Origin of the sequence: Empedobacter sp. GD03861 (genome assembly GCF_029840885.1) — a bacterium.
Classification (GTDB): Bacteria; Bacteroidota; Bacteroidia; order Flavobacteriales; family Weeksellaceae; genus Empedobacter; species Empedobacter falsenii_B.
In genome coordinates, this window is sequence record NZ_JAOCDJ010000003.1 from 115343 (window position 1) to 173013 (window position 57671).

The following is a 57671-nucleotide window of genomic DNA, read 5'->3' on the forward strand; positions in this document are numbered from 1 at the left end:
TTTTCGTTCTTGTGCAATTAAATTATCTTCTTCTGTTGGAAATTGAAAAATTCCAGAATTGATGCTTTCAATGCGTTTCAAGACTTCGTAAGATGCTTTTGCTTTTACAGCATCTTCTCGATTTATATAAATGCGAATCGCTTTCATAAACGTCAAAATATTTTTCTTTTTCAATTCATCTGCCAACAAAAATTGATCGAGTTCTTCGTTTTCTTCCAATAAAGTCGACAAATTATTGTCATCAATTTTGTAATACGATTGTAACATTTGATTGAAAATAATCAAAAAACCTTCATCTGCATTTCCAACTTCTAACGAAATAATTCGAGCCAATGTTTTGTTTAATTCTTGAATATATTTTGAAATAAAATCTTGTTTAATCATCTTAATCTAATTTTTTAGATAACTTTTCGAAAGTTTTTTTTGCGTTTTTATCTTCGTATAAAATCTTATGAACAGCGTTGATAATTGGCGCTTTTATTTGGTATTGCTCGTTCATAATTGCCACACCTTTTGTCGCATAGTAACCTTCGGCAACCATATTCATCTCCAAAATAGCAGATTTTACGGTGTAACCTTTTCCAATCATATTTCCGAACATTCGATTTCGTGAAAAGAACGAATATCCTGTTACCAACAAATCGCCTAAATAAGCCGAATCGTTAATTTTACGCTTCATAGGACTTGCAGTTTTTAAAATATGATTCATTTCTCGAATCGCATTACTCATCAAAACTGCTTGGAAATTATCTCCATAACCCAAACCATGCGCTATACCTGCTGCAATCGCGTAAATATTTTTCAATACCGCGCCAAATTCAGTTCCGTAAATATCGTTTGAAAGTTTTGTTTTGATAAAATCACAAGCCAAACAATCCGCAGCAATTTGTGCTTTGTTTTCGTCTTGCGCCGCAATTGTCAAATATGAAAGACGCTCCAAAGCTACTTCTTCAGCGTGACAAGGTCCACTTACAATTCCTAATTGTTCTTCTTTTACGTCGAATTTATCAAACAAATATTGTCCAACCAATTGATAATGATCTGGAATAATTCCTTTGATTGATGTCACTACAAATTTATCTGTCAACGGAACAGTTAATTTACTCAAACAATCGACAACGTAAATAGATGGCACAACCAAAAAGATGATATCCGAATTCATGACAACTTCGTTGATATCCGTTGAAATTTTAAGCTTTTCTGACTTAAATTCGACATCAGTTAAATAATTTGGATTGTGTCTATTTCGCTCTAAATATCCTTTTACGTATTCATCTTTTACCCACCAGTTGAAAGTTTCAAGGTTTTTATTCAGCATTTTTGCAATCGCAGTTGCCCAGCTTCCATTCCCTATTAATCCAACTTTACGATTAGATAACTCTATCATAATATATGTATTGAATAGACAAAGTTAATTAATTTGTAGCTTAGGTATTTTGAATTTTACGAAAAGAAACTCAATTTTGTAAAAATTTTAACGACTTTGTATAAAAAGCTTTTTAGTGAGACCATTATCTACGGTATTGGCTCTATATTGCCGAGGGTAATTATTTTAGCATTGAATTTTTTTATTATCAAGCAAGTTGATAATTCAGATTTTGCAATGTTTTCTCAATTATATTCTGCGGTTTCTTTCCTGAATGTCATTTTAACATTTGGTTTCGAGACTGCATTTTTCCGTTATGCAACCGAAGAAGGAATGTATCAAAAAGTGTTGAATACAGCTTTTTGGTTTATGGTGATGAGTTCTACTGCAATGCTCGTTTTAGTTTTTCTTTTTTTACAACCTCTGGCAGATTCTGCAAATTATAGCGATCACCCAGAATATATTTTGTGGTTTGCGTGGATTGCTTTTTTTGATGCAATTTGTGTGATCCCTTTTGCAGTTCTACGTTTTAAAAATCGACCAATATTATATACAACAATTCGCGTAATTCAGAATGTTTTTCAAGCAGTTTTGACAATTGGTTTGTTGTATTATGTTTCGAAAGATTTTATGCTAGGTTTAGGTTTTGATAATGCGATTTCCTATCCTTTTATAGCGAATTTATTAGCGAGTATTTTAGGATTTGTATTATTAATAGGCGTTGTACGTCATGTTCAATTCAAATTTGATCAATCACTTTTCAAACAAATGTTTTTGTACGGTTATCCGATTATGATTGCTGGTTTGGGGTATATTTTAAATGAAAATTTCGATAAATTAGTTCAACGACAATTAATAGATCCAGCAGCAGCGGGTTCTTATGGCGCTTGTTACAAATTAGCAACATTAATGACGCTTTTCGTAACAGCTTATCGAATGGGAATAGAACCATTTTTCTTTAAAGTTGCCAAAAAAGGAGATGCAAAACAGACATACGCGAATATTTTGTTCTTTTTCAGTATCATTTGTAATATTGTAATTCTTGGAATTTTAGCAAATATTGACTGGATTAAGAAAATATTTGTTCCAAATTCAACGTATTGGAATGCTTTAGATATTGTCCCAATTATTTTAATTGCGAATTTATTTTTCGGAATTTATTATAACCTTTCAACATGGTACAAAGTAACGGATAGAACAAGTATCGGAACTATAATTTCATTGGTTGGTGGTGCGATTACTATTATTTTGAATGTTTTTTTATTGCCAAAATATGGTTTTATGGTTTCTGCCTGGACAACTTTATTGGCGTATGGTGTAATGATGGTGATTTCGTACATTTGGGGTCAGAAAGTTTATCCGATTCCGTATAAAGTCAATAAAATTGTACTTTACATGGGAGTTGCAATTGCTTTAGCATGTACAAATTATTACATTCTCGATTCTAATTTGATTATTGGTAATCTGATTCTTATCGTGTACATTGCGTTTATTGCGTTTGCGGAAAAAAATACACTTAAAAAACTAAGAAAATAAAGATGAAAGTAAAAGTTATCAACATCTCGAAACACGCTTTACCAGAATATAAAACAGCTTTATCGGCTGGAATGGATTTAACAGCTAACATTGATGCACCAATCGAATTAAAACCTTTGGAAAGAAGATTAATTCCAACAGGATTGAGCATCGAATTACCAGCAGGTTACGAAGCACAAGTTCGTCCTCGTAGTGGAATGGCGTTAAAATATGGTTTAACTTGTTTGAATTCTCCTGGAACAATTGATGCAGATTATCGTGGAGAAATCGGTGTTATTTTAGCTAATGTTTCAAACGAAGCCGTTACAATCAACGATGGGGAGCGTATTGCACAATTAGTGATCGCGAAACACGAAACGGTTGAGTGGGAAGAATCTAACGCTTTAAATGAAACTGAACGCGGAGCTGGAGGTTTCGGAAGTACAGGAAAACAATAATTTTTTTGTCATTCTGAGCTTGTCGAAGAATCTAAAAAAGAAGTAATTCAATTATAAAATATCAATCTAACAAAAAATATTTTTAGAAATAAAATGAAAATTATTATCCCAATGGCAGGACGTGGTTCACGTTTACGCCCTCATACATTAACAACACCAAAACCATTAATTCCAATTGCAGGAAAACCAATCGTGCATCGTTTGGTAGAAGATATTGCGAAGGTTTGTTCAGAAAAAATTGACGAAATTGCTTTTGTAATTGGTGATTTTGGAGCTGAGGTTGAAGCTGATTTAATTGCAATTGCAGAAAAATTAGGAGCAAAAGGAACAATTTGTCATCAATTGGAGCCGCTTGGAACAGCGCATTCTATTTGGATGGCAAAAGAAGCTTTGGATGGACCAACGGTTGTGGCGTATGCAGACACATTATTTCGTGCAGATTTCAAATTAGATATGGAATCGGATGGCGTTGTTTGGGTAAAACAGGTCGATAATCCTTCGGCTTTTGGCGTTGTGAAATTAGATGATAACAGTGTTATTACAGATTTCGTAGAAAAACCAAAAGAATTTGTTTCGGATTTAGCAATTATCGGAATTTACTTTTTCCGTGATGGACAAAAGCTATATAAAGAAATCGAATATTTATTAGAAAATGATATTCAAAAAGGAGGTGAATATCAATTGACGGATGCATTAGAAAATATGCGTGCTGCGGGTGATAGATTTACGCTTGGAAAAGTAGACGAATGGATGGATTGTGGTAACAAAGCCGTTACTGTAGATACAAACACTCGTGTTCTTAACTTAGATAAAGAAGAATTTAAAGGAATTGCTGCATCAGCAACGGTTGACAATTCATTAATCATCGAGCCATGTTTTATTGGAGAAAATGTTGTGATTAAAAATTCGAAAATTGGACCTTTTGTTTCATTAGGAAATGGAACAGTTGTTGAAAACTCGAATATTGATAACAGTTTGATTCAAGAAAATTCAATCATCAGTAATGCAAATCTTACAGATACAATGATCGGAAACAATGCCAAATATTACGGTGTTTCGCGCAGTATCAGTTTAGGAGATTACTCAGAATTGGATTTTAAATCTCACGAAGCTTAATAAATTATGATCAAAAAATTAACGTATATCTTTTGTTTAGGAGTTCTTGCAACAGCTTGTAACACTCAGAAAGTAGCAAAAGTAGATAAAGATAATACAGAAGTTGTTTCAGCTTCTTCGAAAATTATTCAGCAAACCTTGTCAAAAAAAACATCATTCAAAGATTTAACGATTAAGGCAAAAGTAACGGCAGATTTAGAAGAAATTTCTGGAGATGTAAATGCTACAATTGCTGTGAAAAATGGACAAAAGATATGGGTTAATGCTACAAAATTTGGATTTACAGGTGCACGCGCATTGATTACGCCTGATGGTTTTTCGGCTTTTGAAAAGTTAGGTGGAACATATTATGAAGGAGATTTTTCTATTGCAAATAAATTATTGAAAGTTGATTTTGTCGATTATCAAAAATTACAAAATTTGATGTTAGGAAAAGTTTTCGTTGATCTAAATCCTACAGATTATACAGCTACTTTTACAGATAATCAATATACGATTACATATAATAAAAATCAAGCGATTGCGACTTCTCCAAAAGAAGGCGAATATATACAAACATATGTTTTTGATAATGGTTTCCGATTGAAAGAAGCACATCTGAAAGATCCAAAACGAAAAATGGAAGTTGATTTGGCTTACGACAATTGGATAAAAGCTGGAGCAGAGGAATTTCCGAAAAATGTTAAAATTATTATAAAAGAGAAAAAAACGCGTCAAATAGACTTGGAATATAATAGTTTTACGTTTCAAGAAACGAACACACCGTTCTCAATTCCAAATGGGTATAAGAAAAAAGAAATAAAATAATGAAGTTTGTTTTATCAACTGTACTTTTAACGTTGTCATTATCAGTGTTTGCGCAGGTTCCTTACAATAAAGCGAACTTACAAAAACAGAATGCTCAGCTTAAAAAAGAGATTATAAACTTAAACAAACAACTCGAGGTTAATAAGCAAAATTCGAAGTTAAATGTTGATTTTGTGCAGAATTTGACGAAAAAAATTCAGGTACAAACAAAATTAGTTAACAACTTATCGAAAGAAAAACGCTTTATCGAGGATGAAATTTATTTAACTCAATTAGAGATTAATAAACTTTCGCGCGAGTTGGTTGAGCTAAAAAAAGACTACAAACAGGTTTTGGTTCGAGCATATAAGAACAAATCTGTTGAAAATAAATTACTTTTTGTTCTTTCTTCTAAAAGTTTGGGAGAAGCATATCGTCGTATCAAATATTTAGAAAAATATTCGGCTTTTCAATTAGGACAAGCAAATGAAATAATTGGTAAACAAACTGATATTCAGACGAAAAAAGCAAAAAAAGAAAAAGCGAAAGACGAAAAAGAAAAAGTACTTTCTCAGCAAACTTTATTTAGTCAAAATCTTGAAAAAGAAAGATTAACAAAAGAGAAAGCGGTTGAAGAATTCCGTAAAAATGAAGGTGTTATTGCTGCAGAAATCAATGCGAAAGAAGCACAACAACGTCAAATTGATGCACAGATTAAAGCAATCATTGAAGAAGAAATTCGTCAAGCGAAGATTCGAGCAGAAAAAGATTTAAAAGATTGGAACGAAGCAAAACGAGGAAACTCTATTGCCTCTTATAACGAATATTTAAGAGATAATCCGAAAGGTGATTACGCGAAATCTGCTCGTACAGCTATTTTAAGAATTGAGAATGATGCCAAAGCATGGAATATTGCACGTTCTGCGCATACAAAACAAGCGTATCAATCTTATTTAACTCATCATCCAACTGGAAGTTTCGTATCTACAGCAAAAACAGAAGTTGCTAAATTTGAACAATTAGAACGCGAAGCTGAAGCAGAACGTCAACGTATCATTGCACAACGTAAAGCGGAAGAAGATGCGCGTCTTAAAGCTCAAAAAGAGGAAGATGCACGTAAAATTGCTGCGGCAAAAGCAGAAGCTGAGCGTAAAGCGAAAATAGAAGCTGAACAGAAAGTTGTTGTAAAAGTACCAGAAAAAGAACGTGTCGTAAAAGTAGATGCGGTAAAACCAGCTGAAACTTTTGCAGAACGTCCAGATTCTGAAGGTATTTCGGGAGAGTTCTCATCAAACAGAGGTCGTTTACCTTGGCCTGTTGATAAAGGAACGGTTGTAAGTAGATTTGGTTCTAATTCTCACCCAGTTTTATCTAATATTACAACACAAAATAGTGGTGTTGATATTTCAACTTATCGTGGTGCACATGCACGTGCCGTTTACGAAGGAACTGTTCAAGCTGTAATGAGTGTATCTGGAAATGGTAAATCTGTATTGGTAAGACATGGTTCATATTATTCAGTTTATACAAACTTGTCAAGTGTAAGTGTTTCGAAAGGTGATGATGTAAAACGTGGTCAATCTTTAGGAATTATCTATACAAGTGGAGATGGTGAAACAGTCATGAATTTCCAAATTTGGAGTGGAACAACAAAACAAAATCCTGCTTCTTGGGTAGCGGGAATGTAATAAATAAATTATATATTTGCATTAAAATCAATTCAGTATGGGATTAGGAGGTAAAGAATGGATCGTAATCGTACTTGTTGTGTTATTATTATTCGGAGGAAAGAAAATTCCTGAATTAATGAAAGGATTAGGTTCTGGATTAAACGAATTCAAGAAAGCAACAAAAGATGATAACAAATCAGAAGCTACTGAAAGTACTTCTGACAAAAAAGAAAATTAAAATATATTTTTAATTAGATAATAGAGCATTGTAGTTGCGTATACAATTACAATGCTTTTATTTTATAAACTAAAACAAAACATGAAATTCACAGATAAAGCTTGGTCTATTTTTAATCAAAGTATCAATGATTATCACAAATATGATGATGTAAATCGTCAAATCGAAAATCCATATAGCGAAGAAGATTTAATCGCTCATTTATTGTACAAAAAAAATTGGATTGATACAGTTCAATGGCATTTAGAAGATATTATTCGTGATCCACAAATTGATCCAGTAGAAGCATTAAGCTTAAAACGTTGGATTGATAAATCAAACCAAGAACGTACAGATATGGTAGAATATGTGGATAGCTGGTTTTTACAACAATATGCGAATGTAGAAGTAAAAGCAGATGCAACTTACAATACAGAATCTCCTGCGTGGGCTGTAGACCGTTTTTCTATTTTATCGCTTAAGGTTTATCACATGAAACAAGAGGTAGAACGTGAGGATGCAACACCGGAGCATAAAGCAGCTTGTCAAGTGAAATTAGATGTTTTGAATCAACAACATCAAGATTTATCAACAGCGATTGAAGAATTGTTGGCTGATTTTGAAGCAGGTAAAAAATACATGAAAGTGTATAAACAAATGAAAATGTATAATGACGAGGATTTGAATCCAGTTCTTTATGCAAACAAGAAATAATTTTCAGAAAAATTAATAAAATATAGAAAACTCATCTTTTTTGGATGAGTTTTTTTATTGCGTACAAATATGTTAATTTCATCTAATCAAAATATTAGAATGAAAAAACTGAAATTTATTACTTGCTTTACCTTATAATCAACCTAAAAATTAACACCAGAAGAATTTAAAAAGCTTCAAACTAAAATTTTAGAATAATTATAAAGTTGAAATTACCTCGTATTGAAAAATATGAGGTAATTTTATAATTACTGTAAAATTTCACACATGAAGAAAAATTATTTCAAACCCTTACTTTTAGGAATAAGTTTATTCTCGATTTCGGTTTTTGGTCAACAAGAAAAACCAAAATACGATTATCAAGAAGCTTTCAAACCATTTTTTTATCAGAATAATGCAACAGAAACTCGTTCGGCGAGTGGAAAACCAGGTCATAATTATTGGCAAAATCGTGCAGATTATAATCTGAATGTTAGTTTGAATGAAGAAAAGAATGAAATTTCGGGAACAACTGAAATTACATATACCAACAATAGTTTTGATGATTTAGACTTTTTGTGGTTACAATTGGATCAAAATTTATTCAAAAAAGAATCTCGAGGAAGTGCTTTATTACCGATTTCTGGAAGCCGTTATGGCGATTCAACTTCTGAATTTGAAGGAGGTTATAAAATTAAATCTGTTCAAATCGACGGAAAAGAAGCGAAATACACTGTTTCGGATACACGCATGCAAATTGATTTGATTAATCATTTGAAAGCTCGTGGAGGAAAAACAAAAATAAAAATCGAATATTCATTTGTTTCGCCAGATTATGGAGCCGATAGAATGGGAGTAGAGCCAACTAAAAATGGAAAGATTTTTACGATGGCGCAATGGTTTCCTCGCATGGCGGTTTATGATGACATCATGGGATGGAATACTTTGCCTTATCTAGGTCCAGGAGAATTTTATCTGGAATATGGAGATGTAACAGCAAGTATTACGGTTCCGTCTACGCATTATGTGGTTGGTTCGGGAGAATTATTGAATGAAAACGAAGTTTACTCGAAAGAAGAAGTGAATCGTTGGAACAAAGCAAAAGCGAGTGATAAAACCATTATTATTCGTTCTGCTGATGAGGTAAACAAAGCGACAAAAGTTGCAAAAGGAACTAAAACATGGAAATTTAAAATTCAAAATACAAGAGATTTTGCTTGGGCATCTTCTTCAGCATTTATTTTAGATGCAGCACGAATTAATCTTCCAAGTGGTAAAAAATCTTTGGCAATTTCGGCTTATCCAGTCGAAAGTGATGGAAAAGAAGCTTGGGGAAGATCGACAGAATATACAAAAGCATCGATTGAACATTACTCAAAACAATGGTACGAATATCCTTATCCAGCGGCGACAAATGTTGCAGGAAATGAAGGAGGAATGGAATATCCAGGAATTGTATTTTGTCACATGAACTCGAAAGGCGAAGGTCTTTGGGGCGTTACAGATCACGAATTTGGACATATTTGGTTCCCGATGATTGTTGGTTCTAATGAGCGTGTTCATGGTTGGATGGATGAAGGTTTTAATACATTTGTCAATGATATTTCGACGAAGAATTTCAACAATGGCGAATATTACAAAAAACAATCTGCACAACGAATGGCGAGTTATTTATTCAGCGATAATCTTGAGCCTGTAACGACTCAACCGGATAATATGCGAGAAAGAAATATCGGTGCGTTGTTGTATTATAAGCCGGGAGCGGGAATGAAAGTTTTGCGTGAAACAATTTTAGGTGAAGAAAAATTTGATAAAGCATTGCGTCAATACATCAAATATTGGGCATATAAACATCCAACGCCAGAAGATTTTTTCCGTACGATGGAAAATGTTTCGGGAGAGGAATTATCGTGGTTTTGGAGAGGTTGGTTCTTAAATAAATGGACAATTGATCAAGGAATTAACAGCGCAAAATATGTAGATGGCGATTATAAAAAAGGCTTGATTTTGAAAGTTGAAAATTTTGGACAATTACCAATGCCAACTACTGTTCAAGTAAACTTTAAAGATGGAACTTCGCAAGAAGTTAAATTACCGATTGAAGTTTGGAAACGTAATACAGAATGGACTTTTAAAGTGCCTTCAACAAAAGAAGTTTCGACGATTAAATTGGATCCAAATGGAGCTTTACCAGATATTGATTTGAAGAATAATACATTCAATATGGGTGATGCAAAACCTGTTGATAAGATTAACCCAAAAGAATACGAAGGTACATTTACGAATAAACAAATCAATGCAGAATTTGTGTTGAAAGCTGAAAACGATAAATTGAATTTAGTTTTTGGTGGACAAACTATTCCGTTAGATTATCAAGGTGATGGTAAATTTGTGAATGAACAAGGCGGTTTGGAGTTGACTTTTGCAAAAGATAAAAAGACATTTTCTGTAGAAGAAGCAGGACAAAAATTCGAATTTACGAAGAAGTAAAATAACTATGAACTGGATTTTAGAGAAATCAAATAAATTAGATTTTCATACGAATTTAGCTAAAATACTTGAACCTTTAAAAATCAATTTTAAAAATTATAAATGGGTTTTTAATGATATAGATTTTATGAGTGATGATATTTTGCCCATAAATTTAGACGATGACTATTTTATTCTTAATGATTTAGAATTAAACAAGATATTGGATGTTCATACTCAATTTATTTGGGGTATAATTTCAGCAGTTCCATTAGATGAGGAAGTAATTTTACTGTCTAACGATTTACCATTTATAGAAGGTAATGATTCAATTTGGAATAATAATATATTTCAAATTATAAATTCAGAAATAGAAATTATAGCTTTTGATAGTTCTTATACAATTGTAAAATTTAAAAATAAATTATTATCGGATAAATTTAAAATGTTTTTTGAAGAAGCTATAGAGTTAGAAAAATTTAGTTAAAAACAAAAAACCACTTCGCAAGAAGTGGTTTTTTGTTGACTATTATTTTTGAGATGTACCTTCTGGTTTAAGATATAAATCGAAGTAATCTGTAATTTTTTGCATCAAATGAACACGGTCTTTTCCACGAACATTATGCTCATGTCCAGGATAAACAAAGTAATCCATTTGCATACCATTTTTCACTGCTTCGCGAATAAAATCAATTGAATGTTGCCAAACAACCACATTATCTTGCGCTCCGTGAATCATCAATAATTTACCTTTTAAGTCTTTTACACGGTTAATTAAATTCGTGTTTTTGAAACCTTCAGGATTATCTTGTGGCGATTCCATGTAACGCTCCGTGTACATAATTTCGTATTGCGTCCAATCTAAAACTGGTCCACCAGCAACACCAACTTTGAAAACATCAGGTTTACGTAACATAAAAGAAGTTGTCATAAATCCACCATAAGACCAACCATGAATTCCCATACGTTCCACATCCACGAAAGGTAAAGTTTTCAAGAAATCAACACCTTTCATTTGATCATTCATTTCAGTAGTTGCCACATTTCCGTGAATCGCTTGCTCAAATTTAAGACCTCTATTCGCCGATCCACGTCCGTCCATTGTAAACACAACATAGCCTTTTTCCGCTAAATGATCGTACCAAAGATTTCCTGTTGCAGGAAAACGATTCGTGATTAATTGCGCGTGAGGACCATTGTATAAATAAACGATAACTGGATATTTTTTCGAAGAATCAAAGTTTGTTGGATAGATTAATTTTCCATATAAATCTGTTCCATCATCTGCCTTTAACGTTACATTTTCAACTTTCGCTGTATTGTAATTTGCTAAAGGATTTTGAGCAGTTAAGATATTTTGTTTGAATTTTCCATTCGCATCTAACACATCAATTTTACGAGGTGTGTTATCATTACTCCAATTATCAATTGCATATTCACCATTCGTTGAAACCGAAACATTGTGCGTTCCTGCATCTGTTGTTATTTTACGCAATTTTCCATTCTCCCAATTCACCGCATATAAATGACGATCTTTCGGAGAATCTTTTGTTGTCATAATTAAGAATTCTTTTTTCTTCGCATTTTCACCAACAAGATCCGTTACAATCCAATCTCCTTTTGTAATTTGGTTTAATAATTTTCCATCTGTATTGAAACGATACAAATGCATAAAACCATCGCGTTGCGACCACCAAACAAATTCATTATTTTTTCCTGGAATAAAATGTAATTCATTTTGAGGTTCTACATATTTTGCATCATCTTCTTTGAATAATGTTTTAATCAATTTCCCTGAAACAGCGTCATATTGATTCAATTCCAAATGTTTTTGATTACGAGAAAGTAACGCGATATAAATATGTTTTTCGTCTGGCGACCACGTAACCGAAGTTAAATAATGATCAACTTCTGGATGAGTTTCTAAGAAAATCGTTTTTTGAGTGGTTGGATTATAAACTCCTAATGTTACGGTATGATTTTTTGTTCCAGCAAATGGATATTTGATGTTTTTGTTTACCGCAGGTTGTACCGACCAATCGATAATAGGATAATCTGTAACCGCTGTTTGATCCATTCTATAAAACGCTACTAAATTTCCTTTTGGCGAAATAAAAATTCCTTTGTGAATACCGAATTCATTTTGATGAACCGATTTACCATTCACGATTTCATATTTGCCGTCTTTGGTAATTTGATGCGTTTTTCCAGTTTTATCAAGAAAGAATAAATTGTTATCAACCACATATCCAACTTGATTATTCGTCGCGTCGAATTCTATATTTTCTGCATTTTCAGGTAATTTCAACCAATCGTTTTGTTGACCAGCAGTTGTAATTGTTTTGTAACCTGTTTTTGTCGAATAATAAGCTTGCTTATCATTGATCCAATTCAAAGAAGGAATTCTTTTATTCTCAAATTGAGAACTTCTAAAAATTGTATCAGTTTTAAGAGATGGAACTTCTTTCTTGATTAAAGCTTCTCCGTATGATGTTTTTACATTTTGCGTGTACGCATTTTGATTCGGAATCCATTGTACTTGATTTAGATTCTCGATACGTAAATTCGTCGATAATCCAAGTACAGCATCTTCCATTGTGACATTCTTTTTCTGAGCAATTAAACTAGCGCTCATTAAAAGTGTAGTCAATAAAATTGTTTTTTTCATGTGTGATTTCTATTTCAAATATTGCCCAAGTGCTTCTAAGTTTTTCTTTTCATTCCCAATAAAAATTTTGTCTCCATCTACCACGACAGGACGTTTTAGGAAAGTATAATCTGATAAAATATAATTTTTGATATCATCTTCAGAAAGCTGTTGATCTTTCAATCCTAATTTTTTGTAATTCTGTGCACGTCTCGAAAATAAAGCTTCGTAACTGCCAGCTAAATTCTTCATTTCTTCTAATTCTTCAGCCGTTATCGCAGTCGATTTTATTTCATGCAAATCAAAACCTGTAAAATCAAACTCTTTCATAATACGTTTGCACGTATCGCAAGTTTTCAAAAAAAATATTTTTTTCATTTCTCAAAATCTTTGGTTTTGTAAAGATAAATAAGTTTCATCGTTTTGCAGAATGATAAAGAATTTTGTCAAAATATATTTCAAATCGATAAAAAACTATCTTTGCAAGTATGGAAGAAACTAATTTTTTGCGTTTAAACAAATATATTAGCGATAGTGGTTTTTGTTCGCGTCGCGAAGCAGATCAATACATCGAAAATCGTTTGGTACAAATTAATGGACGAGTTGCTAAAATTGGGCAATTTGTAGGACCAAATGATGTGGTGACTGTAAAAGGTGTCGAAATAGAACCGCGCGAAAAGGAGCATGCGGTTTATATTATGCTTAATAAACCTGTGGGCGTTACGTGTACAACAGATCCTACAGATCCAGATAATATTGTTGATTTTCTTTCGTTTGGAGAACGAATTTTTCCGATTGGTCGTTTAGATAAAGATTCGCAAGGATTGATTTTATTGACAAGCGATGGCGATATTGTGAATAAGATTTTACGTGCAGGAAATAATCATGAAAAAGAATATATCGTAACCGTTGATAAACCAATTACGGATGAATTTTGCGAACGAATGTCGAAAGGCGTTCCGATTCTTAATCAAGTTACAAAGAAATGTAAGATCGAAAAAATAAGTACAAACGTTTTCAAAATTACATTAATCCAAGGTTTGAATAGACAGATTCGTCGTATGTGCGAATATTTTGGATATGGTGTAAAAAAATTAGAACGTGTTCGAATTATGAACTTAACGTTGAATGTAGGAATTGGTCAACACCGAGATTTAACGGCAGAAGAATTAGCAGAAATCAATCGCTTGACGAAAGATTCGGAAAAACACGAAGAAAAGAAACCAGCTTCAAAATCAAAAAAATCATCAGCGAAAAAAACAAAAGAAATTTCTCCAGATTTTAAAGATTCGAAAGGAAAATCAATTAAAAAGCCAGTAAAAAAATCAACAACTCAAGCCAGAGTAGGAAAAAGTAAACCACCTACAAATACGAAAGGAGGTAAATTTGGTAAAAGAAGATAAAATCAAAAGACGAATATTTTTCGTCTTTTTTTATACATTTTAGTCAAAACTAACTTCTATCATGTCATTTTACCAAAGATTCAATATCTTTATAAAGTAAAATCTTAAAAACACATGAAGAAAATTGTTTATTCGTTGCTTTTTATAGCGATGACTTTTGGTGCATCGGTAAAAGCACAAGAAAATGTTACTTATCAATTGCCTCCGCAAGAAATTTTACAATTGGCAGATGCAGATATGCCGCCGTCAATTAGTATAGATCGTAAAGCGGAGAATGCATTTTTGTCTTATAGAAGTCGTTATAAAACGATTAATGAATTGTCAGAAACGGAATTACGTTTAGCAGGATTACGAATTAATCCAGTTACAAATATCAATTCACGTGAAACATTCAGTGAGAAAATTACTTATTTTGATCTGAAAACTTCAAAAGAAAAAACGATAGTTGGTTTACCTGCAAAAGGTCGTTTTTCTAATCAATCTTGGAACACTTCTCAATCGAAATTTGCCGTTACAAATACAACAAATAAAGGTGTAGAACTATGGATTGTTGACGTAAAAACGCAAGCTGCAACAAAAGTTTATGAAGATAAATTAAACGCAAACTTAGGTCGTCCTTTCAATTGGATTTCAGATACAGAATTAATTGTGAATGTAATTCCAGCTTCTAAAAAAGCTTTGATTGATACGAAAGATGCGATTGCGACTGGACCTACAGTTTCTGTTGCTGACGGAAAAGAAGCGCAAAACAGAACCTATCAAGATTTATTGCAAAATAAAAATGATGAGTTTAACTTCGAGCAATTAGCAATTTCTGAATTAGTAAAAGTTAATATCGAAACAGGAGCAAAATCGAAATGGAAAGATGCTGCGATGTACACGGATATTTCGACTTCTCCAGATGGACAATATGTTTTGGTGAACGAAATCAAAAAACCTTTTTCATATTTAGTAACTTACAATAGTTTCCCTTCAACTGATATTGTGTATGATATCAATGGAAAATTGGTGAAAGAAGTTGATCATAAAGAGTTACAAGAAGTTGTTCCGAAAGGATTTTCTTCTACGATTATGGGAAAAAGAGGTTTGAATTGGAGAGCAGATAAACCAAATACTTTATATTGGGTTGAGGCTTTAGATGGTGGTGATGCAAACAAGCCTGCGGAATATCGCGATGCGCTTTATCAAGTAACGGCGCCATTTACAGCGAATAAAGAGTTGTTGGTAAAAGTAAAAGATCGCTATAGAGGAGTGACTTGGGGGAATGATGAGGTTGCGATTGTGAGAGATGCTTGGTATAATACACGTAACGAAAGTAGTTATTTGTTCAATCCGTCAAATCCAAATCAAGAACCGATACGCTTTTTTAGTAGAAATTCGCAAGATGCTTACAATAATCCTGGAAATTTCGTAACTGAAATGAATGATTATGGTTACAATGTTTTAGCGATTAACAAAGGAAAATTGATGTTAGTTGGAGAAGGAGTTTCTGCGGAAGGAATTTTACCTTTTGTTGATGATTTTGATATCAAAACGCAAAAAACTTCTCGTTTATGGAGAGCGCAGAAATCAGATAAACTAGAAGCGATTGCTAGAGTTATCGATCCGAAGAAAGGGATCATTTTAGAACAGATTCAATCGAAAACAGATTATCCAAATTTATATGTTCGTAATATTTTTCAGAAAGGAGGAAAGCCAAAACAAGTAACGTTTACAAAAAATCCTTTTGAGGCAATGAACAAAATTTCGAAAGAATTAATTACGTACAAACGTGCTGATGGTGTAGAATTATCAGGAACTTTATATTTGCCGCCAAATTACGATAAAACGAAAAAGGAAAAGTTGCCAATGTTAATGTGGGCTTATCCTCGCGAGTTCAAAGATGCATCTACGGCTGGTCAGGTAACAACTTCTGAAAATAAATTTACTTCTCCTTCTTACGGAGGTCCTATTTATTGGGCATTGAGAGGATATGCGGTCTTAGATGATGCGGCTTTTCCAATTATTGGAGAAGGAAAAGAGGAGCCAAATGATACGTTCGTTCCTCAATTGGTTGCCAATGCAAAAGCTGCGATTGATGCGGTGGATAAATTAGGTTTTATCGATCGTGAAAGAGTTGCGGTTGGTGGACATTCTTATGGCGCATTTATGACAGCAAATTTATTAACGCATTCTAATTTATTTGCGGCAGGTATCGCACGTTCAGGTGCTTATAACCGTACATTGACGCCTTTTGGATTTCAATCTGAACAACGTAATTATTGGGAAGCTCCAGATGTTTACAACACAATGGCGCCTTTCCAAAATGCAGATAAAATGAAAACACCATTGTTGTTAATTCATGGTGAAGCAGATAATAATACAGGAACTTTCCCGATGCAATCTGAGCGCTATTTCAATGCATTGAAAGGTTTGGGAGCGACAACTCGTTTGGTTTTATTACCAAAAGAATCTCACGGATATGCAGCCAGAGAAAATATTCTTCACATGTTGTGGGAACAAGATCAATGGTTAGAGAAATATGTGAAAAACAAAGGAAAAAATTCTGAAAAGAAATAATTCTCAATATAAGAAAAGCGATTCAATTTTGAATCGCTTTTTTATTGTAAATAATTATTATATTTAGTTCATAATTAATCAACTATGAAATTAAAAGCTTTACTCTTCTTTCTAATGATTTTTTCTCCATTTCTATTTGCTCAAAATTTGTGGAAAGTAGAATATGAAACCTATGATAAAATGTTTTTTGACGAAAAAGATCCTGTTTTTAAGGCAGAATTAGATAAAAACAATTCTACACCAAAATACTATCAATTACTTTTTAATGAAAATCAGTCGTTTTTTTCTGAAATTGTAAGAATTGATAATAGTCAAAATCAATCATCTATGTCGATGAGTACAATTGATGATAATATTTACATCGATTATAAAACTTCACAATATAAGATTGAAGGAAATTATGTGAACAAGAATATTTTAATAATAGATAATTTGCCTAAATACACTTGGACAATTAGTAGAGAATCAAAAGAAATTTTGGGAATTAAAGTAAAAAAAGCAATAACCGAATACAAAGATTCTAAGATAGAAGTTTGGTTTGCGCCAACTTTACAACCAAAAGGAGGACCAATATTTTTCAATGGGTTACCAGGTTTAATTTTAGAATTGAAAGCTGTAACAACAATGAAAGACGAAAGTTATGAAACGATTTTCAGAGCAATTAATATAAAAGAAGCATCTAAAAACGAAGTGATTAAAATTCCATCAAAAGGTCAGAAAATGACACAAATTGAGAAAGATGATTTTGTGAAAGAAGCAAATAAAAAGATGATGGAAGCTTATAATAACAAGGTTTCGAAAGATTAAAACATAAAAAAACCACTTCTTTAGAAGTGGTTTTTAAATTTTATAGCTGAGGTATTATAACATTTTCAAGAAGTTAACTTCTAATTCCGTTAATCTTCTAAAATCACCTCTTTGTAAAGTTTTCTTTGTAAGTCCTGCAAAAGAAACGCGGTCTAACGCTTCTACTTCGTATCCTTTTGTTTCGAAAATACGACGTACAACGCGGTTCCAACCAATATGTAATTCTACACCAACTTCATTTTTCGGTCTACCTTCAATAAAAGAAATTTCGTCAACAACTGCAATTCCTTCAGGAATTAAACGAACACCTTTTTTGATGTCAGCCAAATCATTTGCTGTTAACTTTTTGTCCAATGTAACGTGATATATTTTTTTGATATCATGACTTGGATGTGTTAATTTCTTAGTTAAATAACCATCATTTGTAAACAATAAAACTCCTGTTGTTTGTCTATCCAAGCGTCCTACTGGGAAAATTCTCGCTGTAGTTGCTGTAGACATTAAGTCCATCACAGTTTTACGTCCTTTTTCATCATTTGATGTTGAAATAAAACCTTTTGGTTTATTCAACACAAAATATACATTTTTCTCTGAAGAGATTTTACGACCATCGAAACGAACTTCATCATCGGGTTGTACTTTATAACCCATTTCAGTAATCACTTGACCATTCACTGTAACGATTCCAGTTTTGATCAACTCGTCAGCCTCTCTTCTGGATGCAATCCCTGCATTCGCTACATATTTATTTAAACGAATAGTCCCGTCATCAACTGGTGCTTTTTTCAGTCTTTTAACAAATGGTTTTTCACCTGGTTTGTTAAACGGTTTCTTTGGTCCAAAACTTTTCTTTCCTTCTTCTGATGGTTTTCCACCAAAAGTTGGTTTTCCTTTCCCTGAAGATGGTTTAGAAGAAGAATTTCCTCTTGCTCCACCTTTTCCACGATTGTTCCCGCCTTGGGAATTTCTGTCGTTGGATTGATTTCGTCTGTTATTCATCTGAATTTGATTAATTTATGCGCTGATTAAAATTTTGCGCAATAGTTTGCAAAGTTAAGGGATTTATTTCGATTAATACGATACTAAATACACCCGCAACAATCATTCCCTTAAAAAAATAATGTAAAATCTTATATGCTTGTGTCGATTTTATTCTCCAAATGATAAATAAAATCACTGTGAAAGCGATATTCGCAGCAATAAAAAAGTACTTCATCGCGCCAACATCATTTTTCATAATGATAATAATTCCAATGATTAATTCTGTAATAATTAAACATGAAATCAAAACTTTTGTAAAATCTATTCCATATTTGATTGGAATTGAATCATAATTATAAATCAAATCTGCTTTTTGAGAACTCAAATCTTTTACAATATCAGTAATCAATAATAAAATACTCAAAAAAGTAGCATGTAAAGCCAAATTGAACGTGAAATGATCAAAATAAACCAATAAGGCGAAAAATGGCATGACACGAATAATAACCAAATAAAAGTTTTTGATCAATGCAAATCGATTGATTTTGTGGCTATAAAACCAAACTAGAAATTGATAAATCAAAAAGAAAATGAAAACCTTCCACGAAATTAAGGCTGCAATAATCAATGCTAAAGCATTCAGAACAATGTAAACAGTTAGTTTGAAACCTTGCGAAACTTGTTTCTGAAGATAAACTTGTAAAGGACGTTTGAGTTCGTCTTTTTCTAAATCGTAAAAATTATTGATGATATATCCCGCGGCCACACAAAGTATCGAACAAAGAATAAGCCCGTCCAACTTTGGATTTGTCAACAATTGACGATGACCAACTTCTGGCGCAAAAATAAAAAGTGCAGCAAGGTATTGTGCCAATATTAACACAATTAAATTATAGCCACGAACAACAGAAAATAATGCAAAAACTTTTAAGATTATTTTCTGAACGTTCATTGATTATATTTTTATAAATTATTTTTTAGAATTTGTAAATAACTTCGGTCTGGAAGTCTTTTAAGTAGCTTTTCGCTTTGTCATAATCTTGTGTAAAACCAAGAACATAACCGCCTCCGCCAGAACCACAAAGTTTTAGGTAATACGTATCTGTATCAATTCCAGTTTTCCATGCATTCACCAGTTTTTGAGGAATCATTGGTCTGAAATGCTCATAACCCCAAGCTGACAATTTCTGAAGATTTGAAAAAAGTGGATTGTATTCACCTTTCACAAAGTTTTCGATACATGCGTTGTTGTATTTAATAAATTCTTCTTTCAATGTTTTACGAAAACCCTCTTTTTTCATTTTTTCGAAGAAAATATGAATCATTGGCGCCGTTTCTCCTGGTGTACCCGAATTGATTAAGAAAACAGCTCCTTTTCCGTCTACGTTTGCAGAAGGTAAACCAATTGTCGAGATATCATCTTTTGATTGAATTAATAAAGGAATATTCATGTAACAAATCAAAGGATCAATTCCAGAACTTTTTCCATGAAAATGAGATTCTAAATTTCCGAAAAGAGCTTTTAATTTGCTAATTTTTTCTTTGTTTAGATTTTGATTGATATCAATTTTATTCAAGGCATATTTGTCATAAATAGCTGCAACCAAAGCGCCAGAACTACCTACACCATATCCTTGAGGAATGTTAGAATCGAAGTACATTCCGTTTGCAACATCTTCCGAAAAAGATTTTGTATCAAAAGTATCTGCAAAATTCTCTTCTAAAAATTTCGCATAATTTTTCAAGTGAGCATTTGACTCTTCTGCAATTTCAGAAGGCTCAAATTTTAATGCACCTTGGTAAAAATTATAAGGAATTGTTAATCCTTTCGAGTTTTCAATAATTCCATATTCGCCAAAAAGTAAGATTTTGGCATAAAATAATGGGTTCTTCATTCAATGCTAAAATTGGTACTGCAAAGTTACAAAATTTAAGCCATTCTTTTTTTAATTTGAGGAAGAGTTTTGTTTTAAAAAATTGTAAATCACATTATTTTTTGATTAATAGTAGTTTTTGGAATATATTTTGACTAAATAATTTAGAATAAATTGGTTAAATTTCAATTAATAATCAATGATTTTAACCGAATTAGCATTAAAAATAGAGAATTAATGTATTAAAATATATAAATTTGTGCCATGTATATCACCGAATATCTATCGAATGAGATAAAACCAGGGAAAGTTAATTCTTCTCCAAGTCAGCTTTTAGAAGTTGTGCAAGAGAATAAATTGACGCATTTACCTTTGTTTAAAGGGTTGGATTTTGTTGGAAATATCTCGGAAGAAGATTTGATTGAATTATCAATTGATGATGAAAAAGTAGATTATACTTCGTATTTGGAGAGTTTTTATCTTTCTGAATCGAGTACGCTTTTAGATGCAATTCAGATGATGTATACGAATCAGGCGAATATCTTACCGATTATTAATGAACAATCGCGTTATGTTGGTTTTATTACGGAAACGGATATTATCAACACGTTTGCAAATTTCCCTTTTGTCGCTGCACAAGGCGTTTCGATGTTAGTTTCGATTGCGGAAAAAGACTTGTCGATGACGGCGATTTCTAATATTATAGAAGTGAATAACGGAAAAATATTGGGAATGATGATTGTTGGAAATAAAGAAGATAGCGTTTATGTTTTGCTGAAATTTAGTTCATCAAACTTGTTAACAATTGGTGAAACATTTGAGCGATATGGATATCAAGTGATTCAAAAATTTTATAACGACGAAAAACAAGAACTTCTGCAAAGTCGTTATGCACAATTGTTAAAATACATGAATACCTAATGATAAAAGTTGCACTTTTTGGACAAAAAACAAGTACGTCTTTAACGGACATTATTCCTCCATTTCTTAATTATTTAACTCAAAACAAAATTGCTTTTTGTGTTGAGCAGAATTTTCTTCAAATTTTGAAGGATTCTACAAATATTAGTTTTGAACAGGTAGAAACATATACTTCTTATGAAGATTTAGATAAATCGGTAAAATTTCTATTTAGTTTTGGAGGAGATGGAACCATATTGTCTGCGACGACAATTGTTAGAGATTCTAATATTCCGATAATAGGCGTCAATACAGGTCGTTTAGGGTTCTTAGCAACAATTAATAAAAGTGTTTTACTGGAACAAATGGATAGTTTTTTCAATGATGATTACAACATTATTCCACGTACGTTATTAACGGTCAAAAGGAGTGATGGGGTAGAAATTGAAAATAATTTTGCCATTAATGAAGTGACTGTTGTTCGTCGTGAAACGACAAGTATGATTACAGTTGATGCTTATTTGAATAACGAATTTCTAAATTCTTTTTGGTCGGATGGGTTGATTATTTCAACACCAACAGGATCTACAGGATATTCTTTAAGCTGTGGAGGACCTATTGTACATCCATCGAATCAAAATTTTATCATTACACCGGTTGCACCACATAATTTGAATGTACGCCCATTAGTTGTTTCGGAAAACGAAAAAATAGACTTGAAAATTCGAAGTCGTGCCAATGAATACTTCTTATCATTAGATTCTCGTAACTTTCCTTTAACAACTGACGTTGAATTAACCATACAAAAAGCAGAGTTCAAAATCCTAATTGTTGAAGCTATTGATGCGACTTATTTCACGACTTTGAGAGAAAAAATGCTTTGGGGTTCAGATAAAAGGAATTAAAATTTACAATAAAACTTCTTAATTTTTGTTAAATCAGTTACGTTGAATTGACTTTTGTTTATATTTGTTCGAATTTAAAAAGAAGAAAAAGCAAAAGCCGAAAAAATAACACAACATTATGATGAGATTATTTTTGTTCGTTTTTACATTGTGTTTGTCGCAAATGATTTTTGCCCAAAGACACGAACTCGGAATTTTTGCTGGTGGGGCAAATGTGATAGGTGATGTTGGAAAAGCTAGCTATATCAATCCATTTCCTACAAAAACTGAACCTGATGGAAAAATTTTCCTGCCTGTTTCGATTGGAGGATTGTATCGTTTTAATATAAATCCACAAATGGGTTTTAGAGCAAATATCTCTTATTCAAAAGTTGGAGCAAGTGACCATCGTTCGAAAGAATATTACAAATTAGAAAGAAATAAAAATTTTCGAAATAATATTGTAGAAGGATCTTTGATGTTTGAATATAATTTTTTTAATATCAATGACGATCAAGAAAAAGCGCAATCGCCTTACATTTTTGTAGGAGTTGGAGCTTTTTCTGCAAAAGGAAAAGAATATGATTACGATGGAACAAACAACGTAATTATCGAAAAAACAAAATATAATACCGATTTAACGATTCCTTTTGGAGTTGGATATAAAGTGAGATTCAATTACAATTGGATTTTATCTTTTGAGACAGGTATTCGTTATACAAGTGTTGATTATATAGATTACAACAAAGGAAAATTTACACAAAATTTTGTAGATGCTGTAGAAACAGGTACTTTGCCTCAATCTGAATATGATAAACGTATATACGGAAACACATCAAACAAAGATTGGTATGTTTTGACAGGAGTATCCTTAACGTATAGTTTTGGTCGACCTGCATGTTATTGTGATTAAAAAGAATGGAAATTAGTTTAGTAGAACAAATAGATAAAAATAATATACCTAATCATGTTGCAATCATTATGGATGGTAACGGGAGATGGGCCAAGAATAATGGTAAAGAAAGAACTTTTGGTCACAAAAGTGCTTTGGGAGCTGTAAGATCTTCAATAAAAACTTGTCGCAAATTAGGTATACAACATCTTACACTTTACGCATTTTCAACTGAAAATTGGAACCGTCCAAAATTAGAAGTCAATGTTTTAATGACTTTGTTAAGTTCTGCAATAAAGGACGAAATAAATGAGTTACACAAAAATGGAATTCGTTTGAATGTCATTGGAGATCTATCAAAATTACCAAGAAAAGCATACAATGATTTGGAAAAAGCGATGGATAAAACAAAGGACAATACAAGTTGTGTTTTGACATTAGCATTAAGTTATGGTTCGAAAGAAGAACTATTACAAGCGATGAAGTCTATTGCACAAAAATATAAAGACGGAGAAATATCCGACAATGATTTTAATGAAGAATTAGTTCATCAAAACTTATATACACACGATTTACCTATGGTAGATCTTATGATTAGAACAAGTGGCGAAACCAGAATTAGTAATTTCTTGTTGTGGCAAATTGCTTACGCAGAATTATATTTTACAGAGGTTTTGTGGCCTGATTTTAACGAGGAAGAATTTTATAAAGCAATTTTAAATTACCAAAATCGAGAACGTAGATTTGGTAAGATAAGCGAGCAACTAACGAACTAATCGAACTGAAATAGAGGATTATGAAGAAAATTTTTTGGACAATGTGTATGCTTGGAGCTTACATGGCACAAGCGCAAGTCGTAGATTCTACGAAAACCATTGATTCAACACAACAAGATAATTTTGTCTTAGATTATACCAATGCACGAACTTTCAAATTGAAAGATATCGTTGTAACAGGTGACTCTAAATATTCTAAGAATCAAATTATCCGTTATGCAGGTTTTGCTATCGGTGAAGAGATAGAATTACCAGGTACGAAGGTAAATAATGCTGTAAAAAAATTATGGAGATCTAATATTTTCTCTGACATCGACTTGTATGTAGATAAAATAGAAGGTAACGAAGTTACATTAGAGCTTGCCTTGGTTTCAGTTCCTAGTTTAGGAGAAATTAAGATTAATGGTGTGAAAAAATCGCAACGCGAAGATTTAATCAAACAAAATAAATTAAATCCAGGTGTTAAGATTACACAAAGTTTAATCAATACGACAAATAATAAAATTAAAGATTATTATACTGGAAAAGGTTATCCTAACACAACAATTAATGTAGAACGTCAGCCAATTGTTGGTAAAGAAGACGAAGAAAACATTACATTAAATGTGAATCGTGGAGAGCGTGTAAAGATTAAGAAAATCATTTTCGAAGGAAATGAAAACTTAACTGCTGCTCGTTTACGTAAAAAAGGGATGAAAAATACCAAACAGAAATCTATCAATATCTTCAAGTCATCTAAAATGATTCCTGAAAAATTCCAGGAAGATTTAAAAACATTGGTTGAAGAATACAAATCTGTTGGTTTTAGAGATGCTAAAGTTGAGTCATACAATATCGAAAAAGTTGATGATAAAAACTTATTGGTAAAAATTAAGGTTAACGAAGGAAAACCATATTTCTTAGGAGATGTAACGTTTTCTGGAAACTCAATTTATACTTCTGAGCAGTTGCAACGAATTTTTGGATATAAAACCGGAGATCGTTATGATGCTGTCGGAATCAATAAAAAGATTTCGGGATCAGAAAAAGATGATGATATTTCAACGTTATACATGGACAGAGGGTATTTATTTGCACGTGCTATTCCTGTTGAAAAAAGTGTGAAAAATGATACGATTGACCTGGAAATCAAAATTTTTGAAGGAACTCAAGCTACACTTAACAAAGTAACGATTAATGGGAATACAGAAGCACACGATCATATTTTATATCGTGAGTTAAGAACTAAACCAGGAGATTTATTCTCTAAATCGGACATTAAACGTACGATGATGGAGTTAGCTTCTTTAGGATATTTAGAGCCAACGCAAATTGTTCCAGACATTCAACCAAATCAAGATAATAATACAGTTGATGTAGAGTGGAAAGTTGCGCCAAAATCATCTTCTCAAGTAGAATTACAAGGAGGATATGGTGCAGGTACTTTCATTGGTACATTAGGATTAACTTTCGGGAATTTCTCATTGAAGAATTTTTTCAATAAAAAAGCTTGGAAACCGATTCCAATGGGAGATGGACAACAATTATCATTAAGAGCACAAGCTGGTAACGGATATAAAAATTATAGTTTATCATTTGTTGAACCTTGGATTGGAGGAAAACGCCCTACAGCTTTATCAACATCTTTTTATTATTCACAATACGATTACTTCGATAATTATGGAATAAAATCGAAATTGGATATCTTAGGAGCATCAGTTGGTTTAACAAAGTTATTAACTTGGCCAGATGATTATTTCCGTTTATCAAACTCAATTTCTTATCAGTTATATAACTTCGATAATTATGCGATGACTGTTGGTAATTTGAACTATGAGAATGGTTCGTCAAACAACTTGAACTATACATTAGGTTTAACACGTAATTCAGCTGGGCCAGATCCTATTTTCCCACAATCAGGATCAGAAATTAGTTTATCGTTTACGACAACATTTCCTTATTCAGTTTTTAATAACAAAGACTATACAAACATGTCTGACGTAGAAAAATTCAAATGGTTAGAGTATTATAAATTCAAAGCTAAAGCATATTTCTACAAAGAATTAACAGGTAAATTAGTTTTAAAAGCTGGTGGAGAATTTGGTGTTTTAGGAACATATAACCGTAAAATTGGAACAATTCCTTTCGAGCGTTTTTACTTAGGAGGAACAGGTCTTACACAAAATCGTTTCGATGGACGTGAGATTATTTCATTAAGAGGTTACGAAGATGCTACAAATTCTGGTGGATTAACAGGGGATATTACGCCAGAAGGAGGTGGAACAATTTATAATAAGTATTCGTTAGAATTACGTTATCCAATCACAATGAGCCAAACAGCCAAAATTTATGCATTAACTTTTGCAGAAGGAGGTAACGTTTGGAACAATACAAGTGAATTTAAACCGTTTGAATTAAAACGTTCTGCAGGAGCAGGTGTTCGTATTTATATGCCAGCATTTGGTTTGTTAGGATTTGATTTCGGATACGGATTTGATAAAGGATTTGGACAAACAGAACGCTCTGGATGGCAAACTCACTTTATTATTGGACAACAATTCTAATAAATTGATTAAATTTGCTTAGAACGTTTTGGCATAATTTTAGAATTAACACATCACAAATATGAAAAAATGGATTAGCTTTATAGCGTTGTTCTTTGGATTAGCAAGTTTCTCTTTTGCGCAAAGATTTTGTTACGTAGACAGCCAGTATATTTTAGAAAATTTACCTGAATATACTTCGTCTCAAAGCAAATTAAAATCTCAAACAGAATCTTGGCAAAAAGAAATTGAGCAAAAACAAGAAAATTTAGCTAAATTACAAGCCGAATTCGAAGCCGAAAAGATTTTATTAACGGCAGAACAGGTGAAAGAGCAAGAGAAAAAGCTAGCGGATGAAGTGGCAGCTGTAAGAATTTTGCAAGACAAGCGTTATGGACCAAATGGTGATTTAGTGAATCTGAGAAGATCAATGGTAAAACCTTTACAAGATCAAATTTATAATGCGACAAAAGAAGTTGCTGATAAAAGAGGATATGGTTTTGTATTTGATAAAGGAAGTGATTTAATCATGATTTATACAGATCCAAAGTTTGACATAAGTAGAGAAGTATTAATGACTTTAAGACCAGAGTTGAAACCAAATAATTCAAAAACATCAACTTCTGGAAATAATAAAACTAGTAATAGTAGCAATAAAACAAGAAAATAAATTTTAAAAAACAAATTAGACTAGAAATGAAACAAATTAGATTGATAGCAGTATTTACAATGATGGTTTTCGGAAGCGTTTTATCTTTCGCTCAAGAAATTGCACATATTGATACGCAAGCAGTAATTGAATCAATGCCAGCTTACAAAAAAGCAGAGGCTGATTTACAAGCATTAGGTAAAAAACACGAAGATGCTATCGCAAAATTACAAGCAGACTATAAAACTTTTATGGAAACTGCTCAAAAAGATTTAGCTGGTAAATCTCAAGAAGAGGCTCAAAAATTAATTGCAGCGAACAAATACCAAGAGAAAGAGCAAGAAATGCAAAAGAATTACGAAACGTATGCAAAAGCTGCTCAAGATGAAATGCAAGCAAAAGAGAAAGCTTTAATGGATCCAATCGAGAAAAGAGTAATGGATGCAATTAATGCTGCTGCTGCAAAAAAAGGAGTTAAATATGTTTTACCTGCAGGTGTTTTAGTTTACAAAGCTGGAGGATACGACTTATTAAATGACGTTATAAAAGAATTAGGATTATAATTTTAAGATATTAATAATACCTTCAAGCCACTATTTTAGTGGCTTTTTTTATATATGAAAAGAATTTTAGTTACCGGAGCGAATGGTCAGTTAGGTCAATCGATTTTAGAGCAATCAAAAAACTACAAGGAAATTGAATGTTTTTTTGTCACTCGAAATGAATTAGATATTACGAATGAAGAATTAATTAATCATTATTTCGAAGATAAATCATTCGATTTTGTTGTCAATTGTGCAGCTTATACAGCGGTTGATAAAGCTGAAGATGATCAAGAGAATGCTTATTTAGTAAACGCAAAAGCAACAGAATTTTTAGCAAAAATCACGAATCAAAAAGGAATTCCTTTTATTCACGTTTCGACAGATTATGTATTTGATGGAACTGAAGCTCAACCTCGTCTAGAAACAGATCAAACAAATCCTATAGGGGTGTATGGTCAAACAAAATTAGATGGCGAAAATTTAGCATTAGAAAACAATTCTAAAACGATTATTTTACGCACAGCTTGGGTTTATTCTCGATTTGGAAATAATTTCGTTAAAACGATGCTTAGGTTGTTTAATGACAAAGATTCGATCTCTGTTGTAGCAGATCAAATTGGTTCGCCAACAAATGCAATTGATTTGGCTGATGTAATCTTAACGATTATTTTGAAAGATGATTTAACCTATGGAATTTTTAATTATTCGAATGAAGGAAAATGTTCTTGGTTTGAATTTGCGCAAAAAATTAAAGAATTGTCTAATTCAACAATCGAAATTAATCCTGTTCCAACTTCAGCTTATCCGACAAAAGCGAAACGTCCTGCGTATAGTTTATTGGATAAATCGAAAATAAAAGAAGTGTATCAACTTGATATTCCGACTTGGGAAGATAGTTTGAAAGAAGAATTGAAACACCTGATTTAGTTTCAATTTTAATAACATAAAAAAGCTCGAGAAATTCTCGAGCTTTTATTTATCTGACAGATTATTGATTAATCTAAAATCTCAAAACGAGTATAAGGTTGCAACGCTTTCGGAATTTTTACTGTTCCATCAGCTTGTTGGTGATTCTCTAAAATTGAGGCTAAAATACGTGGTAAAGCCAAAGCAGAACCATTTAAACTATGTGCTAATTGAGTTCCGTTTTCATCTTTGTAACGTAATTTCAAACGATTCGCTTGGAAAGTCTCAAAATTAGATACAGATGAAACTTCTAACCATTTTTCTTGCGCTTCAGAGAAAACTTCAAAATCGTATGTAATTGCAGATGTAAATCCTGTATCACCACCACAAAGTCTTAAAATACGGTATGGTAATTCTAAATCTTCTAAAATTCCTTTTACGTGCTCAATCATTCCGTCTAAAGCAGCGTAAGAATTTTCTGGTTTTTCGATACGTACAATCTCAACTTTCTCAAATTGGTGTAAACGATTTAATCCTCTAACATCTTTTCCATAAGAACCCGCTTCACGACGGAAACATGGTGAATATGCAGTCAACGTAATTGGTAAATCTTCTGCTTTTACAATTGTATCACGGTAAATATTCGTCACAGGAACTTCCGCAGTAGGAATCAAGTACAAATCATCTTCTCCAATATAATACATTTGTCCTTCTTTGTCTGGTAACTGTCCAGTTCCATAACCAGAAGCCTCATTCACAACGAAGGGAGGAACAATTTCTGTATAGCCAGCATCAGAATTTTTATCTAAGAAAAATTGTGTTAAAGCACGTTGCAAACGAGCACCTTTTCCTTTGTAAACAGGGAAACCAGCTCCGGTAATTTTAACACCTAATTCAAAATCAATGATGTTAAATTTCTTAGCAACTTCCCAGTGTGGCAAATTGTTTGGTTTTGCAGTTGCATCTCCGTGTTCAAAAACGATTTCATTATCATCAGCATCTTTTCCTGCTTTTACGATTTCGTTCGGAATATTCGGGATTTGATACAAAATATCTTTAACGGATGTTTCGTAAGACGATAATAAATCTTGTAACTCTTTTGATTGAGTTTTTAAATCAACCGTTTTGTTTTTTAATTCATTAGCCTCTTCCGATCTTCCATCTTTAAACAAATTACCAATTTCTTTTGCTAATTTGTTGGATTCAGCTAATACATTATCTAATTCAAATTGTGTTTTACGACGAAGTTCATCCACATTTAAAACTTCATCAACAAGATCTAATTGTTTGAAGTTACGTTTTTTTAGTCCTTCAATTACACGATCTTTGTTTTCTTGAATGTAAGAAACTACTAGCATACTTTTATTAAATTTATACAAATGTATAAATAATTAATTTTTTAGAATAAAGATTAAATGATTTAGGATCAAAAATTAATCAAAATCAATTAATTTTTAAATTTAACTGTCTTCATTAGATAAATAATTAACACAATGTTTTTTACAAAAAATATTCAAAAATTGTAAAACTATTTATAATTGATTAAAAATCAATTTTTTAAATTTTATTTATTGAGAATTGATTAATACAATTATATTACATTGATTTTACATGCTGTTGTTTACGTTTCGAAATACATTTGTCAAAGAAAATTAATCGAAAATTATTAATAATTAAAACAATAAAACAATGAAAAAATTTTTCGCAGTAGTTGCAGTAGCAGCTTTATCTTTAGGAGCAGTATCTTGTGGTGAGAAAAAAGCAGAAGAAGCACCAGCTAACGTTGATTCAGCAGCAGCAGTAGTTGATTCAGCAGCAGCAGTAGTTGACTCAGCAGCAGCAGTAGTTGACTCAGCAGCAGCTAAAGTTGATTCAGCAGCAACTGAAGCTCCAGCAAAATAATTTGAAATAACATTCAGATCATATAAAGAAACCACTTATTAGATAAGTGGTTTTTTTATGCTTTTTTGCGATGTAAATAGCGCGTTAACTTGATTGATAAATCTAAAAGTATAATTTTAGAATTACCATTTCGTTCGATATGATACGACGCTTCATTAATTTCATTTAAAATATCTTCGATATTTGCTCCATGTATAAAAGGCGCAAAACCTTGCCATTTAAAACCTCCTGCATTAATTTGCAAGAAAACTAAATCATCAGATTGATACGTTTTTAATAAAGCTTGACGAAAAATCTCGGAACAATAATTTAAAAAATCTTTTTGTTCACTTCTCGACCAACTTGCAATTTGATTCGACCAATCAATCAAATCTTTTAAAACGGTTGGAGTTTTGGCTGCCATAAAGGCTTTTCGAACCCAAGTCACAAAATACTTATCGAATAAATGTTCGTCATCATTCAATTGATGCAACGCTTCTCGTACATTTCCTTGCGATAGAAAAGCAATATGTTGCGCTTTTTCTGGATTAATATTTTTCTTCTCAATTAGATAATCCTTTATATCCGATTGCGATAAACGAGGAATTTTAACCAATTGACAACGAGAAGTAATAGTTTGTAGAATCAAATCTTCACGTTCTGTTACCAATAAAAAAAGTGTTTTTTGAGGCGGTTCTTCAATTATTTTCAACAATTTATTTGCAGCTGCAGTAGTCATTTCCTCAGCTTGCCAAATAATCATGATTTTATAGCCTCCTTCGTAACTGTTTAACGCTAATGTTTTGACGATTTCATCCGCTTCATCAACAGGAATAACGCCTTGTTTTTTCTCAATTCCAAGATGAGACATCCAATCCGTTAAATTTCCATAGACATTTTCGTCTACAAAAGTTCGCCAATCGTTTAATAAATACTTAGCAAGTGGCTTTTTTACACTTTCTGTTGCTGAATAAGGAAAAGAAAAATGTAAATCGGGATGTTGTAATTTATCAACTTTCAGATTGCATTGTTCGTTATTCAAATCACACAAAACCTCACGTGCATAAGCAATTGCCAAAGCCAAAGTTCCCGAACCTTCTGGACCAGAAAAAAGCTGAGCATGACTTATACGACCATCTTTTATAGATTGTTGAAGCTTGTTTTTAATCTCCTGTTGTCCAATTATATTTTCCCAAAGCATAGTCCAAAGTTACTATTTTTATTTTTCAGAATTTATCATACTTTTTAATCGATTGATTTCTTCTAAATTAGCAATTCCAGAATCGTCAATCATCGCTGATGAATGAAAGTAAGTAGCGTTTGTATATGAATCAATTTCTTTAATATTTGTTGAGCGCAAACCACCTCCTGGCATAATTGTAATCTTATTTTCTGCTTTTTTAACAAGGTTTTTTAATTCATGTTTTCCATCATCAACATTACTATCTAAACCAGAAGTTAAAATAGTTTTGAATCCTAAATCAATCACGATTTGAAGTGAATTTTCGGCATCAGAAGTTCTGTCAAAAGCGCGATGAAAAGTACAAGGAAAAGGTTTTGCAAGTTCAATTAATTCATGATTTCGTTCAGAATCGATTTTATTATCTTCATTCAAAATTCCAAAAACAAAACCATTAATTCTAAAATTTTTAATCATGATAATTTCAGATTTCATTTGTTCAAATTCTTCATCAGAATAACAAAAATCTCCACCACGAGGACGAATCATCACCATGATTTCTTTGTCTGTTTCTTTTCTTAATGTTTTGATATCTTCAAAGTCTGGTGTAATTCCACCTGTTGAAGCATCGGCGCATAACTCGATTCGATCTGCATTTGATTTTGCTGCAACTAAAGCTGATTCTAAGTTGAAGCAAGCAATTTCTAATTTTTTCATTTTGTAATAGATTTTCCGTCAATTAAACGATTTCCATTTTCATCATAAACCGCAAAGTTAAAGCCTGGATGAATACAATATGAACCATATTCGCCTTGTTTGTTGATTGCAATAAAACCAACTTGAATCGCCGATAAATCTTTTTTACGCGATTTTGTTAATTTAATGATTCGATGAACAGCCTCCTTACATGCATTTTCTGGCGAATAACCTTGACGCATCAACTCCACAACCAAATGACTTCCCGCAATACGAATCACTTCTTCACCATGACCAGTAGCGGTTGCTGCACCAATTTCGTTATCAACATATAAACCTGCGCCGATAATTGGTGAATCACCAACACGTCCGTGCATTTTGTACGCCATTCCGCTCGTAGTACAAGCTCCAGAAAGATTTCCATAGGAATCTAAGGCAATCATTCCAATTGTATCATGATTTTCGATATTGATAGGCATCTGATAATTAGTATCTTTCAACCATTCTTTCCACTCTTTTTCGGAAACATCAGTTAATAAATTCTCTTTTTTAAATCCTTTTTCCAACGCAAATTGAAGTGCCCCATTTCCAACTAACATCACGTGTGGTGTATCTTCCATTACCTTTCGCGCAACAGAAATTGGATGTTTGATATACTCTAAACTAGCAACAGAACCAATATTTGCTTGATCGTCCATAATACATGCATCTAAAGTTACTTTTCCATCGCGATCAGGACGTCCACCATAACCAACACTTCGTTCATTTGGATCAGCTTCGACCAATTTTACGCCTTGCTCTACAGCATCTAAAGCTGTTCCATTTTTACCTAAAACTTTCCAAGCTTCGGCATTAGCTTCAATTCCAAAACGCCAAGTAGAAAGAACAATTGGTTTATTGATTTTTGTTGAAGTAGTTGATCTTTTAGATGTAGTTTGCGCATTAAGATCAAGTTTTGTTGTACCTAAAAGTAAGCCTAAAGCTCCAAGATTTTTTATGAAATTTCTTCTATTACTCATGTGTTAATCGATTTCTAAATTGTGTTAAAACAAATATAATCCATATTATTGTATAACAGAATTTCTGTCAATCAAAACACTAAAAACTAATGAGATCAACTTTACTATCATTTATTCTGATGATGTTTTCATCATTAATTTTTGCTCAGAAAAATAATTATGCACAATATGTTAATCCGTTTATTGGAACAGGTGGACATGGACATACATTTCCTGGAGCGACTTTACCATTCGGAATGGTTCAACTTTCTCCAGATACTCGAATTGATGGAAGTTGGGATGGTTGTGGTGGTTATCATTATTCAGATGATTTTATTTATGGTTTTTCACATACACATCTAAATGGAACTGGAGTTTCTGATTATGGTGACATTATGTTGATGCCAACGCTTAATCAGAAAGGATTTATTCAAGCTGATTATGGTTCTAAATTTTCGCATAAAAATGAAAAAGCTACAGCAGGATATTATCAAGTTTTGTTAGATAAATATAATGTCAATGTCCGATTAACAACGACAACTCGCGTTGGTTTGCATGAGTATACTTTTAATAAAGCAGGTGATGCAAAGATCATTTTAGATCTTAATCATCGTGATAAATTAGTTGATGGAGAAGTGAAAATTGTAGACGCTAAAACACTTTATGTTTACAGAAATTCGGAAGAGTGGGCGAAGAATCAAAAGATTTTTGCCAAAATAGAATTTAATGTTCCGATGAAATTAACTGCTTCAAAAGACGGAAATATTACATCTAAAACATTCAAAGGAAATGAAATTGCCTTGGCTTTTGGTAAAAAGGTAAAGAAAGGTGAGAAGATTATGGTAAAAGTGACCTTATCTACAACTGGATATAATGGAACGGATGTTAATAGCAAAGAATTAACAACTTTTGATTTTTCTAAAACGAAAGCCGCTGCTGAAAAAGCTTGGGACAAAGAATTATCGAAGATTGAAGTGAAATCTTCAGATAAGAATAAACTAACTATTTTTTATACAGCGATGTATCACACGATGATGCAACCAAATATTTCGCAAGATTTGAATGGAAATTATCGTGGAATGGACGATCAAATTCATTTGGCAAATAACTTCGATTATTATTCGGTTTTCTCGCTTTGGGATACTTTTCGTGCGGCGCATCCTTTGTATACGTTGATTGAGAAGAGAAGAACGATTGATTTTATTAACACATTTATCAAGCATTACGAACAAGGTGGACGTTTACCTGTTTGGGAATTAGCAAGTAACGAAACCTATTGTATGATTGGTTATCACTCGGTTTCTGTGATTGCTGATGCAATGGTAAAAGGTTTCAAAGGCTTTGATTATGAGAAAGCTTATGAAGCAGCAAAACATTCGGCAATGTTAGATCATTTGGGATTGAAAGCTTACAAACAAAACGGATTTATTTCGATTGACGATGAACATGAATCAGTTTCTAAAACATTAGAATATGCGTACGATGATTGGTGTATTGCGCAAATGGCATTGATTTTAAATAAACACGACGATTATAATTACTTTATCGAACGTTCTCAATATTGGAAGAATTTATTCAATCATGAGACAAAATTTATTCAGCCAAAGAAAAATGGAGGTTGGCTAAAACCTTTTGATCCGCGTGAAGTAAACAATAATTACACAGAGGCGAATGGTTGTCAATACACGTTTTTTGCACCGCAAGATATTAATGGAATGATTGATTTTTATGGTGGAAAAGATGGTTTTGATGCAAAATTAGATGAATTATTTAATGCACCATCAGAAACAACAGGTCGGGAGCAAGTGGATGTTACGGGACTTATCGGGCAATATGCGCAAGGAAATGAGCCGAGTCATCACGTGGCTTTTTTGTACAATTACATTGATAAGCCAAAAAAAACAAAAGAATTGGTTCATAAAATTTTGAATGAACATTACAAAAACTCGCCAGATGGATTGATTGGAAATGAAGATTGTGGGCAGATGAGCGCGTGGTACGTTTTGGCTTCGATGGGAATTTATAGCGTTACGCCAGGTTCGGGAATGTGGACGACTGTTGAGCCGTATTTTGATGAAATCACGATTAATCTAGAAGATGGAACGAAGCGTATAATCACGAAAAATAATTACAAAGAAAATCAATTTTTAGGATTTGAATTCTTGAAAGATAGAGAGGTTAAACCTATTTCTGAAAGTGAAAAAATTGTAACGGTTCCAGTTTTGATTGCTGAAGACAGATCATTTCAAAATAAAATGAATGTTGAAGTAAAATCTTCTGAACCAAATGCGAAAATTTATGTTTCTGTGAATGGTAAAAAAGCTGAAATCTATAAAAAACCAATTTCAATCAAAGAAACAACTACAATTTCTTCTTTTGTGGAAGTGAATGGAAAGAAAAGTAAAACAATTTCTGGAACATTTACTAAGAAACCAAATGATTATACAATTCAGTTGAATTCTACCTACACACCGCAATATCATGCAGGTGGACCGCAAGGTTTATTGGACGGAATTGTTGGTGATAGCAATTGGAAAAAAGGGGATTGGCAAGGATATTATGATCAAAATTTTGATGCAATTGTTGACATGAAAAAAGCGAAATCCGTTTCTTCGGTTGTCATGAATTTCTTACAAGATTCTCGTTCTTGGATTGTCTTACCTACAAAATTAGAAGTCTATACATCGAAAGATAATCAGAATTTTAAATTGGTTGGAATGTTAGAAAAACAAGTTGATGCATTTGATAATAACGTGTTTTCTGATTCATGGAAAGTTCAGTTCAAAGAAGAAAAAGCACGTTATATCAAGGTAAAAGCGACAAATTATGGTGCATTTCCAAAAGGTCATTTAGCAGAACCTTTTCAAGGAAAGTCGTATATTTTTGTAGATGAAATAACAGTGAAATAGTGAATAAAAAGTTAATTGTTTTTAATTTAATCGTTATTGGATTAATACTTTTATTTCCAATAATAAATTTTTGTTGGATACATAGTTCTTCAAATTATACTTTTTGGGATATTTATTATCAAACCGAATATCATGAAATTATTTACATTCTTATTGGAATAATTATTTTCTCAAGTTTAATTAGTTTGTTTAAATACAGTAAGTTGATTAATGTTAATTTAGTTTTAACTTCAGTTTTTTTAATGATTATAATTGGAGTATTTATAAATGACATAATTAAATTAAAAAAGGAAGAAAAAGAATACATAGAAAGAGCAAAAGAAGATATTAAAAATGATAAAATTATTTTTCTTCATTCAGGAGGATTTCCTTTACCAGAATTTAGTTCTGAAACCTATGCTAAAATTGACAGTATTCACAATAAATATGGAGTAGATTATATAAATATTGGAGTTTTAGATTTTAAACATGATAAATTAGAACTAAAATATGAAGAAACTGTAAAGCCTTATCTTGAAAAACGTAATGGTAAAGATTGGAAGAAACGAATGCAAAAAGAATTAGATGCAATAAAAAGGGAAAAACTTTATTAACTAAACTTTAGTTAACTTTTTCGTAACTTTATATTCGAAATCGAAGAAAATGCAAACAGAAATTTTAAACAAAACATTACAAAATCGTTCTATCAATCCGACTGCGATGCGATTGTTGGTCTTGGATAAACTGATGAATGCAGAAGTTGCGTTGAGTTTGGCTGATCTAGAAATAGAAATGGATCAGGCAGATCGTGTAACAATTTATCGAACCTTAAAAACGTTTGAAGAAAATAAATTAATTCATTCAATCGAGGACGGAACGGGTTCTATAAAATATGCGCTTTGTGAGTCGAGTTGCAAATGTACGCCCGAATTTACGCATGCTCATTTTCATTGTAACAATTGTAATCAGACGTTTTGTTTGAGAAATATTCATTTGCCAGAAATCAATCTACCCAAAAATTTCGAAGTCGAACAATCTTCATTTATTCTGAAAGGAGTATGTGATCAATGTAAATCCTAAACTTTGCAACCAGATTGCAGCAATAACTTTATAATTTTGAAATATAAATTTTTGAATTATGTCTAAAGCTTGTTGTAGTACGTCAAATGACGAACATAAAGATACTCATGATCACAATCACGAAGGTCATGACCACGAACACAATAATAGTAAAATTTTATTAGGTGCCAGTTTAGCTATTTTCTTTGCTGGGATTTTTGTTCAATATGTTTTAAAACCAACTTGGTTTGTTGATAATCAAACTATTCGTTTGATATGGTTTGGCATTTCTTATATTATAGTAGCATTTCCTGTTTGGGGAGAAGCCTTTAAATTAGCTAAAAAGCTAGATTTTTTCAATGAATTTTCGTTGATGGGAATTGCAACTTTAGGTGCTTTCATTATTGGAGAATATCCAGAAGGTGTAGCGGTAATGTTGTTTTATACTATTGGCGAAATGTTTCAGGAAGCTGCGGTTAATAAGGCAAAAGGAAATATCAAAGCCTTGTTAGATGTTCGCCCAGATACAGCGCATGTTTTACGCAATGGTAATTTCGAAACAATAAAACCGCAAGATGTGGTAATTGGAGAAACAATTCAGGTAAAAGTTGGGGAAAAAGTTCCGTTAGATGGAATTATGATTTCAGATAAAGGAAGTTTTAATACTGCTGCTTTGACGGGAGAAAGTAAGCCTTCAATTTATAAAACTGGAGAAACTGTTTTGGCAGGAATGTTAAATCTTGAAAATGTAATCGAAATTCAAACGACTAAAAAATTTGAAGATAGTTCGATAGCAAAAATCTTACAAATGGTTCAAGATGCGGCTTCTCGCAAAGCACCAACTGAATTATTTATCCGAAAATTTGCAAAAATATATACACCAATCGTTTTCTTTTTGGCTGCAGCTTTGGTAATTATTCCTTACTTTTTTGTTGACAATTATGATTTTCATGATTGGTTGTACAGAGGTTTAGTTTTCTTGGTTGTTTCTTGTCCTTGTGCGTTGGTTATTTCGGTTCCGTTGGGTTATTTTGGTGGAATTGGAGCGGCTTCTCGTAACGGAATTTTAGTAAAAGGTTCTAACTTTTTAGATTTAATGGCAAAAGTAAACACGGTTGTGATGGATAAAACAGGAACAATGACGGAAGGTGTTTTCGAAGTGCAAAAAATTGAAACGAATCTCCCTGAAAATGATTTTTTAAATCTTGTTTCGGCTTTAGAAAAGCAATCTACACATCCAATTGCGAAAGCGATTGTGGCAAGTCATCCATCAGAATTGAAAGCAATAGAGGTGGAAGAAATTTCTGGAAAAGGCTTGAAAGGAAAAGTTGATGGAAAAACGGTTTTAGCTGGAAATACTAAATTATTAGATCATTTCTCGATTCAATATCCACAAGAAATTCATGATATTGTAGAAAGCATTGTGGTGGTTGCGGTTGATGATAAATATGCTGGATATATTACGATTGCCGATAAAATCAAGGAAGATGCGCAACAAGCAATTCAGAAAATGAAGGCTTTGGGTGTTTCGAAAACGATTATGTTGAGTGGTGATAAAAATACCATTACGCAAAAAGTTGCGAAAGAAGTTGGCGTTGATGAAGCTTTTGGTGGATTGTTACCAGAAGGAAAAGTAGAGAAAGTTGAAGCATTGAAAAAAGATCAAAATCAAGTGGTGGCTTTTGTTGGAGATGGAATCAATGATGCACCTGTTTTAGCTCTTTCTGATGTTGGAATTGCGATGGGTGGACTTGGTAGTGATGCTGCGATAGAAACTGCAGATGTTGTAATCCAAACCGATCAACCTTCTAAAATAGCAACGGCGATAAAAATTGGTCGTGAAACAAAAAAGATTGTGATACAGAATATCATTTTAGCAATGGGCGTTAAAATAATCGTGCTTTTCCTTGGTGCAGAAGGAATCGCCAATATGTGGGAAGCTGTTTTTGCTGATGTTGGGGTTGCTTTATTAGCAATTTTGAATGCGGTACGAATTCAACGAATGAAATTTTAGATAAAAAATAAAGCGATCAATTGATCGCTTATTTTTTTATGTATAAATCTTTCATCAAATCTAAATCAACCTTTAAAATATCAGTTAAATAATTTTCGACTGAACCAAAATTCTTATTAATCGCTTCATAAGAGCTTTCCAAATATTCAGGTAAAACATCAATTAGATATTTATAATTCGGATCGATCTTTAAGATGTGTGCATATTTTTGTTCCAAAAAGATATTAGAAGCCAAGTAATCATCCATAATTGTATCTAAATCGACTTTCAAAGCAGATAAAATCATTGCTGTTGCAAATCCAGTTCGATCTTTTCCTGCAGTACAATGAAATAAAATTGGCGTTCTATTTTTATGTTGAATAATATCAAAAAAGCTTTTGTATTGCGTTTGACACGTCTTATCTAAAACAAAATCCTCGTAGATTTTACACATAAATTCTTTTGGATTTGAAATTCCAGCTTTGAATTGTTTCACTAAATTTTCGAAATGTCCAGAAGAAATATCCAAATGAACTTCGTGATTACAACTATTTGGAATGCGATCTTGATTTTTTAAACGTTCGTAAGTCGTGCGTAAATCAATAATTGTTCGAATTGGAAAATCGTTTAAAATCTCCAAATCATCATCTGTCAAATTTGCTAAATCATCAGATCGAATTAACAATCCTTTTCTAATGACTTCATTTTTTGTGTTAATTATTCCACCTAAATCTCTGCAATTAAATCCGCCTTCAAGTGGAAGAGTTCTTTGTCCGAGCGAGATTTCGCATAAAGTATTTTCCATTTTCTGTTCGTTTTTTAGGTTATTTTTAATATGTAAAAGTTAAGGTTAATTATTTAGTTATCATATTAAAATCGTATTAAAAAAAGTATAACTTTTTACTTTAACATTTTATTATTCTTATTCAATCTAAATTTACTTTATATTCGCATAGAATTAGAATAAATCTAAATAATCTGATGGGAGATAAAGTGAAAATTGCGAAGGAGAAGTTCATCTTAAAAAAGAAAGAATTTGTGACACCACATCTTATTCGCGTTCATTTGGAAAATGATGATGTATCTTTTTTTAAGGATACAACGTTGGGCGGAACATGTAAATTACTTTTTCCACCGCTTGGGATCCGTGATATTCACTATGCTGAGTATGATGAAGAGAATCAAAAATGGATTTCGCCATCAGAAAAATTTAAACCAGTTTCTCGTACCTATACGTTGCGCGATATTGATGCAAAAAACAATGTGATTGTGATTGATATTGCAAATCATGGATTGAATGGTCCAGGATCGCGTTGGGCAAATGAGGCGAAAGTTGGAGATATGATTGGAGTTTCGATGAAGTCGAAAAAAAAAGATTTGGCTCCAAAAACAGATTTCATTTTCTTGGCTGCAGATTTAACAGGCTTGCCTGTAATTTCAGCAATTATAGAGTCGCTTCCTGCTAAAACAAACGGAATTGTTTGTGTGGAAGTCCCAACAGAAGATGATATTCACCAAATTGAAACGAAAGCAAATTTAGAATTTAAATGGATTGTGAATCAAAATGTAGGAAGCGGAATAGCTTTATATAGTTTGACAAAAAATCAGAAATTTCCGAAACGCAAAGACGGAAAACGATTTGCTTATGTTGCGGGGGAATCTAAATCTGTAAAGGAAATAAAATCATTTTTTAAAGATGATTTAGAATGGAAAAAAGACGAATTTTATTGTACATCGCATTGGAAAGCAGGAAAAGCAGAGAAAAATGCATTAGAAAATTGTCACGATAAAATAGAACAAGAATTGTTGGTAAGAGTTTTCTAAAAACAAGAGGGATATTTAATCAAAAAGCTTTATCAGAAATGGTGAAGCTTTTTTTGTTATCTTTAAATTTCTAATTGCATTAAAATGAAGTATATCTTATTGTTGTTGTTTTCAGTTTCAGTTTTTGGTCAAGAAAAATTTAAAGTAGAATATGAAAGACGGAATTTTATTAATTTGAATGATCCGAATCCAGAATCGAAAAGATTAAGAGAGGAAATGTTTTCGAAACCAAAATATATTGCTCTTTCTGTCGATGCAAATCAATGTCTTTCACAAGAAATAGAACGAATTGATAATTCGCAAGGACCAAAATATTCGATGAAAGTTTTAGGTGGTTTTAAAGATTTGGAAAGCTTTTATGATTTCGATACGAATTCAAAAATAATCATGAGAGAAATGGATTCCAAATTGTATAATATCTCTGATTCCATTGCAACTTATAAATGGAGTATTACGCGAGAATCCAAAAAAATAAAAGGTTATGATGTACGAAAAGCAGTAGCTGTTGACGCTAATTTCAACATAGAAGCGTGGTATGTTCCTTCGATAAAATCAAAATGTGGACCAGATGAATACAATGGTTTGCCAGGATTATTATTAGAACTGAAGAAAACTTCTTTGAAAGATGAAAATCAGTATACAACTTATAAGTTAGAATCAATTTCGATTGACGATAAGCTGAAACTACAAAAACCAACGAAAGGAAAAGTAATTTCGACACCAGAATTTGATAAAATTGAGAAAGAATATTATCAAAAAATACAAGAAAATATCAACAAAAAAACAGGAGTTGATAAAGATGATTAACAAAAAAACGGCTCAATTTTGAGCCGTTTTTTTGTTATTTTGATTCAATAATCGTAAACTTACTTATTAAGAAATTCATCAATTTCAGTGTGGTTATTCAACCAATCTTTTGCCATTTCGAATGCAGATAAATTTTTGCTTAATTCTAGTGGGTGTTCCTTAAGTAATTTTAAAAATTGTTGATTAATCAAATCAATTGTGTAGCGTTCCGCTTGATTAAGCTGTTGTTTTTCTCGGTTTGATGCGTAATAATTATTTTCATTAATAAAATTGAAATAATCATTGACCAATTCCCAAAGTTCAGGAATTCCTTTTCCGATTAATCCAGAACCGATAATTGATTTTCTTTTCCATTGAGAAGATTTGGTTGGTAAAAATTGCAATGAACGAACAATATCCAATTTTGCATCTTTCACTAATTTTTCTTGAAACGAATCTGATTTATTGACAAAAATTAAATCAGCCATTTCCATAATTCCTCGTTTTATTCCTTGTAAATCATCTCCAGAACCCGGAAGTTGAAGAAATAAGAAGAGATCTGAAATTTCATTTACTAAGGTTTCAGATTGTCCAACACCGACAGTTTCAATCAAAATATTTTCAAACCCTGCTGCTTCGCATAATAAAATTGCTTCATATGTACGTGAGGTAACACCACCTAAAGAACCGTTAGAAGCGCTTGGACGTATATAAGCATTCTCTTCTCGCGATAAGTCCTCCATGCGTGTTTTGTCGCCTAAAATACTTCCTTTTGAAAGGGAACTACTTGGATCAATTGCTAAAATCGCTACTTTTTCACCTTTACTTAGAATATATTTCCCCAAAGATTCGATAAAAGTACTTTTACCAACACCGGGAATTCCTGTAATGGCAATTCTTTTTGAAGTTTTGGAAACAGGTAATAAACTAATGATATGTTGCGCTAATTTCAAATCGTCTAAACGATTGCTTTCGGCTAGTGTAATAGCTCTTGATAAGGCAAAACGATCGCCTTCTTTTATTTTTTGAGCAAGTATTTCGGGGTCAATTTTTCGCATAAGACACAATCTTAGATTAAAGATAAAGTCTTAATTAAGAATAAAAAAATACAATCGAAATTTGTGAATGTATTTTATATAGCTCTTGCATTGATTGGTATAAAAAATAAAACAAATATAATTGTTTATATATTTTAAATTCAATTATATAAACTTCATTAATTCGTAATTATGAATTTTTTTGTTCCTCTTTAATTCTTTTTATAAAAGCAGAAGGAGATTCATTCATGATTTGAGTAAAAGTTGTTGTAAAAGTACTATGAGAAGCAAATCCGCAATCACTTGCTAAATAGCTTACTTTCGTGTTAATGTATTTCGGCTCATTTTGAAGTCGATTGACGATATAATTTACTCTCAATTCATTCAAATAAGAATTAAATTGCTTTTGACGATGAGTTTTAATGATTTCAGAAAGATATTTTGTATTCGTTTCAAATTGTTTTGATAATGAAGCAAGGTTAATATCTTTCTTAGTAAAGCCTTTATTCTTCTCAAATAACTCTAATTTTCGAAGTAAGTCATTCTCGGTTTTAGATGAAATGCTAAGGTTATTCGTTGGTTTTTCTTCAATCATAACCTCTGTTGGTGGAGTTGGAGAAATGATTTTATTTGTAACCTCTTCTTTGATTGGTTCAGAAGGAATTTCTTTAATCTCTTTTACAGAACTTATTTCTTCGACAGAAATCTCAGTTGATTGTTTAGTTTTTTTGGAAACAAAGTAAATAATTAATCCTAAGATAATTATCGCTGAAATTAATAATAAAATGATTAACCAAGTTTCCATTTTTTGTAAAATTTATATTCCGAATTAATAAAATAAAACCAATTGATAATCATTAAAATAATTGATTTTCAATGATTATACTATTTGTAAAAATACTCCGAAATTTTGAAATAAAAAAGGCTAACTTTTAAGAGTTAGCCTTTTTTTGAAATTCATCTTTGCTTGGAGAACAACCACAGCCTTTTGAGCATCCGCCTCCTTTTGAGCTAAATGAGTTTCTAATTAATTTTACAACATACCAAACTGCAAATCCGAAAAGGAAAGCGATAAAAATATATTGTATCCAAATATTGTCCATACTATTATTTTAAAAAATGATATGCAATAAATGCAACTACATATGCCAAACCTGTCATAAACCCTGTCTGAATCAATGTCCATTTCCAAGAATTTGTTTCGCGTTTTACGATCGCAATTGTACTCATACATTGCATTGCGAATGCATAAAATAACAACAACGAAACTCCTGTAGCAAGGTTATATGCTGGTTCTCCTGTGTTTTGGTTAATCTCATTTTTCATACGATGAAGTAAACGATCTTTTTGACCATTGTCCTCTACATCAACTTCTCCTAAACTGTAAACCGTTGACATTGTTCCGACAAAAACTTCACGCGCAGCGAATGACGAAATCAAACCAATTCCCATCTTCCAATCGTATCCTAATGGCTCTACAACTGGCTCTATAACTGACCCTAATCTACCCAAATAAGAATGTTCTAATTTATAAGAAGCAATTTCATTTGCTAAATCTTCTTCATTCATTTTTGGATGATGAGCAGTTACAATTTCTTCTGCATTTCTGAATTGTTCTCCAGGTCCGAAAGTTCCTAAAACCCAAAGAATAATCGAAATTGCAAATATGATTTTACCCGCATCAACTAAAAATCCTAACGTTTTTTCCCAAACATTAATTCCAACATTTTTCCAATCAGGAAGTTTGTATGTTGGCATTTCTAAAATTAGGTAACTTTTATGTTTTGCTTTAATGATTAAATTCAATAAAATAGCACTTCCCAATGCGCCTAAAACACCTAAAATGTACATCACAAATAACGCCAAAGCTTGGTAACTTAATCCAAAAATATGTTCGTCGGGAATTACTAAAGCAATTAAAACGATGTAAATTGGTAAACGAGCCGAACACGTCATAAAAGGCGTTACAAGTATCGTTAATAGACGCTCTTTGTCATTTTCGATATTACGTGCAGACATGATTGCAGGAACGGCACAGGCAACTCCAGAAATTAATGGAACAACACTTTTTCCGCTTAATCCAAATGGTTTTAACCATCTGTCCATTAAATAAACCACGCGGCTCATGTAGCCCGTTTCTTCCATTATTGAAATGAATAAAAACAAAATGGCAATTTGCGGAACGAAAACGGCAATCCCTTCTATACCTGGGATTATTGCACCTCCAATGATTTCGTTGATAGGTCCTTCAGGTATTAAACTAATTGCTTTTTCGTCAATCCAACCAAATAAATCTTCGACCATTGTCATTAATGGTGCAGACCACGCATAAACAGCTTGAAAGATTAATAATAAAATTCCTAAAAAGATGATGTATCCAAAAACTGGATGAATCAATGTTTTATCAATTTTATCGGTTAAGGTTTCATTTCCGTCAAAATTATACGAAATAATATCGTTTAATTTTTCCTCTAAAATTTTATTTCGATCTAAGGCTTCTTTGACTTGTAATCGTTTCGAAACAATAGAATTTTCTTTTTTAATTGTATCTAATTTACTTAGATTTTCTTTCGATTCGAACGGAACTTCTTTCTGTGAAAGATATTGCCAAGCTAAATAATCAGATTTAAGATTAAATTCATTCTTGATTTTTTCTACAATAGAAAGATACTCTTTCGGAATTTCGTAATGACGATTATATGGAGTTGCGTCTTTTGTAAAAGCTTCTACTAATTCATCAATTCCTTCGCTTGTACGCGCGTTTGTTAAGTATATTTTTGTTTGAAGAAAATCTTCTAACTTTTTCAAATCAATATTAAGTCCCTTGCTTTTGATTTCATCTTTCATATTGATGACAAAAATTGCAGGAACGTCTAAATCTCGAACTTGTTGATACAACAAAATCGATCGTTTTAGATTAGATGGCTCACCAATAACAACTGCTAAATTTGGGTAATGACTATTGGTTTTGTCTCCTAAAGTTTTGAATACAATTTCTTCATCCAAAGAACTTGGATAAATTGTATACGTTCCGGGAAAATCTGTAATTTGGAATTTATTTCCATTTCGTTCTATTTTACCTTCGCGCTTTTCTACCGTCACACCAGGATAATTCCCAACTTTTTGACGAAGATTTGTTAATTTATTAAATAACGAAGTTTTACCAACATTTGGGTTACCAATTAAGGCAATTTTATAATGATTCATTATTTTTTTGTTATCAAAATTTTATCGGCTTCGTTTCTTCTTAAAGCTAAAACAGACTTGTTAGAGATGATACTGATGCAAATAGGACCACCAAACGGAGCCTTATTTTTTACCAATAAACTTGTTCCAGGAATAAAGCCCATTTCATAAAACTTTGCAGGAATATCTTCGGTACTAAACCCTGTTACAACTGCTTGTTCGCCAATTTTTAAATCTTTTAAAGAATAATTTTCAATCATTTCTACCAATCTATCTATGAATTATCTCAAAGGCAAAGATACTTATTTTTAATTAATCCAAATAGAAGATATGTCATAGTTTTTTTATCTTTCTAATTAAATTTCAATGAATTCAAGTATCTAAATTCAAAATTTTGATTATCTTTGCACTCAATTTTCATTTATAAACATTAATTTATGTACGCAATTGTAGAGATAGCAGGGCTTCAATACAAAGTTGAAAAAGACCAACAATTGTTTGTAAACCGTTTAGCTGGTGAAGCAGGTGACGAAGTAAAATTCGACCGTGTTTTATTAACAGATAACGGAGCAATCACTGTCGGCGCCCCAGTTATAGAAGGAGTTACCGTAGTAGCTAAAATCGTTGAACACGTGAAAGGAGACAAAGTAATCGTTTTCAAAAAGAAAAGAAGAAAAGGTTACCAAAAGTCTAACGGTCATCGTCAACAATTCACTAAAATTGAAGTAGCTTCAATCGGTTAAGATTGAGCTGAGATTAATTATTAACTCTTAAAAACAAAACGAAATGGCACATAAGAAAGGGGTCGGAAGTTCGAAAAATGGTCGTGAATCACATTCGAAACGTTTAGGTGTTAAAATTTTTGGTGGACAAGCAGCAATCGCTGGTAACATTATTGTTCGTCAAAGAGGTACTCAACATCATCCTGGTGATAATGTAGGAATCGGTAAAGATCACACATTATTCGCTTTAATTGACGGAAAAGTAGTTTTCACTAAAAAACGTAACGATAGATCTTACGTTTCAGTTGAACCATTATCTTAATTGATAATTCGACAGCGAAAATGCTAACAATATAAAAGCTCGAACTTATTGGTTCGAGCTTTTTTTGTTCTTAAAAACTAATCAATCCCTATAGCGTTTTCGTTATATACATCTTTTGATTTAAGATTAATTTTTATATTTTGTTTAAGTAACATTTCTCGAAGAGATTTTCTTCTGTACATTGGATCAATAAACTGTATAACTCCTTTTTTATCAAAAAATATTGCAAAAGTTGTTGGATTATATGAAAACATATTCTCAGAATCTAAAGTCTTTAATTCTTCTGATTTAACAGGTTTTAAAAATGAATATTTTTTAAAATTAATGTGATTAGAGTCAATAATTATAATAGAATAACCTTTATACTCAAATTGAGAATACTCATGGGGAGGAATAATAAAAGGAAGTTTTTTCTCATAAAACATAACTTCTATACCAAAATTTGAAAAATATATTTCTTTTTCTGGATCTGTTTTAGAAAGCTTCATTAATAAAAATTTATCCATTTTGTTGTTTTTAGAATCTTTTTCGCCTAATTCAATAAATACATCTATCGTTTTTTGAAGTTGTTTGTCTTTATAAACAGAATTGAATGTTGATGAACATGAACAAAAAAATAGAATAAATGAAAGTAAAAAGTATTTCATAACTAGTTAATTAATAGAACTAAAATACAACTTATTTCAACCAAAAAAGCACTCAATTCCTTGAATGCTTTTTTGATTTTATATTTGATGAGAAACTGAAATAAATTCAGTCTAAAACTACTCTTCGTCTTCCGTTTCAACTCCCCAACCTTGTGCAGTTAATGGAACCATTTGCTCACTTCCACGAGTAATCAAATAGTTTTCTTCGTTTTTACCAGTTACATGACCAATTACCGTTAAATGTGGATTTCCTTTGATTTTTTCAAAATCTTTTTGATCAATTGTAAACAATAATTCGTAATCTTCTCCACCGCTTAAAGCACATGTGATTGGATTGATTTTGAATTCTTCGGCTGTGCGAATAACAACAGAATCTAACGGGATTTTTTCTTCGTATATATTAATTCCAACACCACTTTCTTTTGAGATATGAATAATTTCAGAAGATAATCCGTCCGAAATATCAATCATAGAAGTTGGTTTAACTTTCAACTCTTTCAAAAGATTGATAATATCCAAACGCGCTTCAGGTTTTAATTGACGTTCAATTAAATATGAATAATTTTCGAAATCTGGTTGATTATTAGGATTCACTTTTGAAACTTGCGCTTCGCGTTCCAAAACTTGCAAACCAAGAAAAGAAGCACCTAAATCTCCAGAAAGAACAACCAAATCATTTTCCTTCGCACCATTTCTATAAGTCAAATCTTTTTCTGGAGCCGAGCCAATTGCAGTCATACTCAAAACAAGTCCGCTAACAGAAGAAGTTGTATCGCCTCCCACAATATCGATATTGTATTTATCGCAAGCGTATTTCATTCCGTTGTAAATTTCGTCCACAGCTTCTATCGTAAAACGATTCGAAATTGCCATCGAAATCAACAATTGTTTTGGAATAGCATTCATCGCCAAAATATCACTAATTGCCGTCACAACCGCTTTGTACCCCAAGTGACGTAAAGGCATATACGACCAGCTAAAATTTACGCCTTCTACTAACATATCAGTAGAAACCACAATTTTCTCTTTTTTATAATCAAGAACAGCCGCATCGTCACCAATTCCTTTGATAGAACTTTCTAATTTGATTGGAAAACCTTCTTTGATTTGGTTAATTAAACCAAATTCTCCAATTTCGGCTAAACTTGTTTTTGAAACGTTTTTATCTTCTAACATGATTTTATTTTTGAGTAAAGATTGAAGGATCTATATTTTCTGAACGAAAAGGTAAATTGATAATGTCCTGTTTCGACATTGTTTTGACGGTTTGTCCTTCAAATGATTTTTTAATATTTTCTAACATTTCTGTTGGTGGTGCTTGCATTTTTCTTTTCGACATCGAAAACCAAACACCTGTCAATTCAGAATGGCAAAGATGTACACCATCTTGGTTATATAAATTATGAATAAATTGATAAATCATTCCATCTTCCGACATTCCACCAATTTCTACCGAAATATAAATTTCTTCACCTTCCATAGCTTCCTTAAAAAAAGAAAATTGTTCGTGCAAAATAGCTGGTCCAATTCCATATTCCTCCAAATTTTTCATCGAAATGCCATAATCTCTCAAAAAAGCAATACGTGCAAAACTTGTAAAATTCATATACGAAGCGTTCGCTAAATGGCGATTAGCATCCAAATCTGACCATCGAATAATGGTTTTTTGAAAATATTTATTATTCATGAATTGAAAAATTATTTAAGGTACAAAGTTACGGATTACTATTTATACGAAAATGATAATATTTTTAATCATCGTAAATAATAAAAAACAATAAGATTTAACATCAAATTAAAATATAGATATTTAATAATTTGTATCTTTAAAAAGCTATTAAACAGACAGATTATGAAAAAAATATTATTTCCAACAGATTTTTCAGAAACAGCAAATAATGCGTTTTTGTATGCGTTAAATTTAGCCGAAAATCAAAATGCAGAATTATATGTTTTGCATGCTTTTCAGTATCCAATGGTAAGTGGAGGAATCGATGCTGGTATTTTGCAAGATGTTTATAATACAATTGAATTAAATAATTTCGAGAATTTAAAAGATCATATTCCGTTCTTGAGAAAAATGGCTGAGGACAATGGTTTTGCAAATGTTGATTTGAAATTTTTCGTAAAAGAAGGAATGCTTTCGTTTGTATTGCCAACATTTATCGAAGATGAAAAAGTGGATTTTGTAGTAATGGGAACGACTGGAAATACAGGATTTGATAAAGTCCTTTTTGGTTCGAATACGATGAATGCAATAAAACATCTTAAAATTCCGGTATTGAGCGTGCCAAATGGTTACGAATTCAAAGGAATAAATAATATTGGATTTACGACAATTTTCCAAGATAAAGACCGCAAAGCCTTAGATTATTTAACCGAAATTGCTTATCGCTATAAAGCAAAAGTGCATTGCTTACACGTTTCGAAAGATGGAAATTATGATATTCCGACGCTAAATCATTGGAAAGAATATTATAAAGATGAACCTGTAGATTTTTCTATCTATACTGCGGATGAATCTGTTGATGCAGTTTTGGAATTTATCAAAGAAGAAAAAATTGATTTGTTGACAGTAGTCAGCCGTAACAAAGGCTTCTTCGAGAAATTATTTTCACCAAGTTTTACAAAGAAAATTTTGACGCAACACAACGTGCCTTTGTTTGTTTTCCACGAATAAGATAATTTATACTGAATATACAAAGCTCAATCTGTAGAAATAGATTGAGCTTTTTTCGTGTTGAAATGAAATTATTCGTAACTTTTGAGTACAAAACACGAAAAGATGAAAAAAATATTGTTCCCAACAGATTTCTCAGAAACTGCCAATAACGCCTTCTTATATGCACTAAATCTTGCAAAAAGTATCGATGCACAAGTTTATGTGTTGCATGTTTACGAATTGCCAATGATTACTGGAAGTTTGAGTGCTGGATTGATTCAGAATGTATATGAAACGGTAGAATTAGGAAGTTTCGATAACTTTAAAGATAATATTCCGCAACTAAGACAAATTGCTGATGATAATGGTTTGAATGAAATTCCAATCAAATTTATTTTAGAAGAAGGAAATTTCTTATACATTCTACGCGAAATTATTGGTGAAGAAAGCGTTGATTTTGTAGTGATGGGAACGGATGGAAATTCAGGAATTGAGAAAATGCTTTTCGGTTCGAATACGATAAATGCGATTACATCGATGAAAGTTCCGATTCTTAGTGTTCCGCACGGAATGTCTTTCAAAGGATTTAAAAATATTGGTTTTACGACTGTTTTTGATCAAAAAGATAAAGATGCGTTGAAGTATTTGATTGAGATTGCAAATCGTCATCATGCAAAAATTCATTGTATGCACGTTTCGAAAGACGGAAAATTTAATCAACAAGCGATGAAAGATTGGCAAGATCAGTTTGCTGGAGATCCAATTGTATTCGAAGTTTATCATGATGCAGATCCTGTAAATGCGGTGTTGGATTTTATCAAGGAAAAACAAATCGATTTGTTGACGGTTGTGAGTCGCAATAAAGGGTTTTTTGATAAAATTTTTTCACCAGGATTTACAAAGAAAATTGCAAATAAAAATATTACACCTTTGTTCGTTTTTCATGAACAAAAAGTTTAGAAGGAGATGTGAAAACATTTCCTTTTTTTATCAAAAATTCTGTTAAAAATAAAACTTTACCTTTGTCTCGTGAAAAGAATAGCCATAGTAGGAGGTGGTGCCGCAGGATATTTTGTTGCTGCAAACCTTGGAAAAACTGTAGGACAACAAACTATATTGTTTGAACAAGCAAATTTACCGCTTCAAAAAGTACGCATTTCGGGCGGAGGAAGATGTAATGTTACGCATGCATGTTTTGATCCGCTTGATTTGGTCGAGTTTTATCCGCGTGGAAGAAAGGAATTATTAAGTGTTTTTTACACGTTTCAACCGGGTGATACAATGGCTTGGTTTGATGAGCGCGGAGTAGAATTGAAAATAGAAGACGATAACCGTATTTTTCCAGTTAGCGATTCTTCACTTTCGATTATAGAGGCTTTGACAAAAGCGGTTGATAAAAATAAAGTTCAGCTTAATTTCTCAGACGGTGTGCAAGAAATTAATAAAGTTGATGGTGGTTATGAATTGATAACAAAATCAGGAAAACATTTTTTCGAAACGGTGATTGTGACAACAGGAAGTACGCCTAAATTTTGGAAAAGTTTGAAAAATATAGGTTTGAAAATCGTTCAACCAGTTCCTTCTTTATTCACGTTTAATTGCAAAGATCCTCGAATTGAAGGATTGATGGGAATTTCTTTCGATAATGCTGAAGTCAAAATCAATCAACAAAAATTAGAAGAAGAAGGTCCGTTACTAATTACGCATTGGGGATTTAGTGGACCAGCGATTTTGAGATTATCGGCTTGGGGTGCTTTAAAATTGAATGAAAGCAATTATAAATTCGAAGCTGAAATTAACTTTGTGAATCAATCCAAAGATGAAGTGATTTCTTTCTTAAATGATAAGAAACAGGCTGATGCAAAAAAGAATGTTCATAAGAATAACCCGTTCGATTTTCCGAAACGTTTTTGGTTCAGTATTCTAAATTATTGCCGTGTAGATGAAAACAAAGTGTATGCAGATTTATCAAAGAAACAAGTGGAAGCAATTGCGATTGAATTGACACAAGGAATGTATCAGATAAATGGAAAAAGTACATTCAAGGATGAATTTGTAACAGCTGGAGGGGTAGATTTAAAAGAAATTGATTTTCATTCGATGCAAGCGAAAAAGCTACCGCATTTATTTTTAGCAGGAGAAGTGTTAAATATTGATGCTATTACAGGAGGATTTAATTTTCAGGCATGTTGGTCTGAAGGATACATTATATCTGAAAAAATTAAAGAAATTTATCAATAGTGTATATTTTACACAAGTATTATTATGGCTGAAAGCCTTAAGAATAAAGATTTTTTTAAAATTTATTATGTTAACATAACATTATTATAAAATTATGTTATTTTTGTTAGAAGGTATTATTAAAAACGAACAAAAAATATGAAGAAAATTTTCTTAACATTAGCATTTATCGGCTTATCTACATCTGCATTTGCAGGAGGTTACCGTGTTGCTTTACAGGGAGTTCGCCAAGCTGCTTTGGGAGGAACTTCTGCGACGCAGACTCGTGATGCGAGTGTGGCGTTTTATAACCCTGCCGGATTAGCTTTCGTAGACAGTAAATTGAGTATTGCTGTCGGAGGTTTTGGTGTGAAAACTGACGTAAAATGGCAAGACCCGACAACTTTGCAAAAAGCTGAAACGGATAGTAAATTGGGAACACCAATGTATTTAGCGGTGAGTTACAAACCTGTTGATGACTTAGCGGTAGGGATAAGCGTAACGACACCGTTTGGAAGTTCGGTTACCTGGCCGGAAGATTGGCAGAATAAAGCGAATATCACGCATATTGACTTGAAAGCATTCAATATTCAGCCAACGGTTGCATATCGTTTTTCTGATTGGTTTAGTTTGGGGGTAGGTTTCATTTATACACACGGAACAGCTAAATTAGAGAAAGTGCAAACAGTTGCTGGAAATGATATTAAACTTAAATTAGAGGATAAAGATGCTCATGGTTTAGGATTTAATGTTGGAGCAATGTTCAAGCCAACAGATAAATTTGGAGTTGGAATTGCATATCGTTCTAATGTAGATATTTCTGCAAACAAAGGTGATGTTACATGGTCGAATGTTCCTTCTGGAATTGCATCTAATGTACCTTTCAATACAGATAAATGGAATACAACTTTACCGTTACCATCTGAGTTTACATTTGGAATGTCGTACAAAGTTTTACCACAATTAGAACTTTTTGGAGATGTAGTTTGGCAAAACTGGACACGTTACAAAAGTTTAGATATCAATTTATATAATGATGCTTCTAATACTTTCTACACATCATCTTCTACGAAAAACTGGAAAGACAATACATTATTCCGTTTTGGAGCTGAATATACATTCAATGATATGATTGTAGGACGTGTTGGGTATTACCACGATAAATCACCTGTTCCGGCAGCATACTGGTCTTCAGAAACACCAAGTTCTAATTTAAACTCTGTTTCTGCAGGTTTAGGATTTAAATTTAACAATGGATTTTATTTAGATCTGTTTGGTTCTTATGTACAGGGAGATGAGAGACATATTGACAACATCGAGCAAAACTTCTCAGGAGATGTGAAGATGCGTGCAATTAACTTTGGTTTAGGACTAACGTATAACCTTAAATAACACTACAACATGAAACATTTAAATAAAATAGTATTAGTTGCTTTAGCTGCTACGATGTTTAGCTGTGATCAGGATTTTGACAATCCGGTTGAAGACATTAAAGTAACAGCAGGTGAAGCTGACTTTCAAAAATATATTGCGTTAGGAAACTCGTTAACTTCTGGTTATAGAGACAATGCATTGTACCGTTCTGGTCAAGAAAATTCTTATCCGAATATGTTAGCCGGATTAATGAAAGCTGCAGGTGGAGGAGAATTTACAACTCCTTATATGCCAAATGATACAGGTGGATTTACAGATTTACCTGGCTTTCCGGGAAAATTAAGTTTACAAATAGTAAATGGAGCTTTAACTCCTGTGCCAAGTGCTCCCGGAGCGGCATTGGATTTTTTAGCGGATAAAGGAAAATTCCAAAATATGGGAGTTCCAGGTGCTAAGTCTTATCATTTAGTTGCGCCAGGTTATGGAAATCCAGCAGGCTTAAAAACTGATCCAGCAACAGCGAATCCTTATTTTGTACGTTTTGCAAGTGGTGCGACAACTTCTGTAGTTGCAGATGCAGTTGCTCAAAAGCCAACATTTTTCTCTTATTGGATTGGGAACAATGATGTATTAGGTTATGCAACATCTGGAGGAGTTGGAGTAGATCATAATGAAACAAATAATGTTGATCCAAGAACTTATGGAAGTAATGATATTTCTAATGTAAATGTGGTAAAATCTACAATTAATGATGGATTAAAAGCATTAACATCGGTAGGAGCAAAAGGAGTTATTGCAAATATTCCTTCTGTAACATCTATTCCATATTTTACAACGGTTCCATACGCACCTTTATCACCAGCAAATCCAAGTTTTGCACCAATGATTGATGAATTGAATGCAACTTATGCAGGATTAAATCAAGTATTTGATGCAGTTGGTGCTTCAGAAAGAAAAATTTCTTTTTCTAAGACTGCTGCAAGTGCTGTAGTAATTAAAGATAAAGATTTAGCGGATTTATCAACAACGATTACTGCTGCATTAATTAAAGCAGGATATGATACTGGTACTGCAACTTTGTTTGGAATTACTTATGGACAAGCTCGTCAAGCAACAGCAAAAGATTTATTGGTTTTGACTTCTTCATCTGTAATTGGAAAAGTTGACACAAATAGAGTTGCAGAATTAATGAAGTTAGGGTTAACTCAAGAAGAAGCTGGTAAATTAGCAGTAGTAGGTGTTAGTTATCCAATGACAGATAATTATGTATTAACAGCAAAAGAAACTGCGAAAGCAGAAGCAGCTGTAGTTAAATACAATGCAGCAATTGCTGAATTAGCAACTGCTTATAATTTAGCTTTAGTTGATACATATTCTGAAATGAAAAAATTAAGTTCTCAATCAGGGATTAAATATTACGGACAAACATATACAACAACTTTCGTTTCTGGTGGAGCGTTCTCATTAGATGGAGTTCACTTAACAGGAACTGGATATGCAATTGTCGCAAATATGTTTGCTGATGCAATCAATAAAAAATATCATTCAACTTTAAGACATGTTTACCCAGGGAATTATCCAGGTATTGCAATTCCTTAATTGGATGTTTAGATAATAAAAAATCCGCTCATCGAGCGGATTTTTTATTATTTATGTTTTTTGAAATGATTATTTCAATTCTTCATTTCGCATAAATTCTTCTGCTTTTTCGACCATATTTTTCGATCCGCAAAAGAAAGGAATACGTTGGTGTAATTCTGTAGGTTCAATATCCATAATGCGTTGGAAACCGTCAGAAGCTTTTCCTCCTGCTTGTTCCGCGATAAAAGCCATCGGGTTGCATTCGTACAATAAACGTAATTTTCCGTTCGGATTATTTGTTCCAGAAGGATAAATATAAATTCCTCCTTTCAGCATGTTACGGTGAAAATCTGAGCATAAAGAACCAATGTAACGAGAAGTATAAGGACGATCTTCTTCATCTGCCTGACAGTATTTGATGTAATTTTTAACCCCTTGAGGGAATTTTACATAATTACCTTCGTTAACTGAATAAATGTGTCCATCTTCTGGAATACACATATTTGGATGAGATAAATAGAACGTTCCGATTCCTGGGTTTAATGTAAATCCATTTACACCATTTCCTGTTGTGTAAACCAACATTGTCGATGTTCCGTAAATCACATATCCCGCAGCAACTTGCTTGTTACCTGGTTGTAAAAAATCTTCTTTTGTAACAGGTGTTCCAGGTTCAGAAACACGGTGGTAGATAGAGAAAATTGTTCCAACAGAAACATTTACGTCGATGTTTGATGAGCCATCAAGTGGATCAATCAACACAACATATTTACTGTTTTTTGAATTTTTTGAAGGTTGAATCGCGATAAAATCTTCGTTTTCTTCCGAAGCAATACCACAAACAACTTCGCGTTGCGACAACGTTTCGATAAACGTATCGTTTGCGAAAACATCTAATTTTTGTTGTTTTTCTCCTTGGACATTTTCATTTCCGAATTCGCCTAAGATATTTACAAGTCCTGCTTTGTTTACTTTATAATTAACAACTTTTGTAGCTAATTTAATAGAACTCAGTAATCTAGATAATTCTCCGGATGAGTAAATAAAATCTGCTTGATTTTCTATGATAAACTCTCCAAGAGTTTGATGAGAATTTGTATTCATAATTATGTTTTGCTGGTCAAATATCGGAATAATAACTCAATTTTATATCATTTCAAACGTTTGAAATTAATCTAAATACGTGAAAATCATCATTCAAATTTATTTTTTATTTTAATTAAAATCGGTCAACATATAAAGTGTAGTTTGGTTATATTTGCAAGTTAAATATTTACAAAAAAAAGTTTTTATAGAAATGAAAGTTTTCAAATTCGGTGGTGCTTCGGTGAAAGATGCAGCCGGCGTTAGAAATGTTGCGAGTTTATTGCAATCTGTTGGTTACGAAAATACATGTATCATTGTTTCTGCTATGGGCAAGACAACAAATGCATTGGAAGAGGTAGTCAAACGCTATTTTGAAAAACAAGATTTCGAAAAAACAATTAACGAAGTAAAAGAACAGCACATTGCTTTAGCGACAGAATTATTTGATAATCCAGCTGAGGTTTCTAACGAAATTTCACAATTTTTTGATGATATCGTCTCGTTTTTAAGACGTAACAAATCACCAAATTATAGCTATGTATACGATCAAGTGGTTTGTTGTGGAGAGTTAATTTCGACAAAAATCATTAGTATGTATCTTAATTCGATACAAATTAATAACGAATGGTTAGATGTTCGCGATTATATCAAAACAGATAATACATATCGTGAAGGAAAAGTAAATTGGACATTAACAGAAGAAAGTATTAAACGTTTACCAAACACAGGTTTATTTATTACACAAGGTTTCTTAGGTTCTGATCCTAACTTTTTCACTACAACTTTAGGACGTGAAGGTTCAGATTATTCTGCGGCAATTTTTGCATATTGTTTAAATGCGGATAGCATGACGATTTGGAAAGATGTTCCAGGAGTTTTGAATGCTGATCCTCG

The 57671-nt window shown here is 32.3% G+C and carries 56 protein-coding genes (2 of these 56 running past the window's edge); 34 read left to right on the plus strand and 22 right to left on the minus strand.

From position 1 onward, the window contains the following. Both N5D03_RS02650 and N5D03_RS02655 read right to left on the minus strand, forming a co-directional pair. Window positions 1-384 carry the 5' portion of a hypothetical protein gene (locus N5D03_RS02650; protein ID WP_180905633.1) on the minus strand. It extends 30 nt beyond the left edge of the window, so 384 of the gene's 414 nt are visible here — the first part of the coding sequence; its start codon is at window positions 382-384; its stop codon lies beyond the left edge, outside the window. A 1-nt stretch (window position 385) separates the two neighbouring features. Next, complete coding sequence (locus N5D03_RS02655; protein ID WP_180905634.1) at window positions 386-1387, minus strand: NAD(P)H-dependent glycerol-3-phosphate dehydrogenase; 1002 nt, start codon at window positions 1385-1387, stop codon at window positions 386-388. Between the two features lie 96 nt (window positions 1388-1483). Here N5D03_RS02655 and N5D03_RS02660 point away from each other — a divergent pair, with 96 nt between their 5' ends. The 9 genes from N5D03_RS02660 to N5D03_RS02700 all read left to right on the plus strand — a co-directional run bounded on the left by N5D03_RS02660 (window position 1484) and on the right by N5D03_RS02700 (window position 10777). Then, window positions 1484-2902, plus strand: a complete 1419-nt coding sequence (locus N5D03_RS02660) for an oligosaccharide flippase family protein (protein ID WP_280050876.1) — start codon at window positions 1484-1486, stop codon at window positions 2900-2902. Between the two features lie 2 nt (window positions 2903-2904). Then, window positions 2905-3339 carry a dUTP diphosphatase gene (gene dut, locus N5D03_RS02665; RefSeq protein ID WP_038336568.1) on the plus strand — a complete coding sequence of 145 codons (435 nt, stop codon included), beginning with the start codon at window positions 2905-2907 and terminating at the stop codon, window positions 3337-3339. A 93-nt stretch (window positions 3340-3432) separates the two neighbouring features. Then, window positions 3433-4455, plus strand: a complete 1023-nt coding sequence (locus tag N5D03_RS02670; RefSeq protein WP_280049246.1) for a sugar phosphate nucleotidyltransferase — start codon at window positions 3433-3435, stop codon at window positions 4453-4455. 6 nt (window positions 4456-4461) lie between these two features. Continuing rightward, window positions 4462-5262 (plus strand): DUF4292 domain-containing protein, encoded by an 801-nt coding sequence (locus tag N5D03_RS02675; RefSeq protein ID WP_280050877.1) that lies wholly within the window; start codon window positions 4462-4464, stop codon window positions 5260-5262. Beyond that, window positions 5262-6929 (plus strand): peptidoglycan DD-metalloendopeptidase family protein, encoded by a 1668-nt coding sequence (locus tag N5D03_RS02680; RefSeq protein ID WP_280050878.1) that lies wholly within the window; start codon window positions 5262-5264, stop codon window positions 6927-6929. The genes N5D03_RS02675 and N5D03_RS02680 overlap by 1 nt, the downstream gene beginning before the upstream one ends. Window positions 6930-6966: 37 nt before the next feature. Then, window positions 6967-7149, plus strand: coding sequence for a twin-arginine translocase TatA/TatE family subunit (gene tatA, locus N5D03_RS02685; RefSeq protein ID WP_038336575.1), 183 nt, complete (start codon window positions 6967-6969; stop codon window positions 7147-7149). A gap of 81 nt (window positions 7150-7230) precedes the next feature. Next, window positions 7231-7842, plus strand: coding sequence for a DUF4254 domain-containing protein (locus N5D03_RS02690; protein WP_114998393.1), 612 nt, complete (start codon window positions 7231-7233; stop codon window positions 7840-7842). 267 nt (window positions 7843-8109) lie between these two features. Beyond that, a complete protein-coding gene (locus tag N5D03_RS02695; protein WP_280050879.1) occupies window positions 8110-10311 on the plus strand; it encodes a M1 family metallopeptidase in 2202 nt (733 codons plus the stop codon). 7 nt (window positions 10312-10318) lie between these two features. Beyond that, window positions 10319-10777: a hypothetical protein gene (locus N5D03_RS02700; RefSeq protein WP_280050880.1), complete on the plus strand. Its 459-nt coding sequence runs from the start codon at window positions 10319-10321 to the stop codon at window positions 10775-10777. 42 nt (window positions 10778-10819) lie between these two features. Here N5D03_RS02700 and N5D03_RS02705 read toward each other — a convergent pair whose 3' ends face one another. Continuing rightward, window positions 10820-12958, minus strand: a complete 2139-nt coding sequence (locus tag N5D03_RS02705; RefSeq protein ID WP_280050881.1) for a DPP IV N-terminal domain-containing protein — start codon at window positions 12956-12958, stop codon at window positions 10820-10822. A gap of 9 nt (window positions 12959-12967) precedes the next feature. After that, window positions 12968-13315, minus strand: a complete 348-nt coding sequence (locus tag N5D03_RS02710) for an ArsC/Spx/MgsR family protein (protein ID WP_280050882.1) — start codon at window positions 13313-13315, stop codon at window positions 12968-12970. 110 nt (window positions 13316-13425) lie between these two features. Between N5D03_RS02710 and rluF the strand changes: the two genes are divergently transcribed. From rluF to N5D03_RS02725, 3 genes are all read left to right on the plus strand, one after another. After that, window positions 13426-14340, plus strand: a complete 915-nt coding sequence (rluF, locus tag N5D03_RS02715; RefSeq protein ID WP_280050883.1) for a 23S rRNA pseudouridine(2604) synthase RluF — start codon at window positions 13426-13428, stop codon at window positions 14338-14340. A gap of 114 nt (window positions 14341-14454) precedes the next feature. Continuing rightward, window positions 14455-16899 carry a prolyl oligopeptidase family serine peptidase gene (locus N5D03_RS02720; RefSeq protein ID WP_280050884.1) on the plus strand — a complete coding sequence of 815 codons (2445 nt, stop codon included), beginning with the start codon at window positions 14455-14457 and terminating at the stop codon, window positions 16897-16899. 84 nt (window positions 16900-16983) lie between these two features. After that, on the plus strand, window positions 16984-17706 hold the full coding sequence (locus tag N5D03_RS02725; RefSeq protein WP_114998385.1) for a GLPGLI family protein: 723 nt from the start codon (window positions 16984-16986) through the stop codon (window positions 17704-17706). A 54-nt stretch (window positions 17707-17760) separates the two neighbouring features. On the opposite strand, the gene N5D03_RS02730 is transcribed toward N5D03_RS02725, so the two are convergent. From N5D03_RS02730 to N5D03_RS02740, 3 genes are read right to left on the minus strand one after another with little or no spacing between them, the layout of a single operon-like run. Then, window positions 17761-18705 carry a pseudouridine synthase gene (locus N5D03_RS02730; protein ID WP_038334708.1) on the minus strand — a complete coding sequence of 315 codons (945 nt, stop codon included), beginning with the start codon at window positions 18703-18705 and terminating at the stop codon, window positions 17761-17763. Between the two features lie 10 nt (window positions 18706-18715). Continuing rightward, the gene (locus N5D03_RS02735; protein ID WP_114998383.1) at window positions 18716-19639 is read right to left on the minus strand and encodes a UbiA family prenyltransferase; all 924 of its coding nucleotides are present in this window, start codon (window positions 19637-19639) and stop codon (window positions 18716-18718) included. A gap of 25 nt (window positions 19640-19664) precedes the next feature. Then, a complete protein-coding gene (locus N5D03_RS02740) occupies window positions 19665-20582 on the minus strand; it encodes a mevalonate kinase (protein WP_280049240.1) in 918 nt (305 codons plus the stop codon). Window positions 20583-20825: 243 nt separating this feature from the next. On the opposite strand from N5D03_RS02740, the gene N5D03_RS02745 reads away from it, so the two are divergent. From N5D03_RS02745 to rfbD, 8 genes are all read left to right on the plus strand, one after another. Then, window positions 20826-21482: a CBS domain-containing protein gene (locus tag N5D03_RS02745; protein WP_114998381.1), complete on the plus strand. Its 657-nt coding sequence runs from the start codon at window positions 20826-20828 to the stop codon at window positions 21480-21482. Further along, window positions 21482-22366: an NAD kinase gene (locus N5D03_RS02750; RefSeq protein ID WP_280050885.1), complete on the plus strand. Its 885-nt coding sequence runs from the start codon at window positions 21482-21484 to the stop codon at window positions 22364-22366. The genes N5D03_RS02745 and N5D03_RS02750 overlap by 1 nt, the downstream gene beginning before the upstream one ends. Before the next feature lie 118 nt (window positions 22367-22484). Continuing rightward, window positions 22485-23258, plus strand: coding sequence for a DUF6089 family protein (locus tag N5D03_RS02755; RefSeq protein ID WP_280050886.1), 774 nt, complete (start codon window positions 22485-22487; stop codon window positions 23256-23258). Window positions 23259-23269: 11 nt separating this feature from the next. Further along, entirely contained in the window at window positions 23270-24013 is a 744-nt protein-coding gene (locus tag N5D03_RS02760; RefSeq protein WP_280050903.1) for an isoprenyl transferase, read from the plus strand. A gap of 20 nt (window positions 24014-24033) precedes the next feature. Next, window positions 24034-26556 (plus strand): outer membrane protein assembly factor BamA, encoded by a 2523-nt coding sequence (gene bamA, locus N5D03_RS02765; protein ID WP_280050887.1) that lies wholly within the window; start codon window positions 24034-24036, stop codon window positions 26554-26556. Window positions 26557-26617: 61 nt separating this feature from the next. Then, window positions 26618-27205 (plus strand): OmpH family outer membrane protein, encoded by a 588-nt coding sequence (locus N5D03_RS02770; RefSeq protein WP_180905650.1) that lies wholly within the window; start codon window positions 26618-26620, stop codon window positions 27203-27205. A gap of 26 nt (window positions 27206-27231) precedes the next feature. Beyond that, window positions 27232-27747, plus strand: a complete 516-nt coding sequence (locus tag N5D03_RS02775; RefSeq protein ID WP_280050888.1) for an OmpH family outer membrane protein — start codon at window positions 27232-27234, stop codon at window positions 27745-27747. Window positions 27748-27801: 54 nt separating this feature from the next. Continuing rightward, window positions 27802-28656 (plus strand): dTDP-4-dehydrorhamnose reductase, encoded by an 855-nt coding sequence (gene rfbD / locus N5D03_RS02780; RefSeq protein ID WP_280050889.1) that lies wholly within the window; start codon window positions 27802-27804, stop codon window positions 28654-28656. 68 nt (window positions 28657-28724) lie between these two features. Here the strand turns inward: rfbD and serS are convergent, their stop codons facing one another. The 5 genes from serS to N5D03_RS02805 all read right to left on the minus strand — a co-directional run bounded on the left by serS (window position 28725) and on the right by N5D03_RS02805 (window position 33411). Continuing rightward, window positions 28725-29993 (minus strand): serine--tRNA ligase, encoded by a 1269-nt coding sequence (gene serS / locus N5D03_RS02785; RefSeq protein ID WP_038334750.1) that lies wholly within the window; start codon window positions 29991-29993, stop codon window positions 28725-28727. A 315-nt stretch (window positions 29994-30308) separates the two neighbouring features. Further along, on the minus strand, window positions 30309-30572 hold the full coding sequence (locus N5D03_RS02790) for a hypothetical protein (protein WP_280050890.1): 264 nt from the start codon (window positions 30570-30572) through the stop codon (window positions 30309-30311). A 20-nt stretch (window positions 30573-30592) separates the two neighbouring features. Then, a complete protein-coding gene (locus N5D03_RS02795) occupies window positions 30593-31717 on the minus strand; it encodes a DNA polymerase III subunit delta' (RefSeq protein ID WP_280050891.1) in 1125 nt (374 codons plus the stop codon). Window positions 31718-31735: 18 nt separating this feature from the next. Then, a complete protein-coding gene (locus N5D03_RS02800) occupies window positions 31736-32413 on the minus strand; it encodes a copper homeostasis protein CutC (protein ID WP_038334770.1) in 678 nt (225 codons plus the stop codon). Continuing rightward, complete coding sequence (locus N5D03_RS02805) at window positions 32410-33411, minus strand: N(4)-(beta-N-acetylglucosaminyl)-L-asparaginase (RefSeq protein WP_125349213.1); 1002 nt, start codon at window positions 33409-33411, stop codon at window positions 32410-32412. The genes N5D03_RS02800 and N5D03_RS02805 overlap by 4 nt, the downstream gene beginning before the upstream one ends. Before the next feature lie 89 nt (window positions 33412-33500). Here N5D03_RS02805 and N5D03_RS02810 point away from each other — a divergent pair, with 89 nt between their 5' ends. From N5D03_RS02810 to N5D03_RS02825, 4 genes are read left to right on the plus strand one after another with little or no spacing between them, the layout of a single operon-like run. Then, a complete protein-coding gene (locus tag N5D03_RS02810) occupies window positions 33501-36299 on the plus strand; it encodes a GH92 family glycosyl hydrolase (RefSeq protein ID WP_125349941.1) in 2799 nt (932 codons plus the stop codon). Next, on the plus strand, window positions 36299-36892 hold the full coding sequence (locus tag N5D03_RS02815; protein WP_125349940.1) for a hypothetical protein: 594 nt from the start codon (window positions 36299-36301) through the stop codon (window positions 36890-36892). Before N5D03_RS02810 ends, N5D03_RS02815 begins: the two co-directional genes overlap by 1 nt. Before the next feature lie 49 nt (window positions 36893-36941). Then, window positions 36942-37358, plus strand: a complete 417-nt coding sequence (locus N5D03_RS02820; RefSeq protein WP_125349939.1) for a transcriptional repressor — start codon at window positions 36942-36944, stop codon at window positions 37356-37358. A gap of 58 nt (window positions 37359-37416) precedes the next feature. After that, complete coding sequence (locus N5D03_RS02825; RefSeq protein ID WP_280050892.1) at window positions 37417-39351, plus strand: heavy metal translocating P-type ATPase; 1935 nt, start codon at window positions 37417-37419, stop codon at window positions 39349-39351. 28 nt (window positions 39352-39379) lie between these two features. On the opposite strand, the gene N5D03_RS02830 is transcribed toward N5D03_RS02825, so the two are convergent. Continuing rightward, complete coding sequence (locus N5D03_RS02830; RefSeq protein ID WP_280050893.1) at window positions 39380-40135, minus strand: tyrosine-protein phosphatase; 756 nt, start codon at window positions 40133-40135, stop codon at window positions 39380-39382. A gap of 176 nt (window positions 40136-40311) precedes the next feature. Between N5D03_RS02830 and N5D03_RS02835 the strand changes: the two genes are divergently transcribed. Together N5D03_RS02835 and N5D03_RS02840 are read left to right on the plus strand one after the other, a co-directional pair. Then, window positions 40312-41154: a siderophore-interacting protein gene (locus tag N5D03_RS02835; protein WP_125349936.1), complete on the plus strand. Its 843-nt coding sequence runs from the start codon at window positions 40312-40314 to the stop codon at window positions 41152-41154. Between the two features lie 84 nt (window positions 41155-41238). After that, window positions 41239-41961, plus strand: coding sequence for a GLPGLI family protein (locus N5D03_RS02840; RefSeq protein ID WP_125349935.1), 723 nt, complete (start codon window positions 41239-41241; stop codon window positions 41959-41961). A gap of 59 nt (window positions 41962-42020) precedes the next feature. On the opposite strand, the gene meaB is transcribed toward N5D03_RS02840, so the two are convergent. From meaB to N5D03_RS02865, 5 genes are all read right to left on the minus strand, one after another. Next, a complete protein-coding gene (gene meaB, locus N5D03_RS02845) occupies window positions 42021-42998 on the minus strand; it encodes a methylmalonyl Co-A mutase-associated GTPase MeaB (RefSeq protein WP_125349934.1) in 978 nt (325 codons plus the stop codon). Between the two features lie 169 nt (window positions 42999-43167). Next, a complete protein-coding gene (locus N5D03_RS02850; protein WP_114998328.1) occupies window positions 43168-43782 on the minus strand; it encodes a helix-turn-helix domain-containing protein in 615 nt (204 codons plus the stop codon). Window positions 43783-43909: 127 nt separating this feature from the next. After that, a complete protein-coding gene (locus N5D03_RS02855; RefSeq protein WP_125349933.1) occupies window positions 43910-44080 on the minus strand; it encodes a FeoB-associated Cys-rich membrane protein in 171 nt (56 codons plus the stop codon). A 4-nt stretch (window positions 44081-44084) separates the two neighbouring features. After that, the gene (feoB, locus tag N5D03_RS02860; protein WP_219034274.1) at window positions 44085-46184 is read right to left on the minus strand and encodes a ferrous iron transport protein B; all 2100 of its coding nucleotides are present in this window, start codon (window positions 46182-46184) and stop codon (window positions 44085-44087) included. Further along, complete coding sequence (locus N5D03_RS02865; RefSeq protein ID WP_114998322.1) at window positions 46184-46423, minus strand: FeoA family protein; 240 nt, start codon at window positions 46421-46423, stop codon at window positions 46184-46186. Before N5D03_RS02865 ends, feoB begins: the two co-directional genes overlap by 1 nt. A 177-nt stretch (window positions 46424-46600) precedes the next feature. On the opposite strand from N5D03_RS02865, the gene rplU reads away from it, so the two are divergent. Continuing rightward, window positions 46601-46906: a 50S ribosomal protein L21 gene (gene rplU, locus N5D03_RS02870; RefSeq protein WP_125349931.1), complete on the plus strand. Its 306-nt coding sequence runs from the start codon at window positions 46601-46603 to the stop codon at window positions 46904-46906. Between the two features lie 43 nt (window positions 46907-46949). Then, window positions 46950-47207: a 50S ribosomal protein L27 gene (gene rpmA / locus N5D03_RS02875; RefSeq protein WP_038334883.1), complete on the plus strand. Its 258-nt coding sequence runs from the start codon at window positions 46950-46952 to the stop codon at window positions 47205-47207. A gap of 77 nt (window positions 47208-47284) precedes the next feature. Here the strand turns inward: rpmA and N5D03_RS02880 are convergent, their stop codons facing one another. From N5D03_RS02880 to N5D03_RS02890, 3 genes are all read right to left on the minus strand, one after another. Beyond that, window positions 47285-47854 carry a hypothetical protein gene (locus tag N5D03_RS02880; protein ID WP_180905673.1) on the minus strand — a complete coding sequence of 190 codons (570 nt, stop codon included), beginning with the start codon at window positions 47852-47854 and terminating at the stop codon, window positions 47285-47287. 117 nt (window positions 47855-47971) lie between these two features. Continuing rightward, complete coding sequence (thiL, locus tag N5D03_RS02885; protein ID WP_280050894.1) at window positions 47972-49030, minus strand: thiamine-phosphate kinase; 1059 nt, start codon at window positions 49028-49030, stop codon at window positions 47972-47974. Between the two features lie 4 nt (window positions 49031-49034). Then, window positions 49035-49541 (minus strand): acyl-CoA thioesterase, encoded by a 507-nt coding sequence (locus N5D03_RS02890; RefSeq protein ID WP_114998316.1) that lies wholly within the window; start codon window positions 49539-49541, stop codon window positions 49035-49037. A gap of 165 nt (window positions 49542-49706) precedes the next feature. On the opposite strand from N5D03_RS02890, the gene N5D03_RS02895 reads away from it, so the two are divergent. The 5 genes from N5D03_RS02895 to N5D03_RS02915 all read left to right on the plus strand — a co-directional run bounded on the left by N5D03_RS02895 (window position 49707) and on the right by N5D03_RS02915 (window position 55709). Next, window positions 49707-50534, plus strand: coding sequence for a universal stress protein (locus tag N5D03_RS02895; RefSeq protein ID WP_038334907.1), 828 nt, complete (start codon window positions 49707-49709; stop codon window positions 50532-50534). Between the two features lie 105 nt (window positions 50535-50639). Further along, entirely contained in the window at window positions 50640-51476 is an 837-nt protein-coding gene (locus N5D03_RS02900) for a universal stress protein (RefSeq protein WP_280037683.1), read from the plus strand. Between the two features lie 69 nt (window positions 51477-51545). Continuing rightward, on the plus strand, window positions 51546-52757 hold the full coding sequence (locus tag N5D03_RS02905) for an NAD(P)/FAD-dependent oxidoreductase (RefSeq protein ID WP_280050895.1): 1212 nt from the start codon (window positions 51546-51548) through the stop codon (window positions 52755-52757). 138 nt (window positions 52758-52895) lie between these two features. After that, entirely contained in the window at window positions 52896-54128 is a 1233-nt protein-coding gene (locus tag N5D03_RS02910) for an outer membrane protein transport protein (RefSeq protein WP_280050896.1), read from the plus strand. A 9-nt stretch (window positions 54129-54137) separates the two neighbouring features. After that, window positions 54138-55709, plus strand: a complete 1572-nt coding sequence (locus N5D03_RS02915; protein ID WP_280050897.1) for a G-D-S-L family lipolytic protein — start codon at window positions 54138-54140, stop codon at window positions 55707-55709. Between the two features lie 69 nt (window positions 55710-55778). On the opposite strand, the gene fbp is transcribed toward N5D03_RS02915, so the two are convergent. Further along, window positions 55779-56795: a class 1 fructose-bisphosphatase gene (gene fbp / locus N5D03_RS02920; RefSeq protein ID WP_221854420.1), complete on the minus strand. Its 1017-nt coding sequence runs from the start codon at window positions 56793-56795 to the stop codon at window positions 55779-55781. Window positions 56796-56988: 193 nt separating this feature from the next. Between fbp and N5D03_RS02925 the strand changes: the two genes are divergently transcribed. Then, window positions 56989-57671, plus strand: the 5' portion of a protein-coding gene (locus tag N5D03_RS02925; protein WP_280050898.1) for an aspartate kinase. The gene runs 559 nt beyond the window's last position; only the first 683 of its 1242 coding nucleotides appear in the window; it begins with the start codon at window positions 56989-56991; the stop codon falls past the right edge of the window.

What these genes read in the sequence shown, in the direction of transcription:
- N5D03_RS02655 (WP_180905634.1), bottom strand. Translation starts at nt 1,387, where the DNA reads ATGATAGAGTTATCTAATCGTAAAGTTGGATTAATAGGGAATGGAAGC.
- dut (WP_038336568.1), top strand. Translation starts at nt 2,905, where the DNA reads ATGAAAGTAAAAGTTATCAACATCTCGAAACACGCTTTACCAGAATAT.
- N5D03_RS02670 (WP_280049246.1), top strand. Translation starts at nt 3,433, where the DNA reads ATGAAAATTATTATCCCAATGGCAGGACGTGGTTCACGTTTACGCCCT.
- N5D03_RS02675 (WP_280050877.1), top strand. Translation starts at nt 4,462, where the DNA reads ATGATCAAAAAATTAACGTATATCTTTTGTTTAGGAGTTCTTGCAACA.
- N5D03_RS02680 (WP_280050878.1), top strand. Translation starts at nt 5,262, where the DNA reads ATGAAGTTTGTTTTATCAACTGTACTTTTAACGTTGTCATTATCAGTG.
- tatA (WP_038336575.1), top strand. Translation starts at nt 6,967, where the DNA reads ATGGGATTAGGAGGTAAAGAATGGATCGTAATCGTACTTGTTGTGTTA.
- N5D03_RS02690 (WP_114998393.1), top strand. Translation starts at nt 7,231, where the DNA reads ATGAAATTCACAGATAAAGCTTGGTCTATTTTTAATCAAAGTATCAAT.
- N5D03_RS02695 (WP_280050879.1), top strand. Translation starts at nt 8,110, where the DNA reads ATGAAGAAAAATTATTTCAAACCCTTACTTTTAGGAATAAGTTTATTC.
- N5D03_RS02700 (WP_280050880.1), top strand. Translation starts at nt 10,319, where the DNA reads ATGAACTGGATTTTAGAGAAATCAAATAAATTAGATTTTCATACGAAT.
- N5D03_RS02705 (WP_280050881.1), bottom strand. Translation starts at nt 12,958, where the DNA reads ATGAAAAAAACAATTTTATTGACTACACTTTTAATGAGCGCTAGTTTA.
- N5D03_RS02710 (WP_280050882.1), bottom strand. Translation starts at nt 13,315, where the DNA reads ATGAAAAAAATATTTTTTTTGAAAACTTGCGATACGTGCAAACGTATT.
- rluF (WP_280050883.1), top strand. Translation starts at nt 13,426, where the DNA reads ATGGAAGAAACTAATTTTTTGCGTTTAAACAAATATATTAGCGATAGT.
- N5D03_RS02720 (WP_280050884.1), top strand. Translation starts at nt 14,455, where the DNA reads ATGAAGAAAATTGTTTATTCGTTGCTTTTTATAGCGATGACTTTTGGT.
- N5D03_RS02725 (WP_114998385.1), top strand. Translation starts at nt 16,984, where the DNA reads ATGAAATTAAAAGCTTTACTCTTCTTTCTAATGATTTTTTCTCCATTT.
- N5D03_RS02730 (WP_038334708.1), bottom strand. Translation starts at nt 18,705, where the DNA reads ATGAATAACAGACGAAATCAATCCAACGACAGAAATTCCCAAGGCGGG.
- N5D03_RS02735 (WP_114998383.1), bottom strand. Translation starts at nt 19,639, where the DNA reads ATGAACGTTCAGAAAATAATCTTAAAAGTTTTTGCATTATTTTCTGTT.
- N5D03_RS02740 (WP_280049240.1), bottom strand. Translation starts at nt 20,582, where the DNA reads ATGAAGAACCCATTATTTTATGCCAAAATCTTACTTTTTGGCGAATAT.
- N5D03_RS02745 (WP_114998381.1), top strand. Translation starts at nt 20,826, where the DNA reads ATGTATATCACCGAATATCTATCGAATGAGATAAAACCAGGGAAAGTT.
- N5D03_RS02750 (WP_280050885.1), top strand. Translation starts at nt 21,482, where the DNA reads ATGATAAAAGTTGCACTTTTTGGACAAAAAACAAGTACGTCTTTAACG.
- N5D03_RS02755 (WP_280050886.1), top strand. Translation starts at nt 22,485, where the DNA reads ATGATGAGATTATTTTTGTTCGTTTTTACATTGTGTTTGTCGCAAATG.
- bamA (WP_280050887.1), top strand. Translation starts at nt 24,034, where the DNA reads ATGAAGAAAATTTTTTGGACAATGTGTATGCTTGGAGCTTACATGGCA.
- N5D03_RS02770 (WP_180905650.1), top strand. Translation starts at nt 26,618, where the DNA reads ATGAAAAAATGGATTAGCTTTATAGCGTTGTTCTTTGGATTAGCAAGT.
- N5D03_RS02775 (WP_280050888.1), top strand. Translation starts at nt 27,232, where the DNA reads ATGAAACAAATTAGATTGATAGCAGTATTTACAATGATGGTTTTCGGA.
- rfbD (WP_280050889.1), top strand. Translation starts at nt 27,802, where the DNA reads ATGAAAAGAATTTTAGTTACCGGAGCGAATGGTCAGTTAGGTCAATCG.
- serS (WP_038334750.1), bottom strand. Translation starts at nt 29,993, where the DNA reads ATGCTAGTAGTTTCTTACATTCAAGAAAACAAAGATCGTGTAATTGAA.
- N5D03_RS02795 (WP_280050891.1), bottom strand. Translation starts at nt 31,717, where the DNA reads ATGCTTTGGGAAAATATAATTGGACAACAGGAGATTAAAAACAAGCTT.
- N5D03_RS02800 (WP_038334770.1), bottom strand. Translation starts at nt 32,413, where the DNA reads ATGAAAAAATTAGAAATTGCTTGCTTCAACTTAGAATCAGCTTTAGTT.
- N5D03_RS02805 (WP_125349213.1), bottom strand. Translation starts at nt 33,411, where the DNA reads ATGAGTAATAGAAGAAATTTCATAAAAAATCTTGGAGCTTTAGGCTTA.
- N5D03_RS02810 (WP_125349941.1), top strand. Translation starts at nt 33,501, where the DNA reads ATGAGATCAACTTTACTATCATTTATTCTGATGATGTTTTCATCATTA.
- N5D03_RS02820 (WP_125349939.1), top strand. Translation starts at nt 36,942, where the DNA reads ATGCAAACAGAAATTTTAAACAAAACATTACAAAATCGTTCTATCAAT.
- N5D03_RS02825 (WP_280050892.1), top strand. Translation starts at nt 37,417, where the DNA reads ATGTCTAAAGCTTGTTGTAGTACGTCAAATGACGAACATAAAGATACT.
- N5D03_RS02830 (WP_280050893.1), bottom strand. Translation starts at nt 40,135, where the DNA reads ATGGAAAATACTTTATGCGAAATCTCGCTCGGACAAAGAACTCTTCCA.
- N5D03_RS02835 (WP_125349936.1), top strand. Translation starts at nt 40,312, where the DNA reads ATGGGAGATAAAGTGAAAATTGCGAAGGAGAAGTTCATCTTAAAAAAG.
- N5D03_RS02840 (WP_125349935.1), top strand. Translation starts at nt 41,239, where the DNA reads ATGAAGTATATCTTATTGTTGTTGTTTTCAGTTTCAGTTTTTGGTCAA.
- meaB (WP_125349934.1), bottom strand. Translation starts at nt 42,998, where the DNA reads ATGCGAAAAATTGACCCCGAAATACTTGCTCAAAAAATAAAAGAAGGC.
- N5D03_RS02850 (WP_114998328.1), bottom strand. Translation starts at nt 43,782, where the DNA reads ATGGAAACTTGGTTAATCATTTTATTATTAATTTCAGCGATAATTATC.
- N5D03_RS02855 (WP_125349933.1), bottom strand. Translation starts at nt 44,080, where the DNA reads ATGGACAATATTTGGATACAATATATTTTTATCGCTTTCCTTTTCGGA.
- feoB (WP_219034274.1), bottom strand. Translation starts at nt 46,184, where the DNA reads ATGAATCATTATAAAATTGCCTTAATTGGTAACCCAAATGTTGGTAAA.
- N5D03_RS02865 (WP_114998322.1), bottom strand. Translation starts at nt 46,423, where the DNA reads ATGATTGAAAATTATTCTTTAAAAGATTTAAAAATTGGCGAACAAGCA.
- rplU (WP_125349931.1), top strand. Translation starts at nt 46,601, where the DNA reads ATGTACGCAATTGTAGAGATAGCAGGGCTTCAATACAAAGTTGAAAAA.
- rpmA (WP_038334883.1), top strand. Translation starts at nt 46,950, where the DNA reads ATGGCACATAAGAAAGGGGTCGGAAGTTCGAAAAATGGTCGTGAATCA.
- N5D03_RS02880 (WP_180905673.1), bottom strand. Translation starts at nt 47,854, where the DNA reads ATGAAATACTTTTTACTTTCATTTATTCTATTTTTTTGTTCATGTTCA.
- thiL (WP_280050894.1), bottom strand. Translation starts at nt 49,030, where the DNA reads ATGTTAGAAGATAAAAACGTTTCAAAAACAAGTTTAGCCGAAATTGGA.
- N5D03_RS02890 (WP_114998316.1), bottom strand. Translation starts at nt 49,541, where the DNA reads ATGAATAATAAATATTTTCAAAAAACCATTATTCGATGGTCAGATTTG.
- N5D03_RS02895 (WP_038334907.1), top strand. Translation starts at nt 49,707, where the DNA reads ATGAAAAAAATATTATTTCCAACAGATTTTTCAGAAACAGCAAATAAT.
- N5D03_RS02900 (WP_280037683.1), top strand. Translation starts at nt 50,640, where the DNA reads ATGAAAAAAATATTGTTCCCAACAGATTTCTCAGAAACTGCCAATAAC.
- N5D03_RS02910 (WP_280050896.1), top strand. Translation starts at nt 52,896, where the DNA reads ATGAAGAAAATTTTCTTAACATTAGCATTTATCGGCTTATCTACATCT.
- N5D03_RS02915 (WP_280050897.1), top strand. Translation starts at nt 54,138, where the DNA reads ATGAAACATTTAAATAAAATAGTATTAGTTGCTTTAGCTGCTACGATG.
- fbp (WP_221854420.1), bottom strand. Translation starts at nt 56,795, where the DNA reads ATGAATACAAATTCTCATCAAACTCTTGGAGAGTTTATCATAGAAAAT.